Origin of the sequence: Tautonia sp. JC769 (genome assembly GCF_040717455.1) — a bacterium.
In the GTDB taxonomy this organism is placed as follows: domain Bacteria; phylum Planctomycetota; class Planctomycetia; order Isosphaerales; family Isosphaeraceae; genus Tautonia.
Map to the genome: position 1 here is coordinate 287,328 of NZ_JBFEFH010000001.1, position 57,671 is coordinate 344,998.

Annotated in this window: 48 protein-coding genes (2 of these 48 cut by a window edge); 33 read left to right on the forward strand and 15 right to left on the reverse strand. The window is 69.1% G+C overall.

All coding sequences use genetic code 11. The features are described 5' to 3' along the window. A protein-coding gene (locus AB1L88_RS01165) for an NAD(P)H-hydrate dehydratase (protein ID WP_367094787.1) crosses the window boundary here: on the reverse strand, positions 1–145 show its 5' end (the start). The gene continues 740 nt to the left of window position 1, outside the view; only the first 145 of its 885 coding nucleotides appear in the window; its start codon is at positions 143–145; its stop codon lies beyond the left edge, outside the window. Next, the gene (gene larB, locus AB1L88_RS01170; protein ID WP_367094788.1) at positions 142–1,005 is read right to left on the reverse strand and encodes a nickel pincer cofactor biosynthesis protein LarB; all 864 of its coding nucleotides are present in this window, start codon (positions 1,003–1,005) and stop codon (positions 142–144) included. Before larB ends, AB1L88_RS01165 begins: the two co-directional genes overlap by 4 nt. A 300-nt stretch (positions 1,006–1,305) precedes the next feature. Between larB and AB1L88_RS01175 the strand changes: the two genes are divergently transcribed. The 5 genes from AB1L88_RS01175 (at position 1,306) to AB1L88_RS01195 (ending at position 8,376) form a co-directional block, all read left to right on the forward strand. Next, positions 1,306–2,346, forward strand: coding sequence for a hypothetical protein (locus AB1L88_RS01175; RefSeq protein WP_367094789.1), 1,041 nt, complete (start codon positions 1,306–1,308; stop codon positions 2,344–2,346). A 61-nt stretch (positions 2,347–2,407) separates the two neighbouring features. Next, complete coding sequence (locus tag AB1L88_RS01180; protein ID WP_367094790.1) at positions 2,408–3,793, forward strand: hypothetical protein; 1,386 nt, start codon at positions 2,408–2,410, stop codon at positions 3,791–3,793. Positions 3,794–3,948: 155 nt separating this feature from the next. Beyond that, entirely contained in the window at positions 3,949–4,542 is a 594-nt protein-coding gene (locus AB1L88_RS01185; RefSeq protein ID WP_367094791.1) for a sigma-70 family RNA polymerase sigma factor, read from the forward strand. Continuing rightward, a complete protein-coding gene (locus AB1L88_RS01190; RefSeq protein WP_367094792.1) occupies positions 4,543–6,702 on the forward strand; it encodes a serine/threonine protein kinase in 2,160 nt (719 codons plus the stop codon). It begins immediately after the preceding gene. Between the two features lie 96 nt (positions 6,703–6,798). Beyond that, entirely contained in the window at positions 6,799–8,376 is a 1,578-nt protein-coding gene (locus tag AB1L88_RS01195; RefSeq protein WP_367094793.1) for a TIGR04222 domain-containing membrane protein, read from the forward strand. Between the two features lie 217 nt (positions 8,377–8,593). Here AB1L88_RS01195 and AB1L88_RS01200 read toward each other — a convergent pair whose 3' ends face one another. Continuing rightward, positions 8,594–10,891: a hypothetical protein gene (locus AB1L88_RS01200; RefSeq protein ID WP_367094794.1), complete on the reverse strand. Its 2,298-nt coding sequence runs from the start codon at positions 10,889–10,891 to the stop codon at positions 8,594–8,596. Positions 10,892–11,369: 478 nt separating this feature from the next. Between AB1L88_RS01200 and AB1L88_RS01205 the strand changes: the two genes are divergently transcribed. The 7 genes from AB1L88_RS01205 to AB1L88_RS01235 all read left to right on the forward strand — a co-directional run bounded on the left by AB1L88_RS01205 (position 11,370) and on the right by AB1L88_RS01235 (position 19,387). After that, the gene (locus tag AB1L88_RS01205; protein WP_367094795.1) at positions 11,370–13,118 is read left to right on the forward strand and encodes a CRTAC1 family protein; all 1,749 of its coding nucleotides are present in this window, start codon (positions 11,370–11,372) and stop codon (positions 13,116–13,118) included. A gap of 251 nt (positions 13,119–13,369) precedes the next feature. Further along, on the forward strand, positions 13,370–14,347 hold the full coding sequence (locus tag AB1L88_RS01210) for a nitrilase family protein (protein ID WP_367094796.1): 978 nt from the start codon (positions 13,370–13,372) through the stop codon (positions 14,345–14,347). A gap of 53 nt (positions 14,348–14,400) precedes the next feature. After that, positions 14,401–15,171 (forward strand): SDR family oxidoreductase, encoded by a 771-nt coding sequence (locus AB1L88_RS01215; protein ID WP_367094797.1) that lies wholly within the window; start codon positions 14,401–14,403, stop codon positions 15,169–15,171. A gap of 26 nt (positions 15,172–15,197) precedes the next feature. Then, on the forward strand, positions 15,198–16,634 hold the full coding sequence (locus tag AB1L88_RS01220; protein WP_367094798.1) for a pectate lyase: 1,437 nt from the start codon (positions 15,198–15,200) through the stop codon (positions 16,632–16,634). A 372-nt stretch (positions 16,635–17,006) separates the two neighbouring features. Then, positions 17,007–17,435: a hypothetical protein gene (locus AB1L88_RS01225; RefSeq protein WP_367094799.1), complete on the forward strand. Its 429-nt coding sequence runs from the start codon at positions 17,007–17,009 to the stop codon at positions 17,433–17,435. Positions 17,436–17,579: 144 nt separating this feature from the next. Continuing rightward, positions 17,580–18,581 carry a DUF1559 domain-containing protein gene (locus AB1L88_RS01230; protein ID WP_367094800.1) on the forward strand — a complete coding sequence of 334 codons (1,002 nt, stop codon included), beginning with the start codon at positions 17,580–17,582 and terminating at the stop codon, positions 18,579–18,581. Positions 18,582–18,811: 230 nt separating this feature from the next. Next, complete coding sequence (locus tag AB1L88_RS01235; protein ID WP_367094801.1) at positions 18,812–19,387, forward strand: hypothetical protein; 576 nt, start codon at positions 18,812–18,814, stop codon at positions 19,385–19,387. A 296-nt stretch (positions 19,388–19,683) separates the two neighbouring features. Here AB1L88_RS01235 and AB1L88_RS01240 read toward each other — a convergent pair whose 3' ends face one another. The 4 genes from AB1L88_RS01240 to AB1L88_RS01255 all read right to left on the reverse strand — a co-directional run bounded on the left by AB1L88_RS01240 (position 19,684) and on the right by AB1L88_RS01255 (position 22,566). Then, a complete protein-coding gene (locus AB1L88_RS01240) occupies positions 19,684–20,469 on the reverse strand; it encodes a transposase (RefSeq protein ID WP_367094802.1) in 786 nt (261 codons plus the stop codon). A 110-nt stretch (positions 20,470–20,579) separates the two neighbouring features. Beyond that, positions 20,580–21,317: an ATP-grasp domain-containing protein gene (locus AB1L88_RS01245; RefSeq protein WP_367094803.1), complete on the reverse strand. Its 738-nt coding sequence runs from the start codon at positions 21,315–21,317 to the stop codon at positions 20,580–20,582. A 75-nt stretch (positions 21,318–21,392) separates the two neighbouring features. Beyond that, positions 21,393–21,896 carry a hypothetical protein gene (locus tag AB1L88_RS01250; protein ID WP_367094804.1) on the reverse strand — a complete coding sequence of 168 codons (504 nt, stop codon included), beginning with the start codon at positions 21,894–21,896 and terminating at the stop codon, positions 21,393–21,395. 169 nt (positions 21,897–22,065) lie between these two features. Further along, positions 22,066–22,566 (reverse strand): hypothetical protein, encoded by a 501-nt coding sequence (locus AB1L88_RS01255; RefSeq protein ID WP_367094805.1) that lies wholly within the window; start codon positions 22,564–22,566, stop codon positions 22,066–22,068. 280 nt (positions 22,567–22,846) lie between these two features. Between AB1L88_RS01255 and AB1L88_RS01260 the strand changes: the two genes are divergently transcribed. The 7 genes from AB1L88_RS01260 (at position 22,847) to AB1L88_RS01290 (ending at position 30,372) form a co-directional block, all read left to right on the forward strand. Continuing rightward, positions 22,847–24,280: a DUF6513 domain-containing protein gene (locus tag AB1L88_RS01260; protein WP_367094806.1), complete on the forward strand. Its 1,434-nt coding sequence runs from the start codon at positions 22,847–22,849 to the stop codon at positions 24,278–24,280. Beyond that, positions 24,277–25,896, forward strand: coding sequence for a beta-ribofuranosylaminobenzene 5'-phosphate synthase family protein (locus tag AB1L88_RS01265; RefSeq protein ID WP_367094807.1), 1,620 nt, complete (start codon positions 24,277–24,279; stop codon positions 25,894–25,896). The genes AB1L88_RS01260 and AB1L88_RS01265 overlap by 4 nt, the downstream gene beginning before the upstream one ends. A 317-nt stretch (positions 25,897–26,213) precedes the next feature. After that, the gene (locus AB1L88_RS01270; protein WP_367094808.1) at positions 26,214–27,038 is read left to right on the forward strand and encodes a formylmethanofuran dehydrogenase subunit C; all 825 of its coding nucleotides are present in this window, start codon (positions 26,214–26,216) and stop codon (positions 27,036–27,038) included. A gap of 39 nt (positions 27,039–27,077) precedes the next feature. Then, a complete protein-coding gene (gene mch / locus AB1L88_RS01275; RefSeq protein WP_367094809.1) occupies positions 27,078–28,031 on the forward strand; it encodes a methenyltetrahydromethanopterin cyclohydrolase in 954 nt (317 codons plus the stop codon). 7 nt (positions 28,032–28,038) lie between these two features. Beyond that, entirely contained in the window at positions 28,039–28,929 is an 891-nt protein-coding gene (locus tag AB1L88_RS01280) for a RimK family alpha-L-glutamate ligase (RefSeq protein WP_367094810.1), read from the forward strand. After that, positions 28,926–29,828, forward strand: a complete 903-nt coding sequence (locus tag AB1L88_RS01285; RefSeq protein WP_367095045.1) for a triphosphoribosyl-dephospho-CoA synthase — start codon at positions 28,926–28,928, stop codon at positions 29,826–29,828. Before AB1L88_RS01280 ends, AB1L88_RS01285 begins: the two co-directional genes overlap by 4 nt. Positions 29,829–29,862: 34 nt before the next feature. Then, complete coding sequence (locus AB1L88_RS01290; protein ID WP_367094811.1) at positions 29,863–30,372, forward strand: 6-pyruvoyl tetrahydropterin synthase family protein; 510 nt, start codon at positions 29,863–29,865, stop codon at positions 30,370–30,372. Between the two features lie 80 nt (positions 30,373–30,452). Here the strand turns inward: AB1L88_RS01290 and AB1L88_RS01295 are convergent, their stop codons facing one another. The 3 genes from AB1L88_RS01295 to AB1L88_RS01305 all read right to left on the reverse strand — a co-directional run bounded on the left by AB1L88_RS01295 (position 30,453) and on the right by AB1L88_RS01305 (position 34,952). After that, complete coding sequence (locus AB1L88_RS01295) at positions 30,453–32,330, reverse strand: ABC transporter permease subunit (RefSeq protein ID WP_367094812.1); 1,878 nt, start codon at positions 32,328–32,330, stop codon at positions 30,453–30,455. Between the two features lie 160 nt (positions 32,331–32,490). Further along, complete coding sequence (locus AB1L88_RS01300; protein WP_367094813.1) at positions 32,491–34,131, reverse strand: ABC transporter permease subunit; 1,641 nt, start codon at positions 34,129–34,131, stop codon at positions 32,491–32,493. Continuing rightward, positions 34,128–34,952, reverse strand: coding sequence for a sugar phosphate isomerase/epimerase (locus AB1L88_RS01305; RefSeq protein ID WP_367094814.1), 825 nt, complete (start codon positions 34,950–34,952; stop codon positions 34,128–34,130). Before AB1L88_RS01305 ends, AB1L88_RS01300 begins: the two co-directional genes overlap by 4 nt. 289 nt (positions 34,953–35,241) lie before the next feature. Between AB1L88_RS01305 and AB1L88_RS01310 the strand changes: the two genes are divergently transcribed. After that, positions 35,242–36,015 carry a hypothetical protein gene (locus AB1L88_RS01310; RefSeq protein WP_367094815.1) on the forward strand — a complete coding sequence of 258 codons (774 nt, stop codon included), beginning with the start codon at positions 35,242–35,244 and terminating at the stop codon, positions 36,013–36,015. A gap of 42 nt (positions 36,016–36,057) precedes the next feature. On the opposite strand, the gene AB1L88_RS01315 is transcribed toward AB1L88_RS01310, so the two are convergent. Next, on the reverse strand, positions 36,058–36,915 hold the full coding sequence (locus AB1L88_RS01315) for a hypothetical protein (RefSeq protein ID WP_367094816.1): 858 nt from the start codon (positions 36,913–36,915) through the stop codon (positions 36,058–36,060). A 219-nt stretch (positions 36,916–37,134) separates the two neighbouring features. On the opposite strand from AB1L88_RS01315, the gene AB1L88_RS01320 reads away from it, so the two are divergent. Beyond that, the gene (locus tag AB1L88_RS01320) at positions 37,135–37,902 is read left to right on the forward strand and encodes an SDR family NAD(P)-dependent oxidoreductase (protein ID WP_367094817.1); all 768 of its coding nucleotides are present in this window, start codon (positions 37,135–37,137) and stop codon (positions 37,900–37,902) included. A gap of 60 nt (positions 37,903–37,962) precedes the next feature. On the opposite strand, the gene AB1L88_RS01325 is transcribed toward AB1L88_RS01320, so the two are convergent. Both AB1L88_RS01325 and AB1L88_RS01330 read right to left on the reverse strand, forming a co-directional pair. Beyond that, on the reverse strand, positions 37,963–38,295 hold the full coding sequence (locus tag AB1L88_RS01325; protein WP_367094818.1) for a hypothetical protein: 333 nt from the start codon (positions 38,293–38,295) through the stop codon (positions 37,963–37,965). Between the two features lie 183 nt (positions 38,296–38,478). After that, on the reverse strand, positions 38,479–39,444 hold the full coding sequence (locus AB1L88_RS01330; protein ID WP_367094819.1) for a CAP domain-containing protein: 966 nt from the start codon (positions 39,442–39,444) through the stop codon (positions 38,479–38,481). 248 nt (positions 39,445–39,692) lie between these two features. Here AB1L88_RS01330 and AB1L88_RS01335 point away from each other — a divergent pair, with 248 nt between their 5' ends. The 3 genes from AB1L88_RS01335 to AB1L88_RS01345 all read left to right on the forward strand — a co-directional run bounded on the left by AB1L88_RS01335 (position 39,693) and on the right by AB1L88_RS01345 (position 42,002). After that, positions 39,693–40,508, forward strand: coding sequence for an exonuclease domain-containing protein (locus AB1L88_RS01335; protein WP_367094820.1), 816 nt, complete (start codon positions 39,693–39,695; stop codon positions 40,506–40,508). A gap of 208 nt (positions 40,509–40,716) precedes the next feature. Next, the gene (locus AB1L88_RS01340; RefSeq protein WP_367094821.1) at positions 40,717–41,265 is read left to right on the forward strand and encodes a DUF6580 family putative transport protein; all 549 of its coding nucleotides are present in this window, start codon (positions 40,717–40,719) and stop codon (positions 41,263–41,265) included. Positions 41,266–41,273: 8 nt separating this feature from the next. Beyond that, positions 41,274–42,002, forward strand: coding sequence for a (5-formylfuran-3-yl)methyl phosphate synthase (locus AB1L88_RS01345; RefSeq protein WP_367094822.1), 729 nt, complete (start codon positions 41,274–41,276; stop codon positions 42,000–42,002). Positions 42,003–42,319: 317 nt separating this feature from the next. On the opposite strand, the gene AB1L88_RS01350 is transcribed toward AB1L88_RS01345, so the two are convergent. Next, positions 42,320–43,099, reverse strand: a complete 780-nt coding sequence (locus AB1L88_RS01350) for a DUF433 domain-containing protein (protein ID WP_367094823.1) — start codon at positions 43,097–43,099, stop codon at positions 42,320–42,322. Between the two features lie 401 nt (positions 43,100–43,500). On the opposite strand from AB1L88_RS01350, the gene AB1L88_RS01355 reads away from it, so the two are divergent. From AB1L88_RS01355 to AB1L88_RS01370, 4 genes are all read left to right on the forward strand, one after another. Then, on the forward strand, positions 43,501–44,289 hold the full coding sequence (locus AB1L88_RS01355) for a site-2 protease family protein (protein WP_367094824.1): 789 nt from the start codon (positions 43,501–43,503) through the stop codon (positions 44,287–44,289). Then, positions 44,286–44,618 (forward strand): hypothetical protein, encoded by a 333-nt coding sequence (locus tag AB1L88_RS01360; protein ID WP_367094825.1) that lies wholly within the window; start codon positions 44,286–44,288, stop codon positions 44,616–44,618. Before AB1L88_RS01355 ends, AB1L88_RS01360 begins: the two co-directional genes overlap by 4 nt. Before the next feature lie 102 nt (positions 44,619–44,720). Then, complete coding sequence (lon, locus tag AB1L88_RS01365) at positions 44,721–47,240, forward strand: endopeptidase La (RefSeq protein ID WP_367094826.1); 2,520 nt, start codon at positions 44,721–44,723, stop codon at positions 47,238–47,240. A 129-nt stretch (positions 47,241–47,369) separates the two neighbouring features. Further along, a complete protein-coding gene (locus AB1L88_RS01370; RefSeq protein WP_367094827.1) occupies positions 47,370–47,840 on the forward strand; it encodes a hypothetical protein in 471 nt (156 codons plus the stop codon). 120 nt (positions 47,841–47,960) lie between these two features. On the opposite strand, the gene AB1L88_RS01375 is transcribed toward AB1L88_RS01370, so the two are convergent. Then, complete coding sequence (locus tag AB1L88_RS01375) at positions 47,961–48,296, reverse strand: hypothetical protein (protein ID WP_367094828.1); 336 nt, start codon at positions 48,294–48,296, stop codon at positions 47,961–47,963. Positions 48,297–49,083: 787 nt separating this feature from the next. Here AB1L88_RS01375 and AB1L88_RS01380 point away from each other — a divergent pair. The 5 genes from AB1L88_RS01380 to AB1L88_RS01400 all read left to right on the forward strand — a co-directional run. Next, entirely contained in the window at positions 49,084–54,234 is a 5,151-nt protein-coding gene (locus AB1L88_RS01380) for a DUF1549 domain-containing protein (RefSeq protein ID WP_367094829.1), read from the forward strand. Between the two features lie 142 nt (positions 54,235–54,376). Continuing rightward, positions 54,377–55,852, forward strand: a complete 1,476-nt coding sequence (locus tag AB1L88_RS01385; protein ID WP_367094830.1) for a DUF1501 domain-containing protein — start codon at positions 54,377–54,379, stop codon at positions 55,850–55,852. 333 nt (positions 55,853–56,185) lie between these two features. Beyond that, complete coding sequence (locus AB1L88_RS01390; RefSeq protein WP_367094831.1) at positions 56,186–56,329, forward strand: hypothetical protein; 144 nt, start codon at positions 56,186–56,188, stop codon at positions 56,327–56,329. A 76-nt stretch (positions 56,330–56,405) separates the two neighbouring features. After that, positions 56,406–57,596: a tRNA pseudouridine(13) synthase TruD gene (gene truD / locus AB1L88_RS01395; protein ID WP_367094832.1), complete on the forward strand. Its 1,191-nt coding sequence runs from the start codon at positions 56,406–56,408 to the stop codon at positions 57,594–57,596. A gap of 56 nt (positions 57,597–57,652) precedes the next feature. Continuing rightward, on the forward strand, positions 57,653–57,671 hold the 5' portion of the coding sequence (locus tag AB1L88_RS01400; RefSeq protein WP_367094833.1) for an RluA family pseudouridine synthase. 650 nt of this gene lie beyond the right edge of the window; the window shows 19 of its 669 coding nt (coding positions 1–19); it begins with the start codon at positions 57,653–57,655; its stop codon lies beyond the right edge, outside the window.

Genomic DNA, 57,671 nt, shown 5'->3' on the forward strand with positions numbered 1-57,671 from the left:
CCGCGGCCCCCACCAGCCCGGCCGCCCCGGCCATGCCCCGACCGCCGGCGACGACCAGCACATGGCCGAACTGCCCCTTGTGCGCCTCGCTCGATCGCTTGGGGAGGCTGGGGACGCTCGTAACTCGTTCCACGTCAACGCTCATGCGTGAGCTCTCCGATCCTCGTTCGGCCCGCCGGGGGCGGGTTGCTGCGGCCCATCCGGCGGGTTGATCCCGTCGCTCGGCGATCGGCCGAGCCGCGCCAGGGCCGCTCGACGGGCGATCAAGGCGGCCACGTGACCGCCGTTGAAGCCCGCGTCGATGTTCACCGTCACCACGTTCGACGAGCAGCTATTGAGCATCCCCAGCAGCGACGCCAGGCCGCCGAAGTGCGCGCCGTAGCCGACGCTCGTCGGCACGCCGATGATCGGGCAGTCGGTCAGGCCGCCCAGGACGCTCGGCAGGGCCGCCTCCATGCCGGCGACGGCGATCAGCACGTCGGCCCCCTGCAGCTCGTTGAGCCGGCCGAGCAGGCGGTGGATGCCCGCCACGCCGACGTCGGAAATCAATGCCACGTCGCAGTTCCAGGCCTCGGCCGTCACCCTCGCCTCCTCGGCGACGGGCAGGTCGCTCGTCCCCCCGGTCACGATCCGGACCACCCCCAGTTGATCCGGCTCCGGCCCGTTCCGTCGGATCCGGAAGGTGCGGCCGATGGCGTTGTGTTCCCCCTCGGGGAAGGTGCGCTTCAGGTGCTCGGCGGCGTCGGGGGCCACCCGGGTCACCAGGCAGCCTTCCCCCTGGCGGATCATGACCCGGAGAATCCCCTCAATGTGCTCGGCCGTCTTGTTCTGGCCGAAGACGACCTCCGGGAATCCGCAACGCAGGCGGCGATGGTGGTCGATCGTGGCGTATTCGCCCACCTTCTCGAACGGCGAGGGCCAACGGATCTTGCGCTCGGCCTCCTCGGGGGAAACGGCCCCCGATCGGACCCCGTCGAGCAGCGTCTTCAGGTCGTGCGCGTCCATCACTCTCGTCGCCTTCTGGCCCAATTCGGTCCACCGGCCCGACCTTCGGGCAGGGCGGTCGGGGTGCCGAGACCGCGTCGGAGGGGGTCGAGTCGTCCTGGATCCCGTTGTATCCGGACGGCCGATCGGTTGACAACCGGCCGACGGCCGGGGGAGGGGTGGTCGGCCCGCTCCTTGCCCGGACATGATAAGATACACAATCACGGACAAGGTTCGACGATCTTTCCCGTCTCGACCTCAAGAGATCACGCTCGATCATCGTTCGCCCTTCCGTCGTCCCGGCCCGAACGGAGGCACCGGATGACCCCGGAGCACCGCGAAGACGCCCAGCGCGTCGATCCCCTCGGCTCGTCCCCGGCCCGTGAGTCCAACACGTCGGCCGGACACGCATCGGCCCCGCCCTCGCCCCGATCCAGCACGGCCTCGGCCGTGAAGGCCGGCGCCTCGCGGTTGCGCCGGTCGATCACCCCCCTGGTCCGGCTCAAGGGGCGGCGGACGATCCTCGACACGCCCGAGGAGGAGGCCGAGCGCAGGCCGATCCTCGAGACCTTGCTGGTCGGCTGGACCGGGTCGGTCATCGTCCACGCGGCGCTGGTCGCCTTGCTCCTGCTCCTCGTCTTCCTCCTTCCCCAGGAAAAGCCGAGGGTCGCCTTCGAGACCGAGGTCGGCTCGCCCCTCGGCGACGAGGACGGCCTCGACCGGATCGGCGGCTTCGACGACGAGCTTCCCCTCGAACTCGAATCCGACCCGACCGAGCTGGCCCCCGACCCCCTCTTGCCCGAACTCTTCACCGGGATCGACCTGAACACCGATCGCGTCCAGTCCGACCCGAACCGCTCCGAGGTCGGCGGCTCGACCGGCCTCGGCGGCGGCGAATTCGGCACCGCCCGGTTCGGCGAGGGTCTGGAGACGATCCAGGGGATCGAGGTCAAGGTCGGCGACCCGCAGTTCACCCTGATCTGGGACACGGCCGCCGACATCGACCTGCACGTCGTCGAGCCCGGCGGCTCGCACATCTACTGGGCGCAGCGCCAGGGCAAGAAGGGGGGCGAGCTCGACGTCGACGACACCGACGGCTTCGGCCCCGAGAACATCTACTGGCTTGACCCCGACACCCGGGACGGCGAGAAAGTCAAGGGGCAGGGGCCTCCCGGCGTCTACCACTGGTACGTCCTCTACTACGGCCCCCCCGGGGGCTTCGGCGGCAAGGTCGTCCCGACCCGATGGAAGGTCCGCGTCAAGCACGCGGGAGAGGTCTCGGTTTACGAAGGCACCCTCCGCCGGGTCAACCAGCGCAGCGACGTCCGCAGCCTCCGCGTCGGCCCGGCCGACGGTCCCTGAGGCCCCGCCCCCGGACATCCGATCGTTCACGCACTCGGCAACACCACACGAAGGGACGACGATGGTGACGACCTCCCGCCGCCAATTCCTCCAGGCCGGGCTCGGCCTGAGCGCCGCCTCGGGCCTCGGCTTGCCGACCCTCTCCGCCCAGGAACCGGGCGACCGGCCCGAGCAGGCCGACTCGGCCCGCGTCCTGAACCCGAAGGCTCGCGTCCCCCTGAGCTTCATCATCGACGACTCGACCTGCCTGGTGAACCTCGCCCACTTCTGCATCCCCCAGTTCGCCGAGGTCTTCCCCGACCAGTACCGCCAGCCCTGGCAAGAACTCCCCCGCGAGATCCCCGACTCCTTCGTCCGGTCGTTCGGCGAGTGGTGCCACGAGCACGGGGTGAAGGGGAAGTACAGCATCGTCCCCTATCCGGCCTGCGTCGGCTGGATCGACCGCGAGATGCCCGGCTGGTCGCGCCGGCAACTGGAGGAGAGCCTCGAGCTGGTCCGCACCCTCATGATGCCCGACTGGGACATCCACCCCGAGATGATCACCCACACCTGGGCCATCAACACCAAAACCGGCCGCCCGTTCGAGGAACGCTCCGAACGCTTCATGGAGAACTGGGGCTTCAGCGTCGGCAAGTCGGTCGACGAGCTGACCGATTACTTCGCCTATGCCCTCCGACTGCTCAAGAACGTCGACTTGCCGTGCGAAGGGGTCACGACCCCGGGCGGCTTCGGCTCTCGGGTCCTTCCCGAGCTGTCGCAGGCCACCTTCGAATCGGTCCGAGACGTCTTCGGCGCCGAGATCCCGCACTACTTCCGCCACCTCTATACCGACGGCCGCAGCGTCGCCCCCCGGGTCGAGTACGCCTCGGGCCTCGACGGCGACGACCCGCGTTGCGTCGTCTCGATCATCGGCTGCACCGGCGACTGGTTCGGCGGCTGGGACGGCCTGACCCCCGGCTCGGTCGACCAGTTCATCACCGAGGACCTCGAGGGCGGCCGCCTCCCCGAGGTCATCGACCGCGGCGAACCGGCCGTCCTCGTCTGCCACTGGCCGGGCATCTACTACAACGGCGAGGAGCTGGGCTTCACCATCTTCAAGGAGATCGTCGCCCGCCTGAACGCCGCCTACGACAACCTGCTCTGGATGAAGAACAGCGAGATCGCCCGCTACTGGGCCGCCCGAGAACTCACCACCCTCTCCGCCGACGCCGATCACCTCTCCCTCCGCGCCCCCTATGCCTGCCCGGCCTTCACGGTCGAGGTCGACGGCCCCCGCTCGGGAATCCCGACCCTCCAGCACGCCGACGGCACCTCCACCCCGCTGCGAGAAGTCCGCGGGCCGCTCCAACTCGACTCCGGCACCTGGTGTCGGACACCCGAGGGCGTGATTGCCTGCTTCGACCTGACGAAAGGTGCGTCCTCCCTTTCCTGGAAGGCCGACGCCTGATCCCCGGCCGAGACCCTTCGCCCTCGGGCTGATCCGGAGCGAAGGGAATTGGCCGATCGACGGGCGGATCACCGCTTTGTGTAACCGTCTTGCATCGGTCGGCCGATCACGAGCGGACTCCGGAGGGCCGGGGGCACGTCTTGAGGGACACCGTCATGGCCGAGATCCAGGGCCCGGAGGAGTCTCGCGCGGACCGCGCCGAACCGAATGTCCGAGATTCAAGGGCGTTCGGCGAATACCGCGACTACCTGCTGGCGCTGGCCCGCGTTCAGGTTTCGGTCGATCTCCGGGCCCGGATTGACCTCTCTGACCTGGTCCAGGAGACCCTCTGCGAGGCCCTCCGAGACCTGCCACGGCATCGGGGCCGAAACCGAGCCGAGATGATGGGCTGGCTCCGTAGCCTGCTCCGGTTCAACCTGATCGACCGCCTTCGCAGGCTCCATCTGGAGCGGCGGGTCGTGTCCTTCGACGGTGACCTGGACCGGACCTCCCACGGGATGATCGGCGTGATGCGGGCCAGCCGGTCGGCCCCGGAGGCGCGGGCCGCTCGCGAGGAGGACGCACTCGCGCTGGCCGGCCTCCTCGCCCAGCTCTCCCCGCCGCAGGCCGAGGCGATCGTCTTGAAGCATTGCCAGGGGATGTCGGTCGCGGAGATCAGTCGGCACATGAACCGGACCCCCGACGCGGTCGGGGGGCTGCTCCGGCATGGCATGCGGAGGCTCCGCGACTTGATGCCCCGGGAGGCTTGAATGATGAGCCGGCACGAGAGCCGAGAGGCTGTCGACCGCGAGGAGCAGGTCAACCTCGCCATCTACGACTACCACGAGGCCATCGACCGCGGCGAGTCGCCCGACCCCGACGAGTGGGCGGGCCGCCACGCCGACATCGCTTCCGAACTCCGGGCCTACTTCGAGGACCTCTCGCGGTTCGGACTGCTTGGCCCGTCGAGGCTCGAACCCTCCCCGGACGACACGATGACGCTGGGAGGGATGGACTCCGGGCATCCCGGACCCCTCACGAGGGCCGCCGCCCTCCGTCCCGGCGACCTCCTGGGCGATTACGTCCTGCTCGAAACCCTCGGCGAAGGGGGGCAGGGAGTCGTTTGGAAGGCCAGGGTCCAGAACGCTCACGAGATCGTCGTGGCGTTGAAGACCCTCCGGGGGCCGACCTCGGGCGAATTGGTCTCCGCCGACCGCCTCCGGGCCGACGCCCGCGCGATCGCCCGGATGAGGCACGAGAACATCATCCGCACGTCCTACTTCGGCGAGGACCGCGGGCGCTGGTTCTTCGTCATGGAACTGATGGAAGGCGGCACGGTCGCCGATCGGCTCGCCTCCTACGCGGCCGACCCGCGCTCGGCGGCCGAGCTTGTGGAGAAGGTGGCACGGGCGATCCACCACGCCCACACCCGCAACCCCGGCGTGCTGCACCTCGACCTCAAGCCGGGCAACATCCTGCTGACCGCCGACGGCCAACCCAGGGTCACCGACTTCGGGCTCTCGGTGCGGATCGAAGCGATGGGACCCCCGAGCCGGGCACCGGGATTCGAGGACCCGATCGAGCCGGACGCCGCCGACGATCGTTCGGCCACGTTCGAGCGCGCCGGGATCGTCGGGACGCTCCCGTACCTGTCCCCGGAGATGGCCGGCGGCCGCTGGTCGGAGATCTCGACCGCCTCCGACATCTACGGCCTGGGCGCGATTCTCTACGCCATGCTCACCGGCCGGGAGCCGTTCCGCGGTCGAGACGCGGGGGAGACGCTCGCCCTCGTCGTCCAGGGCGACCTGACGCCCCCTCGCACGCTCAACCCAGCGGTCGACCGCGAACTGGAGGCCGTCTGCCTGAAGTGCCTCGACCGCGACCCCGGCCGCCGTTATGGCTCGGCCGACGCGATGGCGAACGATCTGTCCCGGTGGCTCGACCGCCGTCCGACCCTGGCCGGCGGCAGGCCGTCGGCGATCCGGGAGGCCCGCTTCTGGGCCCGGCGTCATCCGCTCGGGCTGGCCTCGGCGGGCCTCGTCGTCCTCCTCCTGTGGTTGGCCGTCCTGGCGATCCGGACGGGCGAACTCCGGGCGGAGAACACACGGCAGGCGATCCAGTTGGCCCGGGTCGTCGACCGGGAGCTCCGACTGATCCGCCGCGCAACGATGTTACTCGCGGGCGACCCGAGACTCCGGGAAGCCGTCGAGTCGTTCCCGTCGCCGGCCCAGCACGAGCAGCAGCGGCAGGCCATCGAGGCGTTCCTCCGGACGGCCATCGAGGTGGAAAACCTGTTCGGGATCGCGGGGGAGAACCCGTTCGTCAACGTCTTCGTGCTCGATGCTGATGGGGTCCTCAGGGCCGACACGCTTGTCGGGAGCAGCTCCGTCGGCAAACGCTTCCACGTCCGAGATTACTACCGGACCTTCTTTGATGCCGGTTCTGCCCGGTCGGAGAACGACGCCTACGTGGCCCGATCGTTCTTCTCGGTGAAGGACCGCCAATACAAGATCGCGGTTTCGACCCCGATCTGGGGGGAGGCTGACATGTTGCTGGGCCTCCTGGTCGCCAATTTCACCATCGGCCCGCGCCTGATCGACGTGGACATGCGGACGGAGGCCGGCGAGGCCGTCGTCCTCTGTCCGATCGACCGATCTGACCCGCTTCGAGGGCTCGGCGACCCGCACCCACCCTGGCCCTATCTCGCCGTACTCGATCGGCGCTACGACCGCGGCTCCCGGAATCCCTTGCCCCCGGTCGGACTGTCCCAGCTCCCCGATTTCCAGGGTAACCCCGATCTCGACCACGCCACGGCAGGCCCCTGGGGCGGTCGGCTCGTCGATTATCACCGCGTCGGCCAGACCCACCTGATCGTCAAACTCTCCCGTCAATGCCCCTGGCCGCTCTCGTGGTTGCCGAAAATTCTCTGACGAGCCGCGCCCGATCATCGACCTTCGATCGGCTTGGACCTCCAGTGAGGGCTCATCGACGAGCCCCGACCGTTTCGGTCCCTGGAGGTTTTCACAATGACCGAGGACCAGACACAGCTTTGGGAACGCATCACGGCCTTCCCGCTTGACGATCCGGGTTCCGACCTCACCTTCACGCAACGCCTGGCGAGGGAGAATCGTTGGAGCCTCGCTCACGCCCGTCGCGTCGTCTTCGAATACCGCCGCTTCCTCTTCCTGGCGATGGAGGCCGGCCATCCGGTCACGCCGTCCGATCAGGTCGATCAGCCCTGGCACCTCCACCTGACCTACACCCGGAGCTACTGGGACGACCTCTGCCGCAACGTCCTCGGCCGGCCCTTGCACCACGGGCCGACCCGGGGCGGCGCGCAGGAGTCGGCGAAGTTCCACGCTTGGTACGGCCGCACCCTCGACTCGTACCGCCGCCTGTTCGGCTCGGAGCCTCCGAGCGACATCTGGCCGCCGGCCGCCGATCGGTTCGGACGCGACCTGCACTTCGCCCGGGTCAACACCGCGACCCACTGGGTCCTCCCTCGCCCGGCCACGATCCTCCACAACCTGGTCGGGTTCTTTCGTTGCAGAGTCGAGGGGGCTGGTCCCGCAATCCTTCGGTGGACGCACTCGGTGCGACGTTTTGCCTCGTTGCCGGGCCTGGCGACCCTGACCGTGATGTCGATCGTCCTGGCCGGTTGCGGAAGGGATTGGGCGCCTGCCCCGCCTCGCGCGATCGACCTGGCGGGCATGTCCGGCTGGGAGTTTCTCAAGCTGTTCGTCCTCCTGACGCTCGGGGCAATCGTTGGTTCGGTCCTGTTGAGGCAAGGGATCAAATTCTGGCTAGGATCGCTCGCGGTTTCGGAACTCGACGAGCCCTCCCAACCCCCCAGCGACCCCGAAAAGCTTGACCCGTATGCCCTGATCTTGCTGGCTCGGGGGCCCGACCGGACCGCGCCGGTGCAGGCTGCAATCGCCCGACTGGTTGACGAAGGGCAACTGACCTTTGATGAAGACACGAAGCGGCTCTCGGTCAGCCCGTCCAAGGTCGACCGTCCGCTGCACCCGATCGAGCAGGCGGTGCTTGACGCGGTGCAGGAGCAGTCTTCCTCAACGAACTGGAAGCTCGTGAAGGCCGCGGCCCGATCAGGGGTTGTGCGGAAGAGTGAGGATTGGCTTCGCGCGCTCGGCTGGCTTCAGTCGTCCGGCCATGCCGTGATCATGCGGCTTGTCCCTCTCCTGCCGCTGGTTGCCGTATTCCTGCTGGGCCTCTGGCGAATCCACCTGGGACACCAGAGGGAGCAACCCGTTGGGTTCCTGGTGCTGCTCTGCATTGCCCTGTTCGTCGCCGCAGCGGTTCACCTTGTCGTCAAGCCCTGGCGGACGTCGAGTGGCAATGCTGTCGTCAACGCCCTGGGCCACCAGAGGGAGCAGATCGTGAACGACCCGCCGATGCCGTCTGATCCACGGTTCCCCGTAGCCTTCGTCCTACTGGGCATAAACGCCTTGCCAGGGGAGGGGGTGTTGGCAGCGCTCCGACAGGAAATCGTTCCGCCGCCCTCCGAAGGAGATGGCGGGTGCGGTGGTGACGGCGGGTGTGGAGGTTGCGGCGGTTGCGGGGGCTGTGGGGGCTGTGGTGGCTAATCGACACTGATGGGACCGGCCGAGCGGTGCTTCAGGCGAAGTCATCTCGACGATGGAACCGTGCTTTGCCATTCGCGACTGGCGGTGTGTGGTTCGGGCGAGCAAGCCCCTACAAGCGCAAACGCCCCACGGAAGCCGAGACTTCCGGGGGCGTCGCTGCGATTCGATCTGGTGGATGGGACGGATGGGGCAACAGTCCCACCAAACAGCCGAGACGTTACTGCGCGACATAGCCGGTCGGCACGAGCGCCGGCTGCGGCACGACCGGGCTCGGCTGCGTGGCAACCTGCGGCACGGCGGGGGCCTCGGGGACGGTGTTCGTCGCGGTCAGGGTTGCCGGATTGGGGACCGGCTCGGTCGGATCGCGCTGGACCACCACACGCATCCAGCCGGTCGGGTGCAGATCCGAGACGTCCGCGATCAGGAACCCCTGCAGCTCGTTGAGCGGCACGGGGGCATCGACGTTCTGCCCCTGGAGCCGGCCGGCCAGGACGCCGAGCGCCCCCGATCGGTTCAGGAGGCCGAGGTCCTGCGTGTCTCCCTCCTCATTGCCGACGGTCACGACCGTCGTGCCGGTGCCGCCGTAGGTCACGCTGGCGATCTCACCCTTCACCCGGACCGACTTGCCGCCGTCCTCGGGGGTGATGTCGGCGTCGACCGTCAGCTCCACCTCTTCCAGGATGAACCGCAGGACCCTCGGGCTGCCGCCGAAGCCGAACAGGCCGCCCTGCTGCCCGAAATTCTCGGGGGCGGGGACCTCGATCGTCACCCCTCGCAGGAACGTCACCAGCCTGCCCTGGGCGTCGACCGCGAAGGCAGGGGGGTGTTCCGGCTTGGTGACGCGCAGGGCGATCGCCTCCGGGTCGTCGGTCTGCTCCCGGATCTCGGCGATCGCGTCGAGCAGATCCTGGTACGACCCGTTCGGGATCATCTCGATCCCCTCGTCGATCGGCGCGTCCCCTTCGGGGGGGATCACCTTGATCAAAAGGGTCTCGACGTCCTTCACCTGCTCGGTCTGATAGAACCCGGCGGCCAGGTTCGTCAGGGTCGAGTTCAGGTGCACGTCGACGGTCAGGCCGTTTTCCGGCTGGGCGAATTCGGGGGGCTTCGGGAAATCGGCCCCGATCTGCGGCCCGGCGTCGGCGGCCCACTGCAGGACCCCCGAGACGTACGCCGCCCAGGGGGCCGACGTGAGGCTCAACTGCGTGACCGCGAAGTCCTCGAACCGCAGGGTCCGGTTGCCGACCAGGTACTGCCGGATCATCGCGTTCTGCCGGGCGGTCTCCTCGGCCGTCTTGATCGCGGCCAGCTCCTGGGTGCCGCTCGCCGTCTCGGCCTGGATCTGCGGCATCGCCTGCTGCTGGACCTCCGAGAGGATCCGCTGCTGGTCGAAGCCGATCAGGCCGGCGATCCCCCGCATCAGGCCCGGCCCGAAGCCCGGCTGCGGCGTCAGGCCGAACGCCGCCGAGACGTTCGGCGCGTTCTGCGGATAGACGACCAGCCCGTCGGGCGTCAGGATCGCCGTGGCGGTCACGTGGTTCGCGTTGTAAATCGTCGCGCCGAACTGGTACATGTTCGCCGCCTGCCTCCCCTGCGGGTCCGAGGCGACCTGCTGCTGGAAGTCGCTCACCGGCGTGGTGCTGTGGCTCCACTGGCCGTTGTAGAAGGCGATGCCGTCGTTGCTGTGCATCAGACCGAATCCGGTCCGATACCCCGGCTGCACGTAGGAGGTCTGGCCTCGGAAGTAGATGACCTCAGGGTTGACGATCTGCTGATTCAAGAACGGCGAGAGGATGTTCGGGTCGGCCGTGATCTGGACGTTCGGCGTGTCGATCATCGCGTGCAAGGCGCCCGCCAGCTCGCCGGCCGGGGCCCACGGGTAGTTCGACTGGGTCCACCGCAGCGAGGCCAGCCCGCCCCGCAACTTCCTCGCGGCATTGAGCCGCTCCGAGACCGACTCGGCCGTCTCGTAGTCGCGGATCGCCGCGTTGAGCCGGTCGACGTAGGTCGTCCACTTCGTCTTCAGGACCGACTCCCGATCCTCCGTCTCCGCTTCGGAGCCGTCCTCCGGGGCGTCTGCCTGCCCCTCCTCATCCTCCAGGACCTCTCCCGGCAGCTCGGCCACCGCCTGTTCCAGCGATTCGAGCGTCCGGGCCACCGAAAGCCTCGGTTCGAGCCACTGGCCCAGGCTCTCGGCCACCCGGTTCGACGGTCCCCAGTTCTTGGCCGTCAGGGCGTCTCGCATCCGTCCGAGCCGTTCCAGGTGCTCCCGGCGCTCGGTGGCCGTCTCGGCCGTCGCCTGGGCGCCCAGGACCTCGGTCACGGCACTGAAGAAGGTGTTCCAGTTCTCCACGTTCTCGGGCGATTGCTGTTCTCCCGAGAGTGTTTGCTTGGCCTCGTCGATTCTGCTGAGAACCTGTTGATACGACGACGTGGCCGGAGCCGCGCCGAGCATCACGAGCAAGCCCAGGCCGAGAAGCCCGGCCGTTCCGATCCGCGTTCGAGCCCATCGCATCGCGTCGTGTTCCTCCCTCGATTGCGGGTCTTCTTAATGGTCCCAGGCAGTGCGGCGTCTCGCGAAGCTGGACCGCCTGGGGAATTCTCGATGATCGTGCAGCAAATTGTGAGCCCAGACCAGGGGGTTTCGGCAAATTCGGGGAGATTTAAGGGGTTGGACGCCCCCCTTGGTCCTCGTGTTACAATAAAGGCCGGGTCGCGGTTCGGCCGGGAATCGGAGCGGATTCGCGAGCGAACCGGGGCCCGGTCCGCCCTCCCTTTGTGCTTGCCGAGATCCTCTCCAAGGGCCTGCGATGCTCGAACTCGAACGCCGACCCGCATCGGACTCGATCCGGGTCACTCGGTGGCCAATCCGATGCCAACGGTCTGCCCTCGTCCTCGCCCTGCCGGTGCTCGCGATCACGACGGCGATCGCCGGATGCGGGGCAGGGGAGTCGGTTTCGGTCCCCGATGCCACCGAGAATGCATCGCCCGCGGTGGCCGAACCGACTCCCTTTGATGCGTCCGGAACGGCCGACCGCCAGACGACCGCCGCCAATCCGATGATCCCCCAGGAGCCGAGCCCCTTCCGATTCACCGAGATCGCCTCGGAGGCCGGGATCGACTTCGTCCACGTCTCGGGCATGACCGACGAGCGGCACTATCCGTCGGCCAACGCCTCGGGCGTGGCCATCTTCGACGCCGACGGCGACGGCCTGATGGACCTCTACTTCGCCTCGTGCACCTACCTGCCGCTCGGCTCGTCCGAGGAAGGGCGGAATCGCCTCTATCGGAACAACGGCGACGGCACCTTCTCCGACATCACCGAGGCGTCGGGCCTGGGCTTCCACGGCTTCTGCCACGGGATCGTCGTGGCCGACTTCAACAACAACGGCCTGCCCGACGTCTTCCTCGCCTGCTACGGCCCGAACCGGATGTACCGCAACAACGGCGACGGCACCTTCACCGACGTCAGCGCCGAGGCCGGCATCGAGAACATGGGCCGCACCGTCATCGACCGCGAGACCGACGCCACAGGCAAGACCGTCGAGCGCGAGCGCCCGCTCATCAACTGGGCGTCGGGCGGGGCCGTGCTCGATTACGACAACGACGGCGACCTCGACCTCTACGTCGCGATCCACGGCGACTGGCGATTGCCCGAGGACGACAAGTGGTGCGGCTTCGAGGAGCGCGGCATCCGCCTCTACTGCTCCCCCCGCCAGATCCGGACCGTCAAGCACGTCTTCTACCGGAACAACGGCGACGGTACCTTCACCGACGTGACCGACGAGGTCGGCCTGGGGCGGTCCGACGGGCACGGCTTCGGCGTCGTCGCGGCCGACCTGAACAACGACTCCCTGATCGACCTGTACGTCGCCAACGACCAGAACCCGAACTTCCTTTTCCTGAACAACGGCGACGGCACCTTCACCGACACGACCGAGACCTCGGGCGCCGCCTTCGACATCAACGGCATGGCCCAGTCGGGCATGGGGGTCGACGCCGAGGACATCGACGGCGACGGCCTGCCCGAGCTGTTCGTGACCAACTTCCAGAACGAGTACAACACCCTCTATCGCAACACCGGCGACGGGTTCTTCACCGACATGACGCCGTTCTACGGCCTCTCGCAGGACAGCCGCCCCTGGGTCGGCTGGGGCTGTGCCCTGGCCGATTTCGACTCCGACGGCTGGCCCGATTGCTTCGTCACGAACGGTCACGTCGATGCCAACCACCCCGATTTCGAATATCCCGAGCCGCCGCTCTTGCTGCGCAACGTCGCCCTGGGCGACGACCCGAACAGCCGACGCTTCCGCCTCGCCACCCGAGAGGTCGGCCCCTACTTCGATGCCAAGCACGTCGGCCGCGGGGCCGCCTTCGGCGACCTCGACGACGACGGGGACCTTGATATCGTCGTCCTGCACAAGGATGATCGGCCCGCGGTCCTCCGCAACGACACGCCGAGCGACGGCCGCCACTGGATCCGACTCGATCTGACCGGCACCCGGAGCAATCGCGACGCGATCGGCGCCATCATCACCATCGAGGCCGGCGGCCTGACCCTCCACCGCCAGCGGAAGTCGGGCACGAGCATGCTCTCCTCGAACGACCCCCGCGTCCTCGTCGGCCTCGGCCCGGCCGACCGCATCGACCGCCTGTCGATCCGCTGGCCCTCCGGCGCCGAGACCGTCCTGGAAGACGTCGAGGTCGACCAGACGCTCCCCATCACCGAGCCGGAAGCCTGACCCTCCTGGCGAATCACGAGTGCAAACAAAGACAATGCAGTATTGAAGCCACGGATGAAACACGGATAAGAGAAAATGATCATGAGAGGGATTGCGCGGTTGAAATGTTCAGGCTGAGCATTCCGGACCGATCAATCCGGGCGATCATTCGAATTTCATCTCGTTTCTTCTCGATCTCCCATCCGTGTTTCATCCCTGGCTAAACTTCCCTGAATTCCGATTGACGTCCGACCGCCCCGGAATCCCCTCCCATGCGCGACATCTCCATCGCCACCGCCCAGTTCGAGCACCGCGACGGTGACAAGGCCGCCAACCTCTCCCGCATCCGTGCCCTGACTCGCCGCGCCGCCTCGCAAGGGGCCGAGGTGGTCTGCTTCCACGAATGCGCGATTTCCGGCTATACCTTCCTTCAGTCGCTCGATCGCGACGGCCTGGCCGCGCTGGCGGAGCCGGTCCCCGATGGCCCCTCGGTCGCCGCCCTCATCGAGATCGCCCGCGAATCCCGCCTCGTCGTCATGGCCGGCCTGGTCGAGATCGACGCCGAGGGCCGCCTGTTCAACAGCTACGCGGTGGTCTCCCCCGACGGCTTCCTCGCCTGCCATCGGAAATTGCATGTGTTCATCAGCCCGTACCTCTCGCCGGGGCCGGGCTACACGGTCTTCGACCACGACGGCGTCCGCTTCGGCGTCCTGACCTGCTACGACAACAACCTCCCCGAGAACGCACGGGCCACCACCCTGCTCGGCGCCGAGGTCATCGTCGCCCCGCACGTCACCGGCTGCCTCCCCTCGACCATGCCCGGCCGCGGCTCGGTCGATCGCTCCCTTTGGGAGAACCGCCACCGCGACCCCTCCCGCCTCCGCCTCGAATTCCGGGGGCCGAAGGCCCGCGGCTGGCTGATGCGGTGGCTCCCCGCCCGAGCCTGGGAGAACGGCGTCTTCTACGTCTTCTCGAACCCGATCGGCGTCGACGGCGACACGATCAAGCCCGGCCTGGCGATGATCCTCGACCCCCACGGCGAGATCCTCGCCGAATGCCACGCCCTCGGCGACGACCTCGCCGTCGCCCTCCTCACCGCCGAGACCTTCGAGGCCGCCTCCGGCCGCCGCTACCTCAACGCCCGCCGCCCCGAACTCTACGAGCCGATCACCCGCCCCCACCCCCCCGGCCACCAGCCCATCACCAAGCCCGGCTGGTCCCTCTCTTACGACTCCTCACCCCCCTCTTAATCCTCCTCCCCCCGTCTCTGCCCGCGATCTCCTCTCCTTGCTCCGAGGCCCCCATGCCCCCGCCCGACCTCAACGGCCTCCGCTGCATCGTCCTCGGCTCGACCTCCGGCATCGGCCGCGCCACCGCCCTGAGCCTCGCGTCGTCGGGCGCCGATGTCATCATCCACGGCCGCCGATCGAGCGAGGCCGCCGAGTCCGTCGCCGCCGAGTGCCTCCGCCTCGGCTCGGCCCGCTCCGCCGTGCTCATGGCCGACCTCGCAGACCGCGACGCCGGCGATCGGCTCGTCGATCGCGCCTGGGACCTCTGGGGAGACGACGGCCTCGACGCCTGGCTCCACCTCGCCGGCGCCGACACCCTGACCGGCCCCGGCGCTTCGCTCGACTTCGACGCCAAGCTCGACCTCCTCTGGACCGTCGACGTCGCCTCCACCCTCCGCCTCTGCCGCCGGGTCGGCTCGTTGATGAAGGCCCGAGGCCGCGGCGTCATCCTCACGATGGGCTGGGACCAGGCCGAGACCGGCATGGAAGGGGACTCGGGCGAGCTCTTCGCCGCCACCAAGGGGGCGATCATGTGCCTCTCCCGATCCCTCTCCCTCAGCCTCGCCCCCGAGGTCCGCGTCAACTGCCTCGCCCCGGGATGGATCAAGACATCGTGGGGCGAGCAGGCGTCCGACGACTGGCAAGCCCGCGCCGTCTCCGAGGCCCCGCTCCACCGCTGGGGCACCCCCGACGACGTCGCCCAGGTCGCCCGATTCCTCGTCAGCCCCGACGCCGAATTCCTCACCGGCCAGACCTTCCGCGTCAACGGCGGGGCCATCCGCTAACAGAGGACCGATCCATGATTCCTCGCATGCCGATAACCTTGATCCTGCTCGCCGTTCCGTTCTCCCTCGGCGCCTCGATCAAGGCCGACGAGCCCCCCGACCCCACCCCCGCCGAGGCCGAGGCGGCGCTCCATGCCGCCGTCACCTTCTTCACCGAGCAGGTCGCCTCGCACGGGGCCTACGTCTGGCGGACCAGCTCCGACCTGGCCGACCGCCGGGGCGAGGGGGTCGCCTCCCCGACGATGGCCTGGGTCCAGCCCCCCGGCACCCCGAGCGTCGGCGAGGCCCTGCTCGACGCCTACCTCGACACCGATGATCCCCTCCTGCTCGACGCCGCCCTTGCCGCCGCCCACGCCCTCTGCCTCGGCCAGATGCACTCCGGCGGCTGGTACTACTCGATCGAGTTCGACCCCGCCGAACGCCCGGCCTTCGACTACCGCGACAACCCCGATCGCCCCGCCAAACCCTCGCGCAGCCGGCGCATGACCACCCTCGACGACGACACGACCCAGGCCTCGCTCCGCTTCCTCATCCGGATGGACGAGGCCCTCGACTTCGCCGACCCCCGCATCCACGACGCCGCCCGCTACGGCCTCGACGCCCTGATCGCCGCCCAGCATCCCAACGGCGCCTGGTACGTCTGGTGGGAGTCCTTCCCGCAGCCCCTCTCGGAGGACGACTACCCGATCCTCCCCGCCTCCTACCCCGAGACCTGGCCCCGCGAGTGGCCGAACACCTGGCAGGGGCGTTACGTCACCAACGACGACCTCATGCCCGACGTGATCGACACCCTGCTGCTCGCCCACCGCACCTACGACGACCCCCGCTACCTTTCCGCCGCCCGCCGCGCCGGCGACTTCCTCATCCTCGCCCAGATGCCCGACCCCCAGCCCGCCTGGGCCCAGCAGTACAACGTGGCCATGCACCCCGAATGGTCCCGCAAGTTCGAGCCCCCCGCCATCAGCGGCGGCGAGTCCCAGGGCATCCTCCAGGCCCTCATGCGGCTCGCCCGCGCCTCGGGCGACCCGAAATACCTCGAACCGATCCCGAAGGCCCTCGACTACCTCCGACGCTCCCGGCTCCCCGACGGCCGCCTCGCCCGCTTCTACGAGCTCCGCACCAACCGCCCGCTCTACTTCACGAACGATTATCGGCTCACCTATTCCAGTGACGACATGCCGACCCATTACGGCTTCATCGTCGGATCTCGCCTCGACCGCATCGCCTCCGACTACGACCGCCTCCGCAAGGCTCCGGATCTCCGCCCCGCGCCCCCCGGACCCTCGTCCCCGATCCTCACCCCCGCGCTCTCCCGATCCGCCCGCGACGTCATCGACGCCCTCGACGACCGCGGCGCCTGGGTCGACCGCAGCGAGAAAGGAGCCGCGACCATCCAATCGGCCACCTTCTCCCGCAACCTCCGCGTCCTCTCCCGCTTCCTCGCCGCCGCGAAGGACCGTTGACGGCGACGGCGTGCCGTGGCGTCGGCCCCCCCTCGCACCCGGGGCACGGCAGGTCCGGGGCGCGCCCCGATTCGCCCGCCGCGATCCTGCACGGGTGGCATCATCGTAGCCCCCAGTCAGGCAATGATTTGTCTCGCCCCTCAGGGATGAAATGGGGACCAATCGTTTGTATCTCTTGAAGTTTCCTTGTGCATTCGATAGAATGAAGTATTGTGCCGCGGGCCGTCTGCCCTGCCCTCCCTGCATGCGCCTCTCCCAGGGGGGCGGCGGCCCCGATCGGGCGGAGCGTCGCGACAGCGATTCCACCTTCCCCCGCCCCGATCCGGCCCTCCCGCGGCGAGACTCCCCCCCATTGCCCGTTACGAAGAGACGATGATCTTCACCACATCCCGCACGATCCGATCGCTGGCCCTCGTGTTCCTCGGCGCGATTGTTGCCGGCTGCTCCGGGGGCGACGAGCTCCCCCGCCAGCCGGTCTCCGGGACCATCCGCCTCGGCGGATCCCCCTTGCCCTCGGGCTTCATCAACTTCGAACCCGCGGCCGGCCAGGCCACCGGCGGGGGCGCGGTGATCACGGACGGCTCCTACAGCCTGCCCCGGGACACCGGGCTCGTCCCCGGCGCGTATCGGATCTCCATCTCCTCCCCCTCCAATGCCGGCGGGCCCGGCGGCGACGCCCCGGGCTCGGCGGGCAGCATGATGCAAGAGGCGATCCCGGCCCGCTACAACTCCCAGTCCGAGCTGACCGCCGAGGTCACCGACGGCGGGGACAACACCTTCGATTTCGACCTCGAGCCCTGATCGCCCGCGGCCGGATCCCCTCCCTCATCCCTCCGCCATCGGCGGGCCCGCGGCCATCTCGGGCCGTCGACGACGGGCCGGCTGCGATCGACGTCCCCATCTTCCTCCTCCATATTCCCCGGAACGAAATCACAGGAAATGAACATGACTTCACAGAGACGAGCGTTCACGCTGATCGAATTGCTGGTGGTCATCGCCATCATCGGCGTCCTGATCGCCCTGCTGCTGCCGGCCGTGCAGAGCGCCCGAGAGGCCGCCCGCCGCGCCCAGTGCACCAACAACCTGAAGCAGCTCGGCCTGGCGATGCACAACTACCACGACACCCAGGGCAGCCTGCCCCCGGGCGTCAAGGGGTGCTGCTGGGGGACCTGGGTGGCCTTCGCCCTGCCCTACCTCGAGCAGCAGAACCTGTACAACGCCTTCAACTTCGACGGCAACAACGTCATCGGCGGCGACGCCGACGCCCCCCTCCGCTACGTCGGGGCGTCCAACATCACCGTCACCTCCGCCCGGGTCGCCGCCTACATGTGCCCGAGCGACGGCAACGAGTCGCGGGCCGGCTACGGGGCCCTCGGCCTGCAGGTCGCCTCGCATAACTACGTTGTCAACTTCGGCAACACCAGCATCCAGCAGAACCCGATCGTCTTCGCCGGCACGACCATCCCGTTCGCCGGCGCCCCGTTCGGCGACATCGGCTCCCCCCAGCCCGACATCCCGACCGGCGCCCTGCAGGGCGGCGTGAGGAGCACCCAGAACTTCTCCGCCATCCGCGACGGCCTGAGCAACACCCTGCTCACCTCCGAGGTCCGGATCGGCCAGACCGGCACGTCCGTCGACCTCCGGGGCTTCACCTGGTGGGCCTACGCCGCCGGCTTCACCGGGTCGCTCGGCCCGAACAGCACCTCGCCCGACCTGATGCAATCGCAGGGCTACTGCAATTACCCGGACGGCAACAATCCTCCCTGCACCGCCGGGACCGCCGAGACCGGCGTCCAGATCGGCGTCCGCAGCTACCACCCCGGCGGCGTCAACGTCGGCCTGGCCGACGGCAGCGTCAAGTTCGTCAAGAACTCGATCGACCTGAACATCTGGCGGGCCGTCTCCTCCACCCGAGGCGGCGAGGTCGTCAGCGCCGACCAGTTCTGATCTCATGACGCCCGGGGCGGCCCCAGGTCGCCCCGGCCCGCTTTACGTCACCGATTGGCCCGGACACCCTCACACTCACCAGGGGGCGTCCGGGCCATTCGCGCGCATTCGCGGTGAAGGGCAAGAGAACGGGGTTGCCTCCGGTCGCGAGCGGACGACAATCGATCAAGGCTTCCGACGGTCGGCGTAGCCTGAACGAGCACCGCTTTCTTGACCCGATCGAGGCGACGATGATGACCCGGCCCGCGCCCGAATCCGACGCCGCCGCCCCCGTCAGCCGCCGCAACGTCATGAGAATCGGCCGAGCAACGCTCGCCCTCGCCGGCCTCACAGCCCTCCTCAGCCCGTTGAGCATGGGCCGGCGTGTCAGGTCGTTCCAAAGCAGCGCGGCGAAGTATGCGGCGATGGAGAAGGCGTGTTCCGAGGCTCTTGCGAGGAATGAGCAAGAGTTCGCCAGGTGGAAGCGGGCCGAGCGAGGACTCCTCTCGGAGGGGGATGCCGAATCGGCCTTCATGTCCAGCCAACGGGCCGCCTGGTCCTCGGGAGCGATCGAGTGGTCGAGGGAGCTGGGCTCCTTCGCCGGGCTCATGAGGCGGAAATACCAGAGGGCTGCTCGGCGGCCCTGGGAGCCCGTCCCCGCCGACCCTCCCGAACCACCCATCGAATATCCGAACGAGAGGCATGCCCCGCCGGAACTCGTGTGGGCCCCTGCCGGTGACCACCAGTGCAGGGAGGCGATTGTCGGGCTGGCGACCGCTCGTCGCGATGCGTACGTCGCGAGGGTCCGCTCCGAGCAGGCATCGTGACGAGCGTCCCCGGCCCGGGGTACGCGCCACCCGTGATGGGGAGCCGAACCTCCTCCAACCCGATGTCGATGATGAGCCGGGAACGTCGACCATCCAGGCGGCGAACATCCGGGAGAGAGTCGCCGGTATGAAGCCAGCCGGTTGGCGAGTAGCCGGGCGCCTCGACGCGGAAATGCCAGAGCGGCGAAGCCACCTCGAAGGTGTCCTCCAACATGCTCCTCGTGCCGAAGCAGGTGCATCCCTGGCAACGTCGCCGAGCCTGGCCCCCCGTGTCCGTGATCAAGGTGAACCCGGCATCAGCCTCGCCGCAGCATTCCGAGGCGATCTCGGGCAGGACCCGGATGGTCGCCCTCTCGACGGGGCGGCCGGTGTTCGTGCCGCTGACCGAGAAGATCAGTTCCAGGTCGGTTGAGCCCACCCATCGCTCCTCGGTGAGCAGGGCGAACCCCGCCGCAATCACCACGGCCACACCGACGCCAACGGCCGCGACCTGTCTCCCCCGCATCATATCGGGCTCCTCCGGGTGGCCCGGACAACGTGTTGTCCGGGCGGCGTAGCCGCAAGAGGCGTCGTTCAAGCCACCCGACGGGCACACCGACGCTCCGCCCTTGCTCGTAGTATCGAGCAGAACTCCAGGCCCAATCGCACGGCCGGGCAACCAGTCCTGCCCGTACCGGATTCAAATGCAAGTAGGACAACTTCTCCTCGAACTTGTGGTCCGAGTAGAGATTGAAATCATAATACCGCGGCTGCCAGACCGGCTCTGACTGGTCGATGCTCCCGGCGTATCCTGTCATCGCTTCGCTCAGGAATCGCTTGATCTGTACGGAACTGCGCTGCTTCCACTGTTTCATGAAGTGCGAAAGCTGGTCATCCTCCGGGAACCAGAGGATCGCGTGAACGTGATCGGGCATGACGACGAATCCGACACACCGGCCCTCCTGTAACGCCAGTTGCGAATTCAAGACACCGAGGACGATTCGTTTCGCCCGGTCATGGTCAAGGACCCGTCGGCGCCGATAACACGAGAACGTCACGAAATGCGCCTGACGATCTCGATCGTAAATGCGCCGGGAGGTCATGCGCGCCTACGACTGGCCCATCGGGTCCTCAAGCCTCTTGTCGCTTCGCGACCCGGACAACAGGAGTTGTCCGGGCCACCCGCCACTCGCCGATGAGTGTGAATCGAGGGTCAGGTGATCGTGCGGACCAGTTCCCTCCACCGATCTTCGAGGAAGGCCGAATACGCCAGCGGACCGAGCCCGAGGCAGCCGAGTGAGAAGCCGTCATTCACCTCGACCAGATGGGTCCCGCCGGACGCTGCGATGCCGAAGTCGATCCCATACGCAACCGGCGCCTCCCCGGCATAGTCCTCGACCGCCCCCCGAATGACGGAGACATCGGGAGAGCGGAGCGGGTCTCCCTTGTAGTGCCCGACGCCGATGACCTCGCCGCGGCGGACGAAGTACCTCCACTCGGAGACGAACGGGAAGGGCTCCGAGGCCCAGAGCTTCATCTCGCCCGGCCATTTTGCCGTGCGGATCAGGTCGCGGAAGGCCGAGACGACGTAACCGGTGAATGCCTTATCTTGCTCGACCGGCTTGACGAACACCGGCACGCCGGGGCTGTCGATCCGGGAGCGCACTTCCGCCCAGGTCGTCTGCCAGATCCTCCGGCCGAGGTATCCCCTCAAGCGGATCGGGTAGTCGAGCGGCATCGTCTCGATGCCGATCCGTTGCAACGCCCGCCGCACGTACCGGACCGATCCGACCGTGATCGTGCCCGGATCGACCGTCGCGACCCCCGAGTCCATCTGCTCCCAGTCGAAGAAGCTGATCTCGAAGCCCCGCTCGTCGAACCCCTGCCAGGCGTTGAAGCCGTTCGCGTTGACGAACTCCCCCCGCTCCTTCTGGATGATGACGCTCCACATCGGAGAATTCGCCCCGTATCCTGCCCCGTCCTCCCGCCTCGGTCAGGTTGGCCGGCCCACCCGCCGGGTGCCCGATCACCACGCCAGGTTCAACGTTACGCACACGAGCAACGGCAGGCCGATCGCCAGCGCGCACAGGACCGCCCCCGCGACCGACAGCATCACGCCCCGTCGCCGGGCCTTTCGCTGCTCCATCACGACGCCCGCCGCCCCGAGGCCGATCCCGACCAGGACCATCACCACGCAGGTGTTCGAGGGGACCTCGATCGTCTTCCCCTCAAAGGTCTTCACCCGCCTGGCAGTCATCTCGTTCGTCAACACGCTCCGCGAGTAATCGACATCGCTGACCTCCAGGATCGGATACGGCACGGTCCAGCCCGGCACCGGCCTATCGAGCAACCCCGACACCGCCACGAACAGGACGAACGAGCCGATCGCCAGCGACAGGACGCCCAACATCAGCGACCCCATCCCCACCTGAAGTCGACCCTGCTCCCTCCTCTTCCGCTCGTCACGCTCCCGGATCGCCCGAATCAGGTCGGCCGACGGCAGCGATTGCCCTCGACGGTCCTCGTTCATCCGTTGCTCCTCGACACGTCCGCTGGGCGGCCCGGACAACTCGTTGTCCGGGCGGCGTAGCCGCAAGAGGCGTCGTTCAAGCCACCCGACGGGCACACCGACGCTCCGCCCTTGCTCGCAGGATCGAGCAGAACTCCAGGCCCAATCGCACGGCCGGGCCACCCGCCGATTATGGCTTGCCCTGGCTCGCCTGAGAGAGTTCGTTGGGTTGCGGAGCCCGCTTGACTTGCTCGACGGCGATGTACGCAATCCGGTCTGGGGTGATTGTCCGAGGGTCGAGCGAGAACACGGCCGACCGCATGTGATTGGTCTTGGTGCCCAATCCGTTGACGACCCCATCATGCTCGGGGAGGTACCGTCTCCCCTCGGCATCGAAGACCACGACGCGGAAGTCCGGGGCATTCATCTCCAAGCCCCCCGGACCAGCGAGGATGCAGTGGATGCGCAACACCTCACCGTCGGAATCGACGACGGAATAGCCTGAGATGAGCAACTCCTTTCTGCCAACGCCCCAGGTCTGGCCAAGCCGGAACGCCGAAGGCAGGAACAAATCCCAACCAGGTTCCCTGGCGAACTCCGGGCGTCGATTGGGCACTTCCCTCAGCGTCTCCGTGACCTGCACCTGTTGCACGAGGGTGGACGCCAGCAACGCAAGTGTGATCGTCGTCATGAATTTCTCCGGCATGTTCGAGTCAAAGACAAGTCTGTCATCGGCATCGCGGATCGCCGATTGAAGGTCGACGGAGCGGCCCTCCCTGTCCTTCAATCACCAAGCCGGGCGCCGCCAGAAAACCGATTGGCGCCGGACCCGAGCCGCCTACATCATCACGGAACGACGCGATCTGGCATGATCGGATGGATTGGCGATCTTCACCCAATCGCCACGTACCGTCAAGGTCCTAGCAAAGGACCGTTGACGATCCTCCCCGGTCGGGTGCGACAATCGAGACATGCCCGACGACGCTCGCCCCCGCATCCTGTTCGTCACCGGCCGCCTGGCGGAGTTCGCGCTCCGGCAGGTGCTCGATGACCTTGCGCCGAGGGCGGAGATCAGGGCCGAGGTCGCCGTGTTGCCGATCACCGTCGCGGCCCTGATGCCGCCGAAGTGGATCGCCAGGCACCTGCAAGTCCCCGAGGGGGTCGATCGCGTCATCCTGCCGGGCATGTGCAAGGGGGACCTGGCCCCGGTGGTCGAGAAGGCGGCACCCGTGCCCGTCGAGCGCGGCCCGGACGACCTGCGCGACCTGCCGCGCGCCTTCGGCCTCGACACCCCGAAGGCCGACGGCTACGGCGCCTTCGACATCGAGATCCTCGCCGAGATCAACCACGCCCCGACCCTCCCGATCGACGAGTTACTTACCCAGGCCGACCGCTTCCGCGCCGAGGGGGCCGACCGGATCGACCTCGGCTGCGACCCCGGAGGCCCCTGGCTCGGCGTCGGCGAGGCGGTGGCCGCGCTCCGGGAACAGGGCCACCGCGTCTCGGTCGATAGCTTCGACCCCGTCGAGGTCGAGCACGCCGTCGCCGCCGGGGCCGACCTGGTCCTGAGCGTCAACGGGTCGAACCGCGAGCGGGCCCGCGACTGGGGCGTCGAGGTCGTCGCCATCCCCGATCAGGTCGGCACGCTCGACGGGCTGGACGCATCGGTCGATTTCCTGACGAAGCACGGCATCCCCTTCCGGCTCGACCCGATCATCGAGCCCATCGGCTTCGGCTTCGCCGCCTCGCTCGGCCGCTACCTCGAAACCCGACGCCGGTATCCTGACGCCGAAATCATGATGGGCATCGGCAACCTGACCGAGCTGACCGACGTCGATTCGAGCGGAATGAATGTCGCCCTCATCGGCTTCTGCCAGGAACTCCGCGTCGGCTCCGTCCTGACCACCGCCGTCATCAACTGGGCGCGATCGTCCGTCCGGGAGATCGACCTGGCCCGCCGACTTTCCTATCATGCGGTGACGAACAAGACCCTGCCGAAACACCTGGAGCCAAACCTGGTGACGCTCCGCGACCCGAAGGTCCCCGCCTTCGGCCCCGAGACGCTCCGGGAACTCCAGCGCCGCATCAAGGACCCGAACTGGCGCATCTTCGCCGAGGACGGCATGATCTACGCCCTCAATCATCAGCACTTCCTCTCCGATCCCGACCCCTTCGCCCTCTTCGACCTCATGGGGGTCGATGAGCCGTCGCACGCCTTCTACCTCGGCTACGAGCTGGCCAAGGCGAAGACCGCCCTGACCCTCGGCAAGCACTACCGCCAGGACCAGGCCCTCGACTGGGGATTCCTGACCGAGCCGGAGGTCAGCGCCGTCGAGCGCCGCAAGTGGGAACGCGAACACCGCCGCCGCCGTGACGAGGGCGGGGCAGGGGGGCTCGGCTCGTGATCCTCGAAGGCATCGTCACCACCCTCGGCCCCGACGGCTCGCTCAACATCGCCCCGATGGGGCCGATCGTCGAGTCCCCCGCGCTCGACCGCTTCACCCTCCGCCCCTACACGACCTCGACCACCTACCGCAATCTGAAGGCCCTCGGCGAAGGGGTCCTCCACGTCACCGACGACGTCCTGATGATCGCCCAGGGCGCGATCGGCCGGATTGACGACGCCCCGACCCGCCCGGCCGACGTCGTCAACGGCCGGATCCTCACGGACAGTTGCCGCTACGTCGAGTTCCGCGTCACCCAGCTCGACGACCAGGAGGAACGCACCACCATCCATTGCGAAGCCGTCGCCCGAGGGACCCTCCGCGACTTCTTCGGCCTCAACCGCGCCAAGCATGCCGTCGTCGAGGCCGCCATCCTCGCCACCCGGACCGACTTCCTCCCCTTGCCCGAGATCCTGGAGCAGTACGACCGCCTCTCCACGCTCATCGCCAAGACCGCCGGACCCCAGGAGTCCGGAGCCTTCTGCCTTTTGCAATCCCATCTTCATGTGATCGCCCGTCGCCGCGGCGTGCCGATCCCCGGCTATTCCAAGGTGGTCTCTCCCCCGGCCGTCCGCATCCGGACCCCCGGCCGCCTGCATTTCGGCCCGCTCGCCTGGGGGCCGGAGGCCGGCCGCCGGTTCGGCGGCGTCGGCCTGATGATCGAGCAGCCCGGCGTCGAGCTGCGCGCCCAGCGGAGCGGCGACTGGGCGATCACCGGCATGATGGGCCAGCGCCCCCGCGTCTCCGACTTCTCCTCCCGCGTCCTCTTCCAGCTCGCCCGCAAGATGGACCGCGCCCGGGCGATGGCCACCCACCTCCACCTGGACCGCGCCATCCCCGAGCACGTCGGCCTCGGCTCCGGCACCCAGCTCGGCCTGGCGATCGCCCAGGCCATCACCCTGCTCAATGGCAGCGGAGAGCTTCCCGTCCAGCGGCTCGCCCAGCTCTCCGGCCGGGGGGCGCGCTCGGGGATCGGCATCCATGGATTCGAACGCGGCGGCCTGATCGTCGACGGCGGCCACCGCGCCCCCGGCTCGGTCCCCCCCCTCGTCGCCCACGCCGATTTCCCCGACGACTGGGCCGTGCTCGTCGCCATCCCGACCGCCCCCCCCGGCCTGCACGGCGAGGCCGAGCGCCTCGCCTTCCGCGACTTGCCCCCCATGCCCGACTCCCTCTCCGATCGCCTCTGCCGCCTCGTCCTGCTCGGCCTGCTCCCCGCCGTCGCCGAGCGCGACCTCCCCGCCTTCGGCGCCGCGTTGGTCGAGCTGCAATCCCACGTCGGCGACTGGTTCGCCCCCGCCCAGGGCGGCGGCCGCTTCGCCTGCCCCGAGGTCGCCGAACTCGCCCGCTTCCTCACCGATCGCGGCCTCCACGGCGTAGGCCAGAGTTCCTGGGGCCCCGCCCTCTACGCCTTCGACGACGGCCCCCCCGACCGCCGCGATGCCCTGCTCGCCGAACTCCGCGACCGCTTCTCCCTCCGCCCCTCCCGCTGCTTCTGGACCCGCGCCTCCGCCTCCGGCTCCTCCTGGGAACCCATCGACCTCGTCCCCCCCGAGACCCTCGCCTCCGGCCATTGATCCATCCCGCTCATGCTTCTCCCGCAGGGCCTTTCCAACCCTCGACCCCGCGTGCGGGGGAGAGCGGCTCGGCAAGTCCCCGTGATCAAACGAGTCGATTTCCGACCCTCGCCCCCGCTCGCGGGGGAGAGGGTGGCCGCAGGCCGGGTGAGAGGGTCGCCGGCCCAACCGTATTGCGAGGGGCACACGCGAATCGCCTTGAAACGGGACCTCCCACTCCTTGCTCGTCCCCTCGACTCCCGCTATCGTCTCCATTGAATCAACCCAACGGCATCCGACTCTCGACGGCTCACTGCCTACTGCCCTCAAGGCCCCCCATGCCTCTCACCCTTTCCTGGACTGGCTCCACCACCCTCCCCGTCACCTCCGACGCCCTCCGGGCCGATCGCCTGGCCGGCCTCGCCCCTCCCGAAGCCGCCGCGCTCCCCGCCCGCATCGGCAACCAACCCGCCACCCTCGGCGACCTGTTCCGCATCGCCGGAGACACCGCCGGCGGCCCCCACCGCCTCGAAGGCGATCTCCGCCACGTCCGAGGCATCGGCTTGGGCATGTCCTCCGGCTCCCTCCTCATCGAAGGGGATGTCGGCCCGTACCTCGGCGCCGCGATGACCGGCGGCGCGATCACCCTCAATGGCTCCGCCTCCTCCTGGGCCGGGGCCGAGATGCGTGGCGGGACGTTGCACATCCGCGGCTCGGCCGGCGACTACCTCGGCGCCGCCGAGCCCGGCAGCCGTCGCGGCATGCGAGACGGCCTGATCCTCGTCGAAGGTCCCGTCGGCTCCGAGGCCGGCCTTGCCATGCGCCGCGGCCTGATCGCCGTCACCGGCCCGAGCGGCCCCGGACTCGGACGCGGGATGATCGCCGGGACGATCCTCTCGCTCGGCCCCGTCGCTCGCCTGGCCGGCTCGGGGATGAAGCGGGGGACCCTCGCCCTGGTCGACCCCGGACCCGACTTCGAACCCCTCGCCACCTTCGCCCCCTCGGGCCGCTACCGCTTCCCCTTCCTGGCGGTCTATCTGCGGACCCTCCGCGATCGCGGGTTCCCGATCCCCGCTGGCCTGGAATCCGCCGCCTTCGATCGGTACAACGGGGATCTACTCGACGGCGGCCAAGGGGAGATCCTCACCCTCGCCGCCGGCTGACGCCTTCGCCCCGACCCCGACCCAGCCCCCGGACGCCCGATGAACCTCAACGCCCGAGCCGCCCGACTGGCCGACCGCCTCGTCTCCCTGGCCGACGAACGCCGGGTCCGCGTGGTCGACGTCCCCGGGGGCGGCCGGGTCGTCGATTGCGGCGTCGAGGCCCCGGGCGGCCTCCTCGCCGGGCTCGACCTCGCCCGCATCTGCATGGCCGACCTCGCCGAGATCACCCTCACTCCCGGCGACGTCGGCGACTTCGGCACCCCGGTCGTCCAGGTCGCCACCGATCACCCCGTCGCCGCCTGCCTCGCCAGCCAGTACGCCGGCTGGCAGCTCGCCCTCGACTCCTTCTTCGCCATGGGCTCCGGCCCCATGCGAGCCGCCTGGGGACATGAAGACGTCTTCAATATCATCGGATGTTGCGAAGATGCCGAGCACGTCGTCGGCGTCCTCGAAGGCCGGACCCTGCCCGGCGCCGACATCGTCGCCCACGTCGCCCGGGCCTGCCGAGTCGCCCCGTCGGCCGTCACCCTGCTCATCGCCCCGACCGCCAGCCTCGCCGGCGGCGTCCAGGTCGTCGCGCGATCGGTCGAGACCTGCTTGCACAAGCTCCACGAGCTGAAATTCGACCTCTCCCGGATCGTCTCCGGCTTCGGAACCGCCCCGCTCCCCCCCGTCGCCGCCGACGACCTGAAGGCGATCGGCCGGACCAACGACGCCATCCTCTACGGCGCCCGCGTCGTGCTCGATGTCCGGGGCGACGACGACTCCCTCCACGCGATCGGCCCGAAGGTCCCGTCCTCCTCCTCGCGCGACCACGGCGAGCCCTTCGCCGACATCTTCGCCCGCTACAAGCACGACTTCTACGCCGTCGATCCCCACCTGTTCAGCCCCGCCGAGGTCGTCTTCCGCAACCTCCAGACCGGCCGCTCCTTCGCCTTCGGCCGCCTCGCACCCGACGTGCTCGCCCGCTCCTTCGGCACCGAGGGCGCCTGACCCGCCCATGCCCCCGCACCTCGTCGCCCTCGCCTCCGGCACCGGCTGGCATGTCCAGGATCTCATCCGAGCATCCCAGCACGTCGGTTGCCGCTTCGATCCCCTCCCGTTCCCGGCGCTCACGGCCCGGCTCGGCGACGGCCCCGCCCGCATCGTGGCCCGCGGCGTCAACCTGCTCGACGTCGACGGCGTGCTCGTCCGCATGATGCCCCCCGGCTCGCTGGAGCAGGTCGTCTACCGGATGGACGCCCTGCATCGGCTCGAAGCCCGCGGCATCCCCGTGCTGAACCCGCCTCGGGCCGTCGAGGCCGCCGTCGACAAGTACCTCTCCCTCGCCCAGCTCGACGCCGCCGGCCTGCCCGTGCCCCACACCTGGGTCGGCGAGTCCGCCCGAGACGCCATGGACGCCTTCCACGCCCTCGGCGGCGACGTCGTCCTCAAGCCCCTCTTCGGGGCCGAGGGCCGCGGCCTCGCCCGCCTCTCCGACCCCGACCTCGCGCTGAGGGCCTTCCGCGCCATGGAACGGATCGACGCCGTCCTCTATGTGCAACGCCACATCCCGAACGACGGCCACGACCTCCGCGTCTTCGTCCTGAACGGCCGGGCCCTGGGCGTGATCCGCCGCACCGCCCCAGCAGGCCAGTGGCGGACCAACGTCTCCCTCGGCGGCCGGGCCGTGGCGATCCCCCTCGACGCCGAAACCGAACGCCTCGCCCTCCGCGCCGCCCGGGCCGTCGGCGCCCGCATGGCCGGGGTCGACCTGCTGCCCGATTCACAATCCGGCCGCCTCGTCGTCCTCGAAGTCAACGCCGTCCCCGGCTGGAGGGCCTTCTCGGCGGCGACCGGCATCGACGTGGCCGCCAGCATCCTCGACGACCTGTCCCGGTGGCATCCATGATCAAGGATCTCTCCCGATTCGGCTTCGACCCCGCCTTCCTCGCCTGCCTGCTCGAATCCACGGCCCGCAAGCCGGGCAACGTCCATCCCGGCCGTGCGTTTGCCGACGCCCACTACCTCGACTTCGCCCTCTCCGCCAGCAACCTCGCCTTCCGGCTCGACCCGGATCGCATCCGAGAGTTCGGCGTCGGCTGGGTCGTTCGCACCGCCGTTCAAGAGTCACACGCCCTCGTCGGCCACAACACCAACCTCGGCATGATCCTCCTGCTCACCCCCCTGGCCGGAGTGCGCCGCAAGGCCGGGGGGCTGCGCAAGGGGGTCGGCCGCATCCTCGACGCCCTCACCATCGACGACGCCCGGGCGGTTTACGAGGCCATCCGCATCGCCCGGCCCGGCGGCCTCGGCTCGGTCCCCGAACACGACGTGGCCGACGAGCCCACCATCACCCTCCGCGAGGCCATGTGCCTGGCCGCCCCCCACGACGCCATCGCCCGCCAGTACGCGACCGGCTATGCCGACGTCTTCGATCTCGCCCTCCCCGCCCTCCGCGACGCCCTCCGCGCCGGCCGCCCCCTCGAAACCGCCATCGTCCTCACCCACCTCACCCTCATGGCCGAGCGCCCCGACACCCTGATCGCCCGCAAGTGCGGCCCGAGCGTCGCGCACGAGTCCGCCCGACGGGCCATCGCCGTGCTCGCCTCCGCCTGGCCCGATGCGCCCGATTCGATCGGCGAGATTCGATCCTTCGATGCCTGGCTCCGGGCCGACGGCCACTCCCGCAACCCCGGCGCGACGGCCGACCTCATCGCCGCCACCTTGTACGTCGCCCTCTGCGACGGGACAATCGATTTCCCCCGCCACCTGTCCCGCCCCGGATGGGACGCGGGCGACGTGCTCTGAATTCCCGTGTGTTCCCTCCTAAAAAAACATCCCCATGTCAGCGAACCTGTACACCGTCCGCGTCACCAAGGACGACCTCGTCTTCAGCGCCGGCCACTTCATCACCTTCAACGGCGACGTCTGCGAACGCATCCACGGCCACAACTGGCGCGTCGCCGTCGAGGTCGACGGTCCGCTCGACGAGAACCATTATGTTTTCGACTTCATCGCCCTGCGCGACCTGACGAAGGCCCTCGTCCTCGAACTCGATCACCGCATGCTCCTGCCCGACCGCAGCCCCTTCATCACCGTCTCCGACGACGGCCCGAACCTCGTCTGCCGCTACCGAGACCGCTACTGGAGCTTCCCCCGCGACGAGTGCGTCCTGCTCCCCGTCCCCAACACCACGACCGAGCTGATCGCCGCCTACCTCGGCTCCCGCCTCCGCGACGCCCTCACCGACCGCGGCCTCGCCCTCCCCCCGGCCATGCGCGTCTCGGTCGAGGAGAACTTCGGCCAGTGGGCCACCGCGCACTGGAGCCGTCCCGACTCCTCGACCGATTGAAGGACCTTGGGTCCGAATGCGCCGCAATCCTCAAGCGGGCGAACAGTCCTGACGTCTCAGGGCCGGCCCATCCCCCGCGCTCACGACCGAGAGCTCAACGGGTCCGATTCCGCCACCTCGGTCGAGCCCACGACCGGACGCGGCGCCTCCCGCGGTTCCTCCACGTCCTCGCCGAACCCCTCGGTCACGTCGTCCATCCGCCCCAGGCATTGATTGAACGTGTGCAGGGTCGCCAGCACGAGGCCCGCCGCCACCCCGAGATAGGCGGCAATCCAGAAGAACATCCAGAACGTCTGGCTCGCGAACACGCGCGGCGGCCCTTCGTCCGCGATCAGGGCATTGTAGACGCCGATGCCGATGAACGGGCTGCCCGCCGCCAGGCCCATCCCGAAGTTCCCATTGCCGTTTCCAAACGTGATCATGGCCAGGAACGGCCATGCGATCGCCATGGCGATGTAGAGCCCCGTGGTCAACCCCACCGCCTTCCCCAGCCGCTCGGTCCAGGTGGCCAGGGCCAGGCCGAGGCTCGTGATGGCCGCCCCGTAGGCCAGGATCAGCGCGGCCAGCAACGCCACCGCCCAGTACTTCCCCGTGAAGGTCGATTGCGCCAGGGCCACCCCGATCGGGAAAATCAAGAGGGGCGGCACCGATCGGAACGCCCCGCACCACTTCCCCCACACGACCGATCGGGTCGAGATCGGCGTGACCAGCAAGACGTCCAGGCTCCCGCGCTGACGCTCCTCCGCGAGGCTCGTCGCCGCCGAGACGCTCAACAGCAACAACCCCAGCGACACCTGCACCACGTTGACGAACACGCCGATCCCCGTCCCCCACCGCTGCCCGTTCAGCGCCAGCACGATGGCGAACATGCTGAATCCGCCGCAAAACAACACGTAAAGGCCCCAGGAGATCAGCGTCATCCGCGTCGGTCGTTTCCGCTGGCATTCGCGCCAGTACACGGGGTTCCGGTCGAGCGAGGGGGCCGGCATCAGCCGCCGCCACCACCGCAAGGCCCCCGAGGCCCCCGGCACCACCCTCGTAAACCCCTCCGACGCGATCGCCCCGGCCAGCCGCTCCCGGAGCGACTGCCGACGCCGCACGCCCCCTCCCTCCCCCTTGCCGAGCTGCCCGATCACCACCGGCCGGATCCGCCAGATCGACACGCCCATCAGGCCCGCCGACGCGGTCAGGCCCAGGCAGAGGAACCCCAGGTGGGTCCGGAACGTCACCGGGCGCATCATCGGCATCGATTCGATGGTCGAGAGCACCAGGAAGACCGGATTGTAGCGGAGGAGTTCCATGAAGATGTTCATCTGAGACCAACGCCACCTCGTCGGGATCAGCTCATACAGGCCCAGGCTGATCGGCGCGGCCATCAGGTACAGGATGCCGAACACATACGTCATGATCAGCACTTCATGCGTCTTCTTCCCCCAGATCGACAGCGTCAACGCCAGCGAACACCCGAAGATCGCCACGGCCAGGATCACCAGCAGCGAGCCGATCAGCCCCACCGGGTCGATCCCGCCGAACAGCGTCCCGATCGCCAGCACCGGGGCCGCGCAGAGGATCAGGCCCAGCACCGGGACCAGTCGCGCCCCCAGCTTCCCCAGCACGATCTCCGCGTCCGACAGGTCGCTCGCGAACAGCAGCGTCAGGTTCCCCCTCGCCTTGTCCAGGCAGATCGCCCCGGCCGTCGCGGCCGGCCCCGCCAGGCCCACCAGGCCGAGCAACAGCATCGCCGTCGTCCCGAAGAAGCCCTGGCCCACCTGCGCCTGCTGCCGGATCGTCAACTCCGCCGGGCCAACCCCCGGCGGCCTCGATTCCAACCAGACCAGGGTCATGGACCCCAGCAACAGCATCACCGTCAGCGACCGCATCCCGTACGTCTGCCAGCGCCTCGCGGTCATCAGCCACTCGAACGCGAAGACCGGCCCCAAGCCGATTCGACCCGCCATGTCCCGGCCTCCTTCCCGTCGCCACGCACTGCCGATCGCGATCGGCCCTCGTCAACGAATTCGCACCGATTGACGGAATCTTCACCCGGTCCCGACGAAGATCCCCGATGGCCCGCGCCGGATCCCCCCCCCACGGTCGATCCCGCCCCCTCGGCGCCGCTCACGACCGCGCTCCGGCCATCAGCAGCCGGCGAATCGCGGCCACGGCCAGCCCCCCCACCCCCGCGTAGATTCCCAGCAGCACCAGGCCGACGCTGCTGATCCGGCTGTCCACGCCGAAGTGCATCTGCCCCCAGAGGAAGACGGTCAGCGACTCCATCCCCGCCGGCGTCACCAGGTTCGTGATCGGCAGCTCCCCCATCGCCAGCACGAAGGCAACCAGCCAGGCCCCCGCGATCCCCCGCCGCGTCATCGGCACGGCCACCCGGCACACCCTCCCCCAGGGGCCCCAACCGTCGACCTCGGCCGATTCCAGGACGGCCGCCGGGACCCCCCTGACGGCCGGCCAGAGCACCAGCACCGCGAACGGCAACGCCCGCAACACCGCGCCGATCACCACGATCCCGATCGTATCATAAAGGATCGGCACATGCAGATAGGAAAGCTTCAGGGCCATCCCCGCCACCGGCCCCGGCAGGGCGAGCATCAGGGCCAGCAGGGCGACGACCACCCCCCTCCAGACGCCCCGGGCCCGCAGTTGCCACGCCAGGGCCCAGGCCAGGATGACGCTCGCCGTCGCCCCCAGGGCCGCCACCATCCCGGTCTGAACCACCGGCTCGCGCACCTCGGCCATCGCGTACGAGAGCGATTCGCCCAGCCCCTCCACCGACCACCCCGGCGCAATCCCCCGCGATGCGTCCCCACCAATCCGACCCGCTCGCCAGACCAATGCCGCCAGCGGAGGCCCGAACAGGGCGGCCGTCACCCCCCCCACCAGGCCGCCGACCGGCCACCGCCACCGGCCCAGCGCCCAGGCCCCGGCCGATCGCGTGCCGCTCGCCAGGCGCAAGGATTCAAGCCCCTCCGTAACCCTCGATGCCAGAACCATCGCCGCCATCAAGGCCAGGGTGGGCGGCACCGCCACCAACGCCACCGCCCACGGAGGTCTCCCCAGGCCATATTGCACATACGCTTCCTCGGCGTAGGTGCGCACCAAGAGCAGGTCGGTCACGGTCATGTCGCCGCTCGTCAACACCGCCACCAGCAGCGCCGCCCCGGCAACGGCCCCGGCCGACCGCCGCAGCGTCACCCCCACCGCGACCCGCCAGAGCGGCAGGTCGAGCCGGGCCGATTCCTCCAGCTCCGGCTCGACCCCTTTCAACCCGATCCCGGTCAGGAGGACCACCCAGGGCACCCCCGCCGCCGCATGCACGAAGCCCGCCCCGGCCCAGCCTTCCAGCATCGGCCGAAGCCCGAACGCCTGCTGATATCCGGCGTTCCCGAAACCACCCACCCATCCGGCCGCGTACAGCGGCATCGGCACGAAGATGGCCAGTGCCATCATGCCCAGCACCGCCGCCCGCCCGGGGACGTCGGCACGGAACAGGGCAAGGGCCATCGGAATCCCGACCGCCAACGACCCCAGCACCGCCCCGCCGACCACCCGCAGCGTCTCCACCGCGGGGCCGGCCACCAGGCCCGCCTCCCGTCCGAACGCCGCCGCGTCGATCAGGCCCGACGAGGTCGACGGCCCGGCCTCCCCGCCCAGGGCGAGCCTCATCGTGGCCGCCAGCGGCCAGACGACGATGATCCCCAGCGCGGCCCCGGTCGCGACGCGGCCCATCCCGGCGGCGCCGATCATCCTCGAAGCCCCGCCTCGTCCATCAGTCGGCTCGTCGCCTCGTACGCCTCGCGCACCCAGTCCAGGATCCTGTCCGGCTCGGGCGAGTACTCCAGCTCGATCGAAATCGTCGCGTCAGGAATGTTCAATTCCTTGATCGCCTTCAGATACCCGTCGAACTCGACCACCCCCCGGCCGGGGGGCAGGTCGCCGTGGATCTTACCGTCACAGTCCGAAATATGAACGTGCGCCACGCGTCCCGACAGCTCGATGATCCGATCCGCCGGCTCTCCCGAAAGGACCAGGTGCGAGATGTCCAGGTTCGCCTTCACCGCCGGGTGGTCGACCTCGTCCAGGAAGCGGACCATCCCGCCGATGTCCCGCACGAGCGAGAGGTCGAACGGCTCCAGCTCCAAAGCGATTTCCAGGTCCAGATCCTCGGCATACTCCCCCAGGGCCCTGACCTGCTGCACGCCGGTCGCCCATTGCTCCTCGGGCGGGATCACCTGCTTCTGCCAGATGTACTCGCCGAGCACGAGTAGCAGGTTCCTGGCCTCGAATTCATAGGCCATATCCAGATATTTGCGGCATCGATCGAGATGAAAGCGTTGCACGCTCGGGTTGAAGTCGATCAGGCCGACCGCCACGCACGGCACGCTGACGATCGGCAGCCCGAGCTTGTCGCAGGCGTCCTTGATCAGCTTGCGCTCCCGCACGTCGATGTCGAGCGGGTCGGCGAAGATGTCGATGCAATCGAACCCGATCTCCTTGGTCTTCTGGATGCCGAAGGCCGTCTCCCGACCCGCCTGGGCCCAGGCGGAGTTGATCAACCCGAGATTCATGACCGTCCTCCTCGTCTCCAGCGCTGTCCGACAACCACCCGCTTGCAACCGGATCACGACCACGAATCGACGAGCGGCGATCCCGCGTGACGGCCCCGCGATACGGCTCCATGGTGCCGCCCGACGGGCCTCCGGTCCAGCCCTCGCCCCTCCGGATTCCTCCGGGCCGCCAGGCCGAGCGTGTTGCCTTCTCCCCGCCGGCGCGGAATACTCGCGAGCAGGCAACAGCATCGAGCAGCTTCATCTCGGTCTTTCTTCGTCGTGTTCCGACTCGATCGACGGAGGTCCCATGACGATGCGACGAGACCCGCGGCGACGGGGCCAGACGCTCCTCCTCCTGGCCGCCATGCTCCCCCCCTCGCTCTCCTGCCGAGAGCCGTCTCCCGACCCCCAGGCCGCTCGAAATCCCCCGGACGCCGCCGGGGGAGCCGACACCCTCCGCCCCCCACCGGCCATCGACCCGGAGGCACCTCTCCCCCCGCCTCCCGACCCCGTCACGCCCGACGAGGGAGGCCCCGGGCCGCTCACCCTCGATCAGATCGACCTGGAGGGCCTCCCCGCCGACGAGCTGTTCGCCCTCGTCCCTCGCCTCGACTCCCTCGACGATCAGCGGGCGGTCCTCGAAGCCGTCATTCGCCGCTGGCCCGACCATCATCAGGCCCTGGTCATGCTCATGGAGGTCACTCAGAGCCTCGGGGTCAACCTCGCCATTCAGGAGGGTCGGCGGGCCGAGAGTTTCCCCTATCTGAACCGATCGGCCGAGGTCGCTCGCATGCTCATGGCACATGATGAACCCTTGACCGAAAGCCAACAAGCTTATGTGGGCATTGTCTTCTATAATGAAGCCTGCAATCATGCGCTCGAAGGAGACAGTTCGCTCGCCATCGATTCACTTCGCCAGGCACTCGAACTTGGATTTCGTGATCCGATTCTCTGGGACGACCCCGAGCTGGATTCCCTCCGCGATCGCGACGACTTCCGTCAGCTCCTCGACCAGTACCGCGGGCAGGTCGCTGCCCCCGAGGCCGACGCCGAAGCTCGGCCGCTTCCCGAGGACAATTGAACGGGGCCAGCCTCGCTGGTCGGCCGTGACCCTGGGGGCCGGTCAGCGGACCTCGACCGTCGATTGGAAGCCGGGAGGCATCGGCAGCCGTTCCAGCCCTCGACGCAGGGCCAGGCGTTGCCAGGGACGCGCCGCCTCGGCCCGGATGTGGACGCGAGGCCCGACGATCAGCAATTCCACCGAGGCGAGCCGGTCGGCCTCCCGTCGGATGATCATCTGCTCTAGCCGTCGTTTGAGGGCCTCCGGGGCGCCCGGGTCCTCCGCATCGAGCTCGAACGCCGGGGCGGCCGGCTCCGGCCGGCTCGCGGGCCTCGGGGAGGGTCGATCCGCCCGGCGGCCGAAGAGCCTCCCGAACAGCCCCGGGCGTTCCCGGACGACCGGTCCCGACCCGCCCGATCCCCGCGCCCGATCGGATTGCCCCGACCGCTCCGGGCCGTCCGTGTCGGCGATCGCCCGGCCCGGACCGGGGGGGAGGAAGGGATTCAAGGTCTCGGAACCGATCGACTCGGTGCCGATCGGAGGGGCGATCGTGGGTGCGATCGGGGCCTCGATGGTCTCGGCGGGGTCGCCCGGGGCCCGGGCACCCAGCGGGGGCCGGACCTGGATCGCATCCGCGACCACCCGTGCCGCCGGCCGGTCCCGCCGCGGCGCGGGCTCCGCCGGTATCGAGGGCGGCCGGCCGGCAGCCCTCGGGATGCTGCCCGGCTCGGCCCCGTGCGTCGCGCCGGCCATCGGTCCCGGCGGCGTCGGGAACGGGATCGGGGGCGCCTCATGGACCTCCCCGGAACGGACCTCGGCCGGGGGTCGCACGACCACCCCGAGTCCCTCCTGGGCGGTCGCGACGCCCTGGAGCCCTCCCAGGATCGCCGCCAGTGTCGAGACCGCTGGCCATCGACGCATGATCGTCACCTTTGCGACAATTCGACCCGATCGACGGGCCTTCCCGATCGCGTCCCGATCAGGAGTAAGGGTCGGTCGGCGGCCCGGCGCCGGTCGAGCGGGGATCGCCGGGGGCGTCCCCCGCGGGGACCGGTCGCGCGGGCTGCCCGGATCGCATCCGCGAATCCGAACAGACGGGTCAAGACGTGTTGGTAAGCTGAGAGAGAGGGGCGTTCGCTCGTGAAACGCAATCGTGCCCGATCGGCCATCGTCACCGGGGCCTCCAGCGGCATCGGTGCCGCCCTGGCCCGGCAACTGGCGGGGCAGGGGGTCCGGGTCGGCCTGACGGCCCGCCGGCTCGATCGCCTGGAGGGCCTGGCCGAGTCGATCCGGGCCGCCGGCGGCGAGGCGGCCGTGGCCCCGGCCGACGCCGCCGACCGCCGGGCGACGGCCGGGGCGATCGCCCGGCTCGAACGCGAGCTGGGGCCGATCGACCTCCTGATCGCCAACGCCGGGCTGGGCCGCAGCTCTCCGGCCGTCGGCTTCTCGGCCGAGGTGGTCGAGGAGGTCGTCCGCGTCAACCTGATCGGGGCCGCCGCGGCGATCGAGGGCGTCTTGCCGGGGATGCTCGCCCGGGGTCACGGGCAGATCGTCGGCATCAGCAGCCTGGCCGGATTCCGCGGGTTGCCCGGGTCGAGTGCCTATTGCGCCAGCAAGGCGGGCCTCTCGACCCTGCTCGAAGGGCTCCGGCCCGACCTCAGGCGGCGAGGGGTCCTGGTCACGGTCGTCCACCCCGGCTTCGTGCGGACCCCGATGACCGAGGCATCGCGCCATGTGCAGCCCTGGATGATGGACGCCGATCGCGCGGCCGCCATCATCCTCAAGGGCATCGCCCGGGGCCGCCGCCGGGTCGATTTCCCGGCGCCGACCCTGGCCTTGATGCGCCTGGTCCGTTTCCTGCCCGGCTCGGTTTACGACCGGCTCGCCCCCCGAGTGCTCTCGACCTGAGGGGGGGGAGGAGGGGCCCGCGAGTGGCCGGGCCTCGGTCGCCGTCGCTCTTGCCGAGGGTCAGAAACCGGGAGGGCAGCCGACGATGATCTGCCTCAGCTCGCCGAAGATGCCGACCGGGACGCCGATGAACGCGGCGGAGGCGAGCCGGTGGGCCGGGTTCGGCTTGGCCGATTGGTAGTATTCGACGGGCTTGCGGAGCATCGGATGCCGGTCGACGAAGGTCGCCCGGCCGGGTTGCGTGACCATCGGGTCGTTCAGTGCCGGGTCGATCGACCCGAGGGAGGGGTCCATCACGACCGATTGGTTGCGGATGAACTCCTTGCGCTGACAACCCGTGGACAGGGCCGCCAGCAGGGCGATGAGCACGACCCATCTCGCTCGTGTCGACATGGGATCCTTCCTCCTTTGGGCGCAAGCGCATGGGGCAACCGCTTGGCTGCCGAAGACGCTGCCCGAGGAAGTCTGACACCCGATCGGGCGAGGGGCCAATCGGCTCGGGGGCCCGGGGAGGGCGGACCTGCGTCTGATTCGGATTGTGCGGGTTCGACGGGTGCTTGGAATCCATGGACCGACTCATGACGGCCCTCCGATCCCTTCGAGCAGCAGGATCGTCCAGAAGGGGCGGCCGTCCCCGGCGGTCGCGTAGCCGATCCCGGCCCGGTCGAATGGCCCGAGCAGGTTGTCACGCTGCCCGGCCGACCCGGTCAGGGCGCGGAGCACCTCCTCCGGACCCGGATTGCCCGAGGCGACGCTCTGCGCGAGCCTGCGATAAGAGACGCCCGCCTCCCGGATCCGATCGACGAGCGACGGGCCGGGCGGCTTGAGCGAACCGGCCTCGGCCATCGCCTCGGCATGGCTGCGGGCAATCTGCTGGAGCGTGTCATCAAGGGCGAGGGGGTCGCGGCCCTCGTCGGAGCGGAGGGCGTTGATCTGTTCGAGCAACCCCTCGGCGGCCTCGGCGGGGTCGAGCCGGGGGATCGGGGTGGCGAAGACGACGCACCAGTAGGGGCGTCCGTCGTCGTCCTCGGCGCGGGCGGCCCCCAGTTCCTCGAAGTCGCCGAGGATGTTGCGCCGGTGCCCGGGGCTGTCCATCCAGCCGGTCATGACCTCCTCGGCCGTCTCCTGGCCGGCGGCGACGTTCTCGCCGACGGACTGATAGGGGTAGCCGACCCGCGTGATGCGATCGGCCGGGGACGAGCCGTCGACGCCCTTGTGGCGGATCTTGCCCAACTCGATCATCCCCGCCACCTGGGCCTCCGCGGCCCGGCTCAGGGTCGGCGAGAGGGAGAGCGGGGGCAGGTCGCGCTCGGCCCGCAGCGCGTTGTGCCGATCGAGCAGGTCCCGGGTGATGGGGTCGGGCGGGTCGGTCTCGTCGAGGGGGACCGGCGGGACGGCGGGGGGCCGACTCGGGATCGACCGCAAGGCCCCTTGACCCTGGCTCTGGCAGCCGGGGAGGCCGACGACCCAGCCCCAGGCCAGGCCGATCAGGACCAGTTGCGCCGATCGTCTCGGAATCACCCTTGGAATCGAAGGGGGCATCGGGGTCGGTCCTCCGGATCAGTTCGGCCGGGAGCTGGGTAGGGTCGGGGATGAAGGATCATGTCGAGGGGCCAGGGGGATCGATCTTCTGAAGGGCCTGGAATCGGTCAAGCCCGATCGGTCGGCCTCGGGGCAGGGTCGATCAGACTCAACTGGGCGGCCGAGCGGTCCGCGTCGTATACTGCCTTTTGAATCGGTCCGAGCCGGGTCGGGTGGCCCCCCTCAAAGCGCGTCGAAGCGAGGCAATCATGCCGGGCAGTCGGATCGGGCCGTTTGTGGCGATCGACCTGGAGACGACCGGACTGATCCCGGGGGTCGATCGGATCGTCGAGGTCGGCGCCGTGCGGTTCGAGGCCGACGGGACGGTCCGGGATCGGTTCGCCCGGCTGGTCCACCCCGGGCGGCCGATGAGTCCGGCGGCCGAGCGGATCCACGGCATCTCCGACGCGATGCTGGCCGACGCCGAGCCGAGGGAGGTGGTCCTGCCCGCCTTCTTCGATTGGCTGATGGGGGATCGGCCGCATCGGGTTTTGGCCCATCATGCGCGGTTCGACGCCGGATTCCTGGGCAACGAGCTGGCGGCGATGGGGCGGCCGATGCCGGGGGTCGAGGTCACCGATACCCTGTCGCTCGCCCGCTGTCGCCTGCCGAAGGCCGCGAGCCACCGGCTCGACGCGGTCGCCGAGCTGCTGGGCCTCTCGGCCGGGCCGGCGCACCGGGCGTTGGCCGATTGCGAGCGGGTCAGGGGGCTCTGGGTGGCGCTCGACGGCGAGGCGGGGCCTCATGTCCGCTACCCGATCGCCGACCCGGTGCGGGAGCAGTTGATTCCGTGCGGCTGGGAAGGGTTGTCGGAGGCGATTGCGGCCGGGCATCGGTTGGTGATCCGCTACGAAGGGGGTTCGCGAGGGAGCGGGCCGAGGGAGATCACCCCCCGGCGCTTGATCCACAAGGGGGGGGCGGCCTACCTGGTGGCCTTCTGCCATCTGGAGCGGTTCGAGAAGGCGTTCCGCCTGGATCGGGTGGTGTCGTTCGATCGGATCGAGTCGGCGAGGCCGGTGGCATAACGGCCGAGAGGGGCCGACGAAGGGGGCCGTCGGGGCGGGTCCGTCTCAAGCCCGCTTGATGATCCGACTTCCGGCGGATAAGGTAGTGCTCCTGGGGCTGTGCCGGCCGATTCCAACGGGAACGGGTCGCGATCTCGGCCCAATCCGGATCGACGGTCGGCCGGCCGACGATCGATCGGTGACCTACCGAACTGCTGTCGAGGCTCGCATGACCACCGCCTTTCTCCTGATCCTGCTGGGTGTGTTCGCCCGGCTCAATCCCGAGCATCTCCACAACTTCGTGCCGCTGGGGGCGATTGCCCTGTATGCCGGGGCCAGGCTGTCGCGGCGTTATGCGCTGGCCGTGCCGCTGGTCATCATGGTGGCGACCGACCTGGTGATCGACCTGGTCTACTACCCGCAGTTCCGCCGCGGGCCGCTCGACCCGAGCCGGCTGGCGGTCTATGGCTCGTATCTGGCCATCGTCTTGCTCGGCCGCTGGACCAGCCGCGACGCGAAGTTCGCGACGCCGGTGGGGATGACGGTCGTCGGCTCCCTGCTGTTCTTCATGGTGACGAACTTCGCGGTCTGGGCCTCGGGCGTCTCGCTGCAGCCGGGCACGTTTGCCGGCCTGATCGCCTGCTACGGCGACGCGGTCCCGTTCTACCGGGCGACCCTGGTGGCCGACCTGAGCGGCGCGGTGGTCCTGTTCGGCCTGGATGCGGTGCTCCGGCCGGTGATCGAGGCCCGGCAGGTCGCGGCGGCCGAGGCCAGGTGAGCCGGGTCGTGGAACCCGGATCGCTGGCGATCGGTCCGGGGCCGGGCCTGCTCGTCAGCGTCCGGTCGGCGGCCGAGGCGATCGAGGCGGTCCGGGGCGGGGCTTCGGTCGTGGATGTCAAGGAGCCGGGCCGAGGTCCGCTCGGCTGCGCCGACGTGAGCGTCTGGCGAGCCGTCCGGGAGGCGGTGCCGCCGGACGTGCCGGTGAGCGTGGCGCTGGGAGAACTGCGGGAGTGGGTCGCGGGCCGTCCGCTTCCTTCCTCGCAGGCGTTCGAGGGGATCGCCTTCCGCAAGGTGGGGCTGTCGGGGATGGCCCGGCTCGACTGGGAGCGGGCCTGGGATCGGCTCCGAGGGGCGTTCGGTCCGGGTCCGCCCTGGATCGCCGTCGCCTACCTCGACGCCGATCGGGCCGACGCGCCAGACTGGCTCGCGGTCCGGGACGTCGCCCTGACCGTGCCGGAGTGTGCCGGAGTGTTGCTCGACACCTGGGACAAGACGCAACCGGCCCCGGTTGTCGCGATCGACCCCGCCGGGTTCGAGCCGATCCGTCGGGCCGGGCGTCGGATCGCGCTGGCGGGGGGGCTGGACGCGGCGGCGATCGGGCGGCTTGGTGGGCTGCGTCCCGATCTGTTCGGCGTCCGGGGGGCCGCCTGCGCCGGGGGGGAGCGGGGCGGGGCGATCGAGCGGGACCGGGTGCGCGGGTTGGTCGAGGCGATTCGGAAAACGGATCGCGATTGAGCCTGGCTCGTTTGCGACCCCTTCGAAGTACGTGAGAGGGTCGGGCGAGGACGGCGGTCCAACCTTTTGCGATCCGGACGGGGACCCCCTCACCCGGCCTGACGGCCACCCTCTCCCCCAAAGGGGGCGAGGGGCGGAGTTTGTCCCCCTCTCCCCGACCGCGGGGAGAGGGCCGGGGTGAGGGGTCCCTGGCGAGATCGCAAGGACTGGCGAGCCGGCCAACTGCCCCAGGAGGGGGCGTGGGTGAAGCGCACGGGGCGACAAGCGTCGCATCGGCCGCCGATTCTCTAGCCCGGGAGCGGGAGAAGCGGGTTGAGTTAGCCGGAAGGATCGTCGGGGAGGTCGTCGAGGACGGGGAGGCCGGGGGGGTAGGGGCCGTCGGCGGGGTCGAAGGGGCCGCAGAGCCCTTCGGCGTCGCAGGCGCGACAGGCGGCGATGTCGGCGCGGGTGAGGCCGGGATACCAGGTCATCAGCTCGTCCTCGGACTTGCCGTCGGCGAGCCAGGCGGCGACGTCCTCGACCTCGCGGCGGAGGCGGAGGATGACGGGCCATTCCTCGCTCATGCTGCGGACGAGCGCGATGTGCTTGCGCCAGTTGGTTGAGGCGTCGGCGATCTCCTCGGGGGTCGATTCGGGGGGAGCGGGAGAAGCCGTCATCGGCTCGGGGGCGGGATCCGTGGGAGCGGCCGAGGATCGACGTTTCGAAGTGCTTGGCGAGGGGTTTGAGGCGGCCTTTTGTTGCGCCTCCAGGTGACGGCGGAGATCCTTGCAGGCGGAGCGGTAGTTGCGTTCGGCGAGGCTCTGGAAGCGGCACCAGTCGGGGCCGGGGATCTCCCCCTTCGGCTCCAGCTTGGCGGCGGTCCGGAGGCGGACGGCGGCGAGGACGATCGTCTCGGCGTGGAGCCGGGCGAGGGTGTCGTCGGCGCCGAACTGGCCGAGCCAGGCGGCGATGAGGGCGTCGAACTGCTCGTCGCCGGCGTCCCGGAGCATCAGGAGGCCCATCGGGACGAGGGCCGCCGGGATGCCTGTCAGGCTGGTCGGGGCGGAGGAGCGATCGGGAGCGGGGTCGGACGGAGGGGGCGCGGGTCGGCAATCCATGGGAAGGGCTCGGGGCCGCTTTGGGCCGGTCGGACGTCGCGAGTTCGGGCGCAAAATCCCAAGAAAACGCTCATCTAGCCCGAGGCGAGCCGCTTCCGGTCGGCCGGTGGTCCTTCCCTCCCCGACCCGGCGCACATCGCCGGATCACGGGACGCTCCGCGAGGATGCAGGGGCGAACAGGTCCGCGCTGCATCCGTCTTACGTATTACTGTCGTGAGAACGGGGCGGCGTAGTCACAAAAATCGGGAAATTTTGCCGAAGAGGTCCGAACGGTGTCGGAACGGCCGACTTGTTCGGGGGGCGTGTCGGGGCGTACGCTTTGAAGACAGGTCGAGGCCCGGGGGGCGCCGATCGTTGGTTTTGTTCGAGAATGACGACGCGCAACCAGGAGACTCCGAGCGATGCTGATGGGCCGTCCCGATACGACGCCGTACGACCTGCGATTCCGGTTGCTCGGCGTCCCGGTCCGAATCCACCCGGCCTTCTGGGTCGTGGGCCTGATGCTCGGGTTCGACCAGTCCGACCCGAAGCGGACGTTGGTGTGGGTGGCGGTGCTGTTCGTGTCGATCCTCTGGCACGAGATGGGGCACGCGATGGCCGCCGTCTGGAACGGCCTGAGGCCGAATGTGGTGCTCTACTGGATGGGGGGCCTGTGCTTCAGCGAGCGCGACCGGCTGGGGCTGGGGGGGAACGTCGCGGTGATCCTCGGCGGGCCGGGGGCGGGGTTCGTGCTGGGGATCCTGACGGTGATGATCAGCGCGGGGGTCGGGGGGCTGACCCTGGAGGATAACCTGGCGCTCTTCGGGCTGGGATCGGGCAGCGTGAGGGAAGCCTTGTTCAAGTTTAACGATCCCTACGTGTTCAGCTTCTATTACAGCATGCTCTTCTTCAACTTCGGCTGGACGCTGGTGAACCTGCTGCCGGTCTGGAGCCTCGACGGGGGGCAGTTCCTGGCGCAGGTGTTGACCAGTCGGCACCCGTACCGGGGGATGCAGCAGACCTACACGGTGGGGATGATCACGGCCGGGGCGGTGGCGTTGTGGGCCTTCTCGGCCGAGCAGACGTTCCTGGCGATCTTCTTCGCCCTGTTCGCGTTCTCGAATTACCAGGGGCGGCGGGCGTTGCAGCAGCAAGGGGGATACGGGTCGTTCGACGTGGACCGGGGCGACTGGTGGAAGCGGGGGCGGTGACGAGCACGATGGGATGGGTGCTGGCGGGCGGGGCGGTGGCCGTCGGGGTGCTGGTGGTCGTCTGGCTGGCCCGATCGGGAAGGCTCGGGGGCGGCGATTTCGTCATCCGGCTGGGGCCGGGGGATCGGGTCGAGGTGTCGGGGAGGGTGCCGCGGTCGAAGGTGCCGGGGATCGTCGGGTTCTTCCGGGACCAGGCCGGAGGGGTGCCGCGGGGTCGGATCGTGGGGACGTTCGGTCCGGGGGGGACGCCCCGGCTCCGGTTCTCGGGCGCGATCGACCCGGCCCTGAGGCAACGGGCACGGAATTTCCTGATCGAACACCTGCGGTAGGACGTCGCGCCCTTCCAATCGCGGCCCGATTATTCGAGAATCGACCGTCTTGACGCCTGCGCCTTGATCCCGGCGCCCCGATTGTTTGAAAGTATTGCGACGATGAGCAAACGCAAGTCGAAGTCGACCGCCAAAGCCAAGCCCGAAGCGAACCCGAACCCCGAGGAGGCTCCCGTCCAGGGGCGCGACCTGGTCTTGCCCGAGTTGGAGGAGCAGGGGCCGCCGTTGCCGAACCGGCTGCCGCTCTTGCCGCTGCGCGCCGACGTCGTCTTCCCGCAGACGGTGGTCCCGCTCGTCGTCAATCGGCCGGCGGGGATGAGGCTGATCGACGACGTCCACGGCTCGACCGGCGACCGGTTGATCGGGCTGGTCACCCAGCGCTCGCCGGACGTCGAGGAGCCGGGGTTCGACGACCTGTACGACACGATCTGCGTCGGCTCGGTCCTGAAGATGCTGAAGTTCCCGGACGGATCGACCCGGATCGTCTGCCAGGGGCTCGGCCGAGCCCGATTGACGAAGCTCGACCGGACCGAGCCGTATCTGGTGGGGCACGTCGAGCCGCTGGAAGAAACGGTCGACGAAGGGGAGGAGCTGGATGCCCTGGTGCACCTGGTCAACGGCCTCTTCAACCGCCTGAGCGACAACGTGCCCGAGGAGCTTCAGGTCGCGGCCATGAACACCCGGGACCCGGCCCGCCTGGCCGACCTGCTGGGGTCAAGCCTGCCGTTCTCGGTCGAGGAAAAGCTGGAGATGCTGGCCGAGCTGGACGTGAAGTCTCGCCTGATGCTGCTCGGCCAGTACCTGACGCGGCACCTGAACGTGATGGAGCTGTCGACCAAGATCCAGGCGCAGGTCGGCTCGGAGATCACGAGGGCGCAGCGCGAGCATTTCCTCCGCCAGCAACTGAAGGCGATCCAGGAAGAGCTGGGCGAGATGGAGCCGGAGGCGGCCGAGGCCCGCGAGCTGGAGCGGAAGATCCGCCGCGCCAAGCTGCCGCCCGAGGCCCGCGCCGAGGCCCGCCGCGAGATCGACCGCCTGGCCGGCATGCACCCCAGCTCGGCCGAATACTCGATCGTGCGCACGTATGTCGATTGGTTGGCGAGCCTGCCCTGGGCGAAGGCGAGCAAGGACCACCTCGACCTGAAGCACGCCCGGACGGTGCTGGACGAGGACCACTTCGACCTGGAGAAGATCAAGGAGCGGATCCTCGAATACCTGGCCGTCCGGAAGCTGAAGAAGGACATGAAGGGGCCGATCCTCTGCTTCGTCGGCCCGCCGGGGACGGGGAAGACGAGCCTCGGCCGGTCGATCGCCCGGGCGATGGGGCGCGAGTTCGTCCGGATCAGCCTGGGGGGCGTGCACGACGAGGCCGAGATCCGGGGGCACCGGCGGACGTATGTCGCGGCGATGCCGGGGCGGATCATCCAGGGCTTGCGCAAGGCGGGCACGAATAATCCGGTGTTCATGCTGGACGAGGTCGACAAGCTCGGGGCCGACTTCCGGGGGGACCCCTCGGCCGCCCTGCTGGAGGTGCTCGACCCGGAGCAGAACGCGACCTTCCGCGACAACTACCTCGACATCGATTTCGACCTGTCGCGGATCATGTTCATCGCCACGGCGAACATGCTGGAGACGATCCCCGGCCCGTTGCTCGACCGCATGGAGGTGCTGGAATTGCCGGGGTATGCCGAGGAGGAGAAGATCCTCATCGCGCAGCGCTTCCTCATCCCCAAGCAGCTCGAAAGCCACGGGTTGACGGCGAAGCAACTGACGATCGGTGACGACGCCGTGCGCCGGGTGATCGCCGATTACACGCGAGAGGCCGGCCTGCGGAACCTGGAGCGGGAGCTGGCCGCGATTTGCCGGAAGGTGGCCCGCAAGCGTGCCGAAGGATCGAAGACGAGCACGAGCGTCGGGGCGGACGACGTGCCGACGTACCTCGGCCCGCCGAAGCACTTCCGCGAGGTGGCCGCGCGGACCGGGGTGCCCGGCGTGGCCACCGGCCTGGCCTGGACGCCGACCGGCGGCGAGATCCTGTTCATCGAGGCCAGCGGGATGCCGGGCAAGGGCTCGTTCACCCTGACCGGCTTGCTGGGGGAGTCGATGAAGGAGAGCGCCCACGCGGCGATGAGCTACCTGAAGTCGCACACGAAGGCGCTGGGGATCGACCCGGCCCGGTTTGCGAAGACGGATATTCATATCCACGTGCCCGCCGGGGCCGTGCCGAAGGACGGGCCGTCGGCGGGGGTGGCGATCGCCGCTGCCTTGATCAGCCTGTTCCGGGACGAGCCGATCCGCCGCGACCTGGCGATGACCGGTGAGCTGACCCTGACCGGGCGGGTCCTGCCCGTCGGCGGGGTGAAGGAGAAGGTGCTCGGGGCGCGTCGGGCGGGGATCAAGACGGTCCTGATCCCGCGCTACAACGAGAAAGATCTGATCGATCTGTCGGAGGAGGTCCGCAGCGACCTGACCTTCCGGAGCGTGGAGTCGCTCGACGACGTGGTGGCGGCGCTGTTCACCGGATCGGGGTCGAAGGCGAGCGGGAGGAAGTCGGGCGCCTCGAAATCGGCCAGTCCGCCCCGATCGAAGGGGGCGGGGCCCTCGCGCCGGGCGTCGCGCTAGGTCTGCGTTCTTGCCTTTTTTCCCGGGCGAGCGGGGCCGGGCGTGGCGGGGGACGATCGTCGGGCGAGTCCGGGCGCCGGCCTTGAGGCGAGCCGGAGCCGGGTCGGGATCGCGAAGGGGCAACGGTTGATGGAGAACGATCCTTCGGTCGGTGTGGCGAGCGCGGTCCTGGCGGTGGTGGTGATCGGGATCGCCTTCCTGCTCACCTGGCGGCAGCGGCTGGAGTCGCGTCGGCCTCGGAATCTGAGTGACGAGGCTGATGCGCGCTACTTCGCCCGGCAGGATCGGCGGCGGTACCGGGGGGCGGTCCTGCTGGCGCTGCTCGGCCTGGGGATCGGCGTGGGGGGGAACATCGACATCCGGGCCGGCCAGTCGGAGCGGATCGCCTTCGTCGCCGTCTGGGTGATCGTCTTGCTCCTGGTCTTGCAGACGCTCGTGCTGGCGTTCCTCGACCTGTGGTCGACCCGCCGCTACGCCGATCGTCAGCGCCGGAAGCTGGCCGAGGAGCGTCGGCAGACCCTGGAGCGGGAGATCGAGGCGGTGAGGGAGACGTTCCGCCGCTCCCGGTCGCAGAAGAACGGCAAGCACAAGCGGACCTGAACCGGGCCACCGGCGGTCCGGTCCGGGTCTTGGCGATGTGTCGTCCCGGGGGATCGCCCCCGGCTGGGGCGGGGCCGCGCCGAGCGTCCGCGCCCCTCGGCCTTGACCGCGACGGCGGTGTCAGTAGGTCAGGGCGATCAGGGCGAGGATCAACGCGAAGAGGTTCAGGCCGGCCCCGACGAGCACCGGGACCGGGCAGATCAGGCTTCGCAGGTGCGCCGCCAGCCAGCCGGCCAGGGCGATGGCGAGGCCGATGAGGGCCGGGCTGAAGGGGGGGATCCAGGCCTCGGCGGCCTGGCCCACCTCGCCGAGATTCTGGGCGTAGATCGACCTGGCCTGGAGCAGGATCAGGTCGAACCCGTAAATCACCACCAGGATGATTCCGAGGATCGAGGAGGTCTGGCCCAGGATCCAGGAGACGTAACTGATGCGAGTGGCAGGGTCGGGTTCGTTCATGATTGGCTCCATCCCCGGCGTCGTTTCGGGTGCTCTCTTCCAATGGTACGTTTCGGTGTCAGGTTCGGAGAAGCGTTGCCGGCCAATCGACCTGTCGCGTGATGACGATTTCCTCCGCGAGGCTGTTCGCCGGTCGGGCTCGATTGTGGGGGCAAATCGGCCGGAAATAATGGAGGCGATCGGGCGGCGATCGCGTCAAGTAGCGTGCTCGTCTGGGTTTGCGGGTGAGGTGGTGCGGCCCCGGGGGGACGAGGAGGGGGGCGTCCTTCGCCTCGGCCCGGGGAGGAGTGTCGGGCGTCTCGGCCGAGGCGGTCGGGGCCGACGTTCCGACCGATTGTCGCAACTCGGGCCCGGCCATCGCCAGGGGGCCGTCGCCGGAATCGGGGGCGGGGCGCCCAGCCGACCGGCCCGATCGGGGCGGGGCGGCCGGCCGGCCTGCCGCCGAGGAGCACGGCCAAGGGGCGGCGGTCCGTCCTCGATCCGGGGGAGTCGACATCCGCGTCCCGATCCTGAGGACCGGGGGCGGGATGGGGACACGCCGAGAAATTTGTTTTGGCCCCCGATGGTTGATCATTGTATAACCAACGGTGAACGATCGCCCGGTCGGGCATCTCTGCCCGATCGAGATGCGAGAATGCGAGCAAGCTCGGCGTTCCCCCCCCCGCCGATCGTCCTGGGATGGGTTAAAGAGGTTCCCAGGATGCGCCGACTGCGATTGCGACAGCGATTGGATTGAGATTCCTCCGAGCTTCGACCGCCGAATCGAGCGATGCAGGAGACCGCCGTGATGAGACCTTGGTACGGGTTCCCGACGACGACCGCGGTCCTGATGGCCCTGCTCTGGACCGGTCCCGCAACGGCCGACGACGCCGAGTCCCCGGCCGATGCGGCCGGAGCGATCGCGGAGGAGAAGGTCAGCTATCACGAGCAGATCCGGCCGATCTTCGAGGCGAATTGCCAGGGGTGCCACCAGCCGGCGAAGGCCGGCGGCAAGTTCGTGATGACCGAGTTCGAGAGGCTGCTCGCCGGGGGGGAATCGACCCTGCCGGCGATCGTGCCGGGAGATCCGGTCGAGAGCTACCTGATCGACCAGATCACGCCGACGAACGGCGAGGCCCTGATGCCCCAGGACGCCCCGCCGTTGCTCGATGCCGAAATCGCCCTCATTCGCCGGTGGATCGCCGAAGGGGCGATCGACGACACGCCGGTCAACGCCCGATCGACGTTTAGTGCCGAGAATCCCCCGGTCTATGTTCGTCCGCCGGTGATCGCGTCGATGGACGTCTCGCCCGACGGGACGACGATCGCCGTGGCCGGGTTCCATGAGGTCCTGCTGCTGTCGGCCGAGACGCTGGAGCGGACGGGCCGGCTGATCGGCCTGTCCGAGCGGATCGAGTCGGTCGCCTTCTCGCCGGACGGCTCGAAGCTGGCCGTCACCGGCGGCAACCCGGGGCGGCTGGGCGAGGTGCAGATCTGGGACGTGGCCTCGGGCCGGTTGATCCGATCGGTCCCGGTGACGTACGACACGGTCTACGGCGCGAGCTGGTCGCCGGACGGGTCGAAGATCGCCTTCGGCTGCGCCGACAATTCGGTCCGGGCGATCGACGCCGAGACGGGCGAGCAGGTGCTCTTCCTGCTGGCCCACGAGGACTGGGCGCTCGACACGGTCTTCTCGGCCGAGGGGACGCACCTGATCTCGGTCGGCCGGGACATGGCGGTGAAGCTGACCGAGGTCGAGACGCAGCGGTTCGTGGACAACATCACCTCGATCACCCCCGGGGCCCTGAAGGGCGGGGTCAATGCCGTGGCCCGGCACCCGAGCCGGGATGAGATCGTCGTCGGCGGCTCGGACGGCGTGCCGAAGCTCTACCGGGTCGAACGCCTGACGAAGCGGGTGATCGGCGACGACGGCAACCTGATCCGCGAGTTCCCGGCGATGAAGGGGCGGATCTTCTCGGTGGCCGTCAGCCCCGACGGCTCGATGATCGCCGCGGCCAGCGCGCTCGACGGCCAGGGGGAGGTGGCCGTCTTCTCGTACGACTTCGACACGACCTTGCCGGACGAGATCAAGGCGATCAACGAGAAGGTCGTCACCACCCGATCGGCCGAGGAGGCCCAGAAGCTCGACGCCTACCATAAAGAAGGGGTCCGCGAGATCGCCCGCCTGAGCGTGCCCGAGACCGGCCTCTATGCGATCACGTTCGGGGCCGACGGGCACCTGCTGGCGTCCGGCGGCGACGGGATCATCCGGGTGATCGACCCGGCGGCGGGCACGGTGATCGATCAGGTCTCGCCCGCCCCGCTCGAAGAAGGATCGGCCGAGGTGGCCGAGGCCGGCAAGCCGGTCCGCCCGAAGCGTGTGGCCGTGGACGAGTCGACCGAGGTGGCCGAGGCCGACCGCCTGCCCGAAGGAGCCGAACTGGTCGACCTGGCCGTCACACCCAGCGAGATCCGCCTGGTCAACCTGTTCGATTCGGTCCAGATCGTCGTCAGCGGCACCCTGGCCGGCGGCGCGGTGGTGGACCTGACCCGGACGGCCGACCTGAGCCTGTCGAGCCCGGTGGCCGAGGTCGCCCGGTCCGGCTTCGTCACGCCGAGGGCCGACGGCAACGGCACGCTGGAGGTCTCGATCGCCGGCAAGACGGCGAAGGTCCCGGTGATCGTCGAGGGGCTGTCGCGGCCGTTCGAGGTCGATTTCGTCAGGGACGTGAACCCGGTGCTCTCGCGGCTCGGCTGCAATCAGGGGACCTGCCACGGGGCCCAGGACGGGAAGAACGGGTTCAAGCTCTCGCTCCGGGGGTACGACCCGATCTTCGACATCCGATCGCTGACCGACGACCACGCCGCGCGGCGGGTCAACCTGGCCTCGCCCGACGACAGCCTGATGCTGCTCAAGCCGACCGGGGGCGTCGCCCACGTCGGCGGGGTCTTGATGGACACCGAGGAGCCGAACTACCGGATCCTCCGCGACTGGATCGCCTCGGGGGCGACGCTCGACCTGGAGACGCCCAAGGTTGCGAGCATCGAGGTCCAGCCGGCGAACGCCATCATCGATCGGATCGGGGGCCGCCAGCAGATCCGGGTGGTGGCGACCTACGCCGACGGGGCCGTCCGTGACGTGACCCAGTACGCCTTCATCGAGAGCGGCAACACCGAGGTGGCCGAGGCCGGCGACCGCGGCCTGGTTTCCGCCATCCGACGCGGCGAGGCGCCGATTCTTGCCCGATTCGAAGGGGCCTATGCCGCCACGACGTTGACGGTCATGGGGGATCGGAGCGGCTTCGCCTGGGTCGAGCCGGAGACGTACAACTCGATCGATGACCTGGTGGCCCGCAAGTGGGAGCGGATGAAGATCCTCCCGTCGGATCTGTGCACCGATGCCGAGTTCCTCCGCCGGGCCCATCTCGACCTGACCGGCCTGCCGCCGTCGAGCGAGCAGGTGACCGCCTTCCTGGCCGACACGAGGCCGAGCCGGGAGAAGCGCGAGGCTTTGGTCGATGGGCTGATCGGTTCGGAGGCGTTCGTCGAGTACTGGACGAACAAGTGGGCCGACCTGCTCCAGGTCAACGCGAAGTTCCTGGCTCCCGAGGGGGCGCGGGCCTTCCGCAGTTGGATCCGGGAGGAGGTCGCGGCGAATACGCCGTACGACCAGTTCGTGCGGGAGATCATCACCGCGAGCGGCTCGAACCGGGAGAACCCGCCGGCGTCGTACTACAAGATCCTCCGCACCCCGGAGGAGACGATGGAGAACACGACGCACCTGTTCCTCGGCATCCGCTTCAACTGCAACAAGTGCCACGACCACCCGTTCGAACGCTGGACGCAGGACCAGTACTACGAGACGTCGGCCTTCTTCGCCCAGGTAGCCCTGGCGACCGACCCGGAGAGCGGCGATCGCCGCATCGGCGGCTCGGCCGTCGAGGGGGCCAAGCCGCTGTTCGAGATCGTCAGCGACACCTCGCAATCGGAGGTGATCCACGAGCGGACCGGAAACCCGACGCCGCCGGCCTTCCCGTACGAGACCGACTACGACGCTCCCGAGGATGCCCCGCGGCGGGTGGAGCTGGCCGCCTGGATCACGTCGCCCGACAACGAGTACTTCGCCCGCAGCTACGCCAACCGCATCTGGGGCTACCTGATGGGGGTCGGCCTGATCGAGCCGCTCGACGACATCCGCGCGGGCAACCCGCCGACGAACCCCGAGCTGCTCGACTACCTGACCGACGAGTTCGTCTCCAGCGGGTTCGACGTGCGGCACCTCATCCGGCTGATCGCCACCTCGCGGACGTATCAGCTCTCGGTCGAGACGAACGAGTGGAACGCCGACGACACGATCAACTACGCCAGCGCCCGGCCGAAACGCCTGCCGGCCGAGGTCCTGTACGACGCGATCTACAAGGTGGCCGGCTCGACGCCGAACATCCCCGGCGTGCCCGAGGGGACCCGGGCCGCCGCCTTGCCCGACTCGGGGATCGACCTGCCGAGCGGCTTCCTGACCACCTTCGGCCGCCCCGTCCGCGAGTCGGCCTGCGAGTGCGAACGCTCGGACGACCTGCAACTCGGGCCGATCATGGCCCTGGTCAGCGGGCCGACGGTGGCCGAGGCGATCGGCGATTCGAACAACGCGATCGCCGGCTTGGTGAAAGAAGAGGGCGGGAACGCCTCGCTCATCAACGAGCTGTTCCTCCGCGTCCTCAACCGGCCGGCGAGCGTGGGCGAGATCGACGCCTGCCTGGAGGTCTTCGACGAGATCGGCGCGGATCATCAGGAACTGGTCGCCGCGCTGGCGCAACGCGAGGCCGAGGTCGCCGCCCTGACCCCCCAGTGGGAGAAGAAACGCGAGGAGGCCATCGCCGCCGCCCGCGAGGAGCTGGCCTCGTATGAGGAGGAGATCGCCCCTCGAATCGCCGAGCAGGAACAGGAGCGCGAGCAGAAGATTGCCTCGGCGAAGGCGGACCTGGAAAACTACGCCGCCAACGACCTGCCCGCGATGATTCGCTCGTGGGCGGCCGAGCGGGCCGAGACGCTCGTGGCCTGGGAAAGCCTGGAGGCACGCCGGTTGACGGCCTCGAACGGCTCGACCCTGGAGCAGCGGGACGACCGCTCGATCGTGGCCTCGGGCGACAAGAAGGGGCAGGGGGTCTATACGATCGTGGCCGAGACGGAGCAGACCGGCCTGACCGCGCTCCGGCTCGAAGTCTTGACCGACGAGTCGTTGCCCCGAAAGGGGCCGGGCCGGGCCTCAGACGGCAACTTCGTCCTCAACGAGATCGAGGTGTACGCCGCCCCGCTCACCGACCCGACCCGGGTGAAGAAGCTCTCGCTGGTCAACCCGCTCGCCGACTTCAGCCAGGAGAACCTGCCGGTCGCCGCGGCCGTGGACGGCAACGACAAGGACCCGGCGCAGGGGTGGGCCGTCTCGCCGGCCTCGGGGGTGCCCCACTGGGCCACCTTCCAGCTGGCCGAGCCGCTCGATCACCCCGGCGGCACCCTCCTGACCATCAAGATGGTGCAGAATTTCCAGTCGAGCGAGCATTCCCTCGGCCGATTCCGGCTGGCCCTCAGTGCCCAGGAATCGCCGGTGGGCGTGAGCCTGCCCGACGAGTTCGCGGCCCTGGTTGCCGCCGGCGAGTCCTCGTGGACCGACGAGCAACGGGAGTCGGTCGTGGCCTACTTCAAGGCCATCGATCAGCCGTACCGACAGAAACAGCAGGCCCTGGCGCAGGCCGAGCAGCCCTTGCCCGAGGATCCGAAGCTCGTGCAGCTTCGCCAGCGCCTGGCCGAGGCGGAGCAGCCGCTCCCGGAAGACCCGACCCTGGTCCGGCTCCGGACCGACCTGGCGATGAGTACCAACCAGCTCGAATCGCGTCGGCTGACGGCGGCCCAGGACATCGCCTGGGCGCTGATCAACAGCCCGGCGTTCCTGTTCAATCATTGATCGCGTGGCGAAATGGGAGGGGGAAACGATCGACGGGTGCCCGGGTCGGGACGTGCTCGACCCTTGATCCGGTGCGATTCCCCCCTCCTTGACGGCTCGTAGGACCGATCCCCCGAACCGCCCATCGAAAGGCAGGACCGCGATGCTGTTCGTTCCCGGACCCAGCGGCAAGGACCTCTGCGACGACCATCTCGGCGCGACCCGCCGCGACATCCTCCGCGTCGGCGCCTCGGGCCTGTTCGGCCTGTCGCTCGGCTCGATGCTCCAGATGCAGGCGGCCTCGGCCAACGACGCCGGACGCCTGACGGGCGGCCCCGGCTGGGGCAAGGCCAAGAGCGTGATTTTGGTCTACCTGCAAGGCGGGCCGAGCCACCTGGACCTCTGGGACCCGAAGGACGACGCCCCGGAGAAGGTCCGGAGCGCCTTCAAGTCGATCCCGACGAACGTGCCGGGGATCAACGTCACCGAGATCCTGCCGCAGATGGCCCAGATCGCGGATAAGTACACCTTCATCCGCTCGATGAGCTACACGCCCAACGGCCTGTTCAACCACACGGCCGCGATCTACCAGATGATGACCGGCTACACGACCGACAAGGTCAGCCCGTCCGGCCAGCTCGAACCGCCGAGCCCGAAGGACTTCCCGAACTTCGGCTCGAATATCATCCGGATCCAGCCGCCGACGGTGCCGATGCTGCCGTTCGTGATGCTGCCCCGGCCGTTGCAGGAGTCGAACGTCGTCGGCAAGGGGGGGACCGCCGGGTTCCTCGGCAAGGCGTTCGACCCGTACACCCTCTACCCCGAGGGTGACGACATGGACATGGAGAAGATGAGCCGGATCAAGGTCGACGACCTCCAGCTCCGCCCCGAGGTCTTCGCCCTCCGCCTCCAGCGCCGGGCGAATCTCCGCGAGGCCCTGAATGACGCGATGCCGGTGCTGGACGAGTCCGTCTCGAACTACAACCTGAACGAGTACTACGACCGGGCGCTGAGCCTGGTCGTCTCGGGCAAGGCGCGCGAGGCGTTCGACCTGGCCCAGGAGAAGACCCCGCTGCGGGACCGCTACGGCCGCAACACGTTCGGCCAGAGCTGCCTGCTGGCGCGTCGGTTGGTCGAGGCCGGGACCCGCGTGGTGGAGGTCATCTGGCCGAAGGTGGCGAACAGCGACAACCACTCGTGGGACCATCACGTCGGGCTGACCGAGCGGATGAAGGACCAGTCGGGCCCGATGCTCGACCAGGGGCTCTCGGCCCTCATCACCGACCTGGACGAGCGGGGGATGCTCGACGATACGCTCGTGGTGGCGGTCGGCGAGTTCGGCCGCAGCCCGCAGAAGGGGGTGAGCACCTCCGGCAACGGCAACAGCGCCGACGGCCGCGACCACTGGCCGTACTGCTACACGGCGGTCATGGCCGGTGCCGGCATCCGTCGCGGCCACGTGCACGGGAAGTCGGACAAGACGGGGTCGTCCCCGGTCGACGACCCGGTCCACCCGAACGAGCTCCTGGCGACGATCTACCACACGTTCGGCATCGCCCCGGATACGATCGTCTATAACCACCTGAACCAGCCGAGAGAGCTGGTCAAGGGTGAGGCGGTCACGTCCCTCTTCGGCTGATCCTCCCCGATGGGGTCAGAGCCGGTCGACTTGCTCGAAGGCGCCTCCCGGGCGGACGTCCCTCCGCCCGGGAGGCGTTTTCGTTGTCCCATTGCGAGGATCGACGGCCGGGGAGTCGTCCGGCGGCGCTCCGGAATCCGCCGAATCTCGCGGGGCCGCCGGCGAATCGCTATCATGTCACCCGCGAGGGGCGATCTACGACCGCGGCGAACCGGAACGGGAACGGTGCCATCCATGAAAACCATCCGATCAGGCCTGCCGACAGGATGCTGCCCGAGGTGCAATGCGACGGAGATCAGGGTCCGTCCCCGGTCGTTCCTCCGCGGGAGGAGCGTGACCGTCGGCCATTGGGACGCGGCCCGGGTCGACGATTTCGTTTGCGTGACCTGCGGGTACATGGAAAGCTACGTCAAGGAGATCGACCTGGTCGCGTTCGAGAAGCACTGGGAGCCCCTCGATCAGGCGGAGCTTGTTTGATCCGCAGCCGCCCCGACCCCACCTCAAGGTTCGCCCCGCCGAGGGCCGCGAGCCGCCGAGCCGAGATACCCTTGCCGTGAAGATCAAGTGCCGACCCGAGGACTTCCGGGTCGAGGAATTGCCGACCGTGACCCCCGGCGACCGGGGACGATTCGTCCTGTATCGCCTGACCAAGCGGGGGATCGGCACGCCCGAGGCGATCGAGGCGATCCGACGCCGCTGGAACCTGCCGCCTGACGTGGTCCGCCACGGGGGGTTGAAGGACCGGCATGCGCTGACGATCCAGTACCTCTCGATCTTCAAGGGGCCGGAGCGGTCGTTGCACCAGGAGCAAATCGACCTGGAGCCGATCGGGAGGATCGACGAGCCGTATGGGCCGTCGTCGTTCCGGGGGAACCACTTCGGGATCGTCCTGCGCGACCTGTCGGACGACGAGGCGAGCCGGGCCCTGCGGGCGGCGACCGAGATCCCGCGCGACGGGATTCCGAACTACTTCGACGACCAGCGGTTCGGCTCGGTCGGGCCGAGCGGCGACTTCATCGGCCGGGCCTGGATCGCGGGGGATCACGAGCGGGCTTTGTGGCTCGCCCTGGCCGAGGAGAACGATTCGGACCGTCCCGGAGACGCCCGGCAGAAGGCGATCCTCCGCGAGTCCTGGGGCCGATGGCCGGAGGCGAAGGACGCGCTCGACCGTTCCCACATCCGGAGCATCGTGACCTATCTGGTCGACCACCCGACCGACTTCCGGGGGGCGTTCGCGAGGGTCAGGCGCGACCTGCGGTCGATCTACTTCTCGGCCTATCAGAGCCACCTGTGGAACCTGATCCTGGCCCGGTTCATCGAGCGGATTACCCGGCCGGATCAGCGGGTGTTGCACCCGTTCCGGACGGCGGACCTGCCGGTGCCGGTCGGGCTCGATCCGGAGCAGGTGGCCCGACTCGCTCAGGCCCGTTTGCCCTTGCCGGCGTCCCGGACGGTGCTCGGCTCGGATGAGGTGGCGGAGCTGGCCCGGTCGGTGGTGGCGGAGCAGGGCATGGCCTGGGAGGATCTCCGCGTCAAGCATCTGAAGGACGTCTTCCTGTCGAAAGGGGACCGGGCGGCCCTGTTCCGGGCCGGTCAGTGGTCGCAGTCGGAGCTGAGTGACGACGAGCTGTACCGGGGGCGCAAGGCCCTGGAGCTGGAATTCGAGCTGCCGCGCGGGGCGTATGCGACCCTGATCGTCAAGCGTCTGACCGATGCCGCGGGCGGGGAAACGGCTCCATCGTGAGCGACGGGCTCTCGCCCACGCGGCAAAGTCTGAACGAGTCGAGACAGGGTGTTTCGATGGTCCCCGTGGTTTTGT

Excerpts from the sequence above, each read along its gene's own strand:
- AB1L88_RS01280 (WP_367094810.1), top strand. The coding sequence starts at position 28,039 with ATGCCCCCGCACCTCGTCGCCCTCGCCTCCGGCACCGGCTGGCATGTC.
- AB1L88_RS01315 (WP_367094816.1), bottom strand. The coding sequence starts at position 36,915 with ATGCGTCGATGGCCAGCGGTCTCGACACTGGCGGCGATCCTGGGAGGG.
- AB1L88_RS01215 (WP_367094797.1), top strand. The coding sequence starts at position 14,401 with ATGCCCCCGCCCGACCTCAACGGCCTCCGCTGCATCGTCCTCGGCTCG.
- lon (WP_367094826.1), top strand. The coding sequence starts at position 44,721 with ATGAGCAAACGCAAGTCGAAGTCGACCGCCAAAGCCAAGCCCGAAGCG.
- AB1L88_RS01385 (WP_367094830.1), top strand. The coding sequence starts at position 54,377 with ATGCTGTTCGTTCCCGGACCCAGCGGCAAGGACCTCTGCGACGACCAT.
- AB1L88_RS01235 (WP_367094801.1), top strand. The coding sequence starts at position 18,812 with ATGATGACCCGGCCCGCGCCCGAATCCGACGCCGCCGCCCCCGTCAGC.
- AB1L88_RS01290 (WP_367094811.1), top strand. The coding sequence starts at position 29,863 with ATGTCAGCGAACCTGTACACCGTCCGCGTCACCAAGGACGACCTCGTC.
- AB1L88_RS01340 (WP_367094821.1), top strand. The coding sequence starts at position 40,717 with ATGACCACCGCCTTTCTCCTGATCCTGCTGGGTGTGTTCGCCCGGCTC.
- AB1L88_RS01200 (WP_367094794.1), bottom strand. The coding sequence starts at position 10,891 with ATGCGATGGGCTCGAACGCGGATCGGAACGGCCGGGCTTCTCGGCCTG.
- AB1L88_RS01225 (WP_367094799.1), top strand. The coding sequence starts at position 17,007 with ATGATCTTCACCACATCCCGCACGATCCGATCGCTGGCCCTCGTGTTC.
- AB1L88_RS01195 (WP_367094793.1), top strand. The coding sequence starts at position 6,799 with ATGACCGAGGACCAGACACAGCTTTGGGAACGCATCACGGCCTTCCCG.
- AB1L88_RS01190 (WP_367094792.1), top strand. The coding sequence starts at position 4,543 with ATGATGAGCCGGCACGAGAGCCGAGAGGCTGTCGACCGCGAGGAGCAG.
- AB1L88_RS01295 (WP_367094812.1), bottom strand. The coding sequence starts at position 32,330 with ATGGCGGGTCGAATCGGCTTGGGGCCGGTCTTCGCGTTCGAGTGGCTG.
- AB1L88_RS01240 (WP_367094802.1), bottom strand. The coding sequence starts at position 20,469 with ATGACCTCCCGGCGCATTTACGATCGAGATCGTCAGGCGCATTTCGTG.
- AB1L88_RS01220 (WP_367094798.1), top strand. The coding sequence starts at position 15,198 with ATGCCGATAACCTTGATCCTGCTCGCCGTTCCGTTCTCCCTCGGCGCC.
- mch (WP_367094809.1), top strand. The coding sequence starts at position 27,078 with ATGAACCTCAACGCCCGAGCCGCCCGACTGGCCGACCGCCTCGTCTCC.
- AB1L88_RS01185 (WP_367094791.1), top strand. The coding sequence starts at position 3,949 with ATGGCCGAGATCCAGGGCCCGGAGGAGTCTCGCGCGGACCGCGCCGAA.
- AB1L88_RS01350 (WP_367094823.1), bottom strand. The coding sequence starts at position 43,099 with ATGGATTGCCGACCCGCGCCCCCTCCGTCCGACCCCGCTCCCGATCGC.
- AB1L88_RS01310 (WP_367094815.1), top strand. The coding sequence starts at position 35,242 with ATGACGATGCGACGAGACCCGCGGCGACGGGGCCAGACGCTCCTCCTC.
- AB1L88_RS01245 (WP_367094803.1), bottom strand. The coding sequence starts at position 21,317 with ATGTGGAGCGTCATCATCCAGAAGGAGCGGGGGGAGTTCGTCAACGCG.
- AB1L88_RS01375 (WP_367094828.1), bottom strand. The coding sequence starts at position 48,296 with ATGAACGAACCCGACCCTGCCACTCGCATCAGTTACGTCTCCTGGATC.
- AB1L88_RS01380 (WP_367094829.1), top strand. The coding sequence starts at position 49,084 with ATGAGACCTTGGTACGGGTTCCCGACGACGACCGCGGTCCTGATGGCC.
- AB1L88_RS01370 (WP_367094827.1), top strand. The coding sequence starts at position 47,370 with ATGGAGAACGATCCTTCGGTCGGTGTGGCGAGCGCGGTCCTGGCGGTG.
- AB1L88_RS01255 (WP_367094805.1), bottom strand. The coding sequence starts at position 22,566 with ATGACGACGATCACACTTGCGTTGCTGGCGTCCACCCTCGTGCAACAG.
- AB1L88_RS01355 (WP_367094824.1), top strand. The coding sequence starts at position 43,501 with ATGCTGATGGGCCGTCCCGATACGACGCCGTACGACCTGCGATTCCGG.
- AB1L88_RS01180 (WP_367094790.1), top strand. The coding sequence starts at position 2,408 with ATGGTGACGACCTCCCGCCGCCAATTCCTCCAGGCCGGGCTCGGCCTG.
- AB1L88_RS01285 (WP_367095045.1), top strand. The coding sequence starts at position 28,926 with ATGATCAAGGATCTCTCCCGATTCGGCTTCGACCCCGCCTTCCTCGCC.
- AB1L88_RS01305 (WP_367094814.1), bottom strand. The coding sequence starts at position 34,952 with ATGAATCTCGGGTTGATCAACTCCGCCTGGGCCCAGGCGGGTCGGGAG.
- AB1L88_RS01300 (WP_367094813.1), bottom strand. The coding sequence starts at position 34,131 with ATGATCGGCGCCGCCGGGATGGGCCGCGTCGCGACCGGGGCCGCGCTG.
- AB1L88_RS01230 (WP_367094800.1), top strand. The coding sequence starts at position 17,580 with ATGACTTCACAGAGACGAGCGTTCACGCTGATCGAATTGCTGGTGGTC.
- AB1L88_RS01330 (WP_367094819.1), bottom strand. The coding sequence starts at position 39,444 with ATGCCCCCTTCGATTCCAAGGGTGATTCCGAGACGATCGGCGCAACTG.
- AB1L88_RS01335 (WP_367094820.1), top strand. The coding sequence starts at position 39,693 with ATGCCGGGCAGTCGGATCGGGCCGTTTGTGGCGATCGACCTGGAGACG.
- AB1L88_RS01175 (WP_367094789.1), top strand. The coding sequence starts at position 1,306 with ATGACCCCGGAGCACCGCGAAGACGCCCAGCGCGTCGATCCCCTCGGC.
- AB1L88_RS01210 (WP_367094796.1), top strand. The coding sequence starts at position 13,370 with ATGCGCGACATCTCCATCGCCACCGCCCAGTTCGAGCACCGCGACGGT.
- AB1L88_RS01260 (WP_367094806.1), top strand. The coding sequence starts at position 22,847 with ATGCCCGACGACGCTCGCCCCCGCATCCTGTTCGTCACCGGCCGCCTG.
- AB1L88_RS01325 (WP_367094818.1), bottom strand. The coding sequence starts at position 38,295 with ATGTCGACACGAGCGAGATGGGTCGTGCTCATCGCCCTGCTGGCGGCC.
- AB1L88_RS01250 (WP_367094804.1), bottom strand. The coding sequence starts at position 21,896 with ATGAACGAGGACCGTCGAGGGCAATCGCTGCCGTCGGCCGACCTGATT.
- AB1L88_RS01270 (WP_367094808.1), top strand. The coding sequence starts at position 26,214 with ATGCCTCTCACCCTTTCCTGGACTGGCTCCACCACCCTCCCCGTCACC.
- larB (WP_367094788.1), bottom strand. The coding sequence starts at position 1,005 with ATGGACGCGCACGACCTGAAGACGCTGCTCGACGGGGTCCGATCGGGG.